Genomic DNA, 57,671 nt, shown 5'->3' on the forward strand with positions numbered 1-57,671 from the left:
GTCAGAATGTGACGGTTACGTTGGCTGATGCAGCCGGTAACGTCTCTGATGAAACCGCGGTCTCTCTGCCAGACACGCTTGGTCCTGATGCTCCTGAAGTAACATTTGGAGAGGATGGACGCACGCTCACGATCACTGGCGAGGCTGGATCTACGGCTATGATCCGTGGCCCTGGCGGCGCTGTTCTTGGCACAGTTGTACTTGGCGACGATGGTTCAGCCACATTTGAAGTTCCTGCAAGCGACGGTCAGAATGTGACGGTTACGTTGGCTGATGCAGCCGGTAACGTCTCTGATGAAACCGCGGTCTCTCTGCCAGACACGCTTGGTCCTGATGCTCCTATCGACTTGAGTGTGAGTCTTGATGGAGCAATTTTGACAGGGAAAGGCGAGGTTGGCGCTAAGGTTTTAATACGAGATTCCAATAACAATATCATTGGGGAAGGGATTGTAAGCGATGATGGTAATTTTGAAATTACACTAAATCCCGCGCAGACCGAAGGCGGCCAGCTTTCTGTTATTCTTGAAGACGCCGTTGGAAACGCATCAGGGGCAACTTTCATAACTGCTCCAATTATTGATGATGGTGATGCCGACGCTGATGCCGACGCGGATGCTGACGCCGATGCCGATGCCGACGCTGACGCTGATGCCGACGCTGACGCTGATGCCGACGCGGATGCTGATGCCGACGCTGACGCGGATGCTGACGCTGACGCCGATGCTGACGCTGACGCTGACGCGGATGCTGACGCTGACGCTGATGCCGACGCGGATGCTGATGCCGACGCGGATGCTGACGCCGATGCTGACGCGGATGCTGATGCCGACGCTGACGCTGACGCCGATGCCGATGCCGATGCCGACGCTGACGCCGATGCTGACGCTGATGCCGACGCTGACGCTGATGCTGACGCCGATGCCGATGCCGATGCCGACGCTGACGCGGATGCCGACGCTGATGCTGACGCTGACGCCGATGCCGATGCTGATGCCGACGCTGACGCCGATGCCGATGCCGATGCCGACGCTGACGCGGATGCCGACGCTGATGCTGACGCTGACGCGGATGCCGATGCTGACGCTGACGCTGATGCCGACGCGGATGCCGACGCAGATGCCGATGCTGATACGGATGCACCAGACGCTCCTGAAGTAACAATAGGTGAAGATGGACGTACGCTCACGATCACTGGTGAGCCGAATACAACTGCTACTATCTACAATTCTGCGGGCGTAGTGATTGGAACGGTTGGACTTGATGGTACAGGTGAAGCGACCTATCAGCTTGAACAGACCAATGGTCAGGAAGTTACCGTAACTCTTACCGACGCTTCCAATAATGAGTCACTTGAGACCGAAGTGTCAGTTCCTGACACGCTGGCACCTGACGCGCCATTGGTTGAGGTTGCAGTTGGCGAAGACGGTGTCACGCTGACAATTACCGGTGAGCCTGGTGCAACGGCAACGATCACCGCAGCGGATGGCTCGCCACTTGGCACGGTTGTTCTTGATGGTGCAGGAGCAGGTTCGATCCTTCTTGATCCGCTCAATGCACAGGATGTGAACGTCACGCAGACAGATGTTGCAGGCAATGTCTCAGATGCGGCTGTCGTTCCGGTTCCAGATACCTTGGCACCTGATGTGCCATTGGTGAGGTTGCAGTTGGCGAAGACGGTGTCACGCTGACAATTACCGGTGAGCCTGGTGCGACTGCAACGATCACCGCAGCGGATGGCTCGCCACTTGGCACGGTTGTTCTTGATGGTGAGGGCGCAGGCTCGATCCTTCTTGATCCGCTCAATGCACAGGATGTGAACGTCAAGCAGACAGATGTTGCAGGCAATGTCTCGGATGCGGCTGTTGTTCCGGTTCCAGATACTCTGGCACCAGAAGCTCCGATAGTCACTGTGGGCGAAGACGGCGTCACACTGACTATCACGGGTGAACCGGGTGCGACGGCTACCATTTACGACGCAGATGGCGAAGTTATCGATACTGTCGAACTTGGTGAGACAGGTGAAGCAACCTATGTGCTCGAACAGACCAACGGTCAGGATGTTACCGTTACGCAAACAGATGAAGCTGGTAATATTTCCGAGGAAACGCCGGTTACGCTACCAGACTCACTAGCACCACCCGCTCCGACCGTCACTGTGGGCGAAGACGGTATTACGCTGACAATTACCGGTGAGCCAAATGCGACGGCCACGATCTACAATGCTCAGGGCGGCATCATCGCTACGGTTCCGCTAGGGGCAGGTGGTTCTGCAACATATGAACTTGCGCAGAGCAATGGTCAGAATGTGCTGGTTACCCAGACCGATGAAGCGGGCAATCAGTCGGAAGAAAGCTCTGCGACAGTGCCGGATACTCTGCCGCCAGCTGCACCGACAGAATTGAGTGTCAGCCCTGACGGCAATACCATCAGCGGTAAGGGTGAGCCTGAAACCAAGGTTGTTATTCGCGATGGGGATAACAATATTGTTGGCGAGGGTAATGTCGGCAGCAACGGCAGCTTCCAGATCACCCTTAACCCGCCGCAACGCGATGGTGGACAGCTCTCGGCGACACTTGAGGATGCGGCTGAAAACGTCTCTGAATCTGCCTCTGCAACTGCGCCATTGATTGATCCGGCCAGCACGGCTCCAATCGTGGACAATGTGTCGGCAGAAGTGAATATTGTGCCGACTTCAACCAACGTCACCCATCCGAATGCAGCTTATGTTCTGCTGGTCGGGCTGCTTGGTACAGATATTACGGTGTTGAGTGTTCCTTCCAGCAACTTCGTGGTTGCACAAGGTCATCAACAGAATCTGCAGTTCAGCTATTCCCAGCTGTTGGGTGTGGACGTGGCTTCCAGTACAACAATTGTTGTCCAGAAGCTTATGCCAGACGGAACGTGGTCATCCGTGGATGGTAGTGGTGACGCAACACTGCTTAACCTGACACTTCTCGGTAACAGTGCTCAAGCCAGTGCGCTTCTGGGCGAAGGTACTTATCGCGCCTTTGCTGCTTCGCAAAGTCTGCTGAGCGTCGGATTGATCGGCAATCTGCAGGTTTCGGGAACTGATCTCAACTATGTTGAGCCTTCAGGTGTTCAGGTTGAAGATGTCGAGGGTAACGTCCTTGCTAATGACGGAACGGCTATCAGTTCAGGTCATCTCGTCACCAGCGTTACTGTTGAGGGAATACCTCACGCTGTCGCGCCGGGTACTCAAGGAACAACAATCGAAGGTCAATACGGCAATCTGGTAATCCATCAGGATGGTTCATACACCTACACACCGAATGGAAGTCTGGAGAGCATTGGTAAGGTTGATCAGTTCACTTACACCAAATTTGATCCACTGACAGGTATCAACACACAGGCTGAGCTGAACATCAGAATTGATAGTGATGGTCAGGGTCTTGTCTGGGATAACAATAACTTTGCAGAGGATGCGACATACGACTTCGCTGCAACTAACGACACTGATACGGCCGGAATAATCTGGGCCAATGTGGTGAACAATACATTTGTTGATCAGACTCAGGGTTTAGGTGCTGCTCTTGGAGGTAATGCGCAGACTAATAGTAATACATTCACTATCGGTAATAATATGATCGCTAGTGGTACCATTACACTGAGTTCAACTCTCACGGTTGGCGGCGCGGGTACAGTTGCCCTTCAAGTAAAAGTTGGCAATGACTGGGTTGATGTCAGCACGAACAAAACCTTCAATATTCCACTTGGCTTACTGGGGGTTGTTAAAACTATCGACCTTGGAAGCCTAAATCTTCCTGCTGGTGAGTATCGCGTTCATACGACATTGACTGGTGTTCTGGGCGCTGTCAGCATCCATACTGATGTTAACGTTACTTATACGGATCAGTTCATCAAACAGAGTAATTCGGGTACGACGGGCAACCTGTTCGACAATGATGGCTCTCTGCCAGTCACTGCGAAATTGCAGGTTCAGGGTTCTGCGGGCTTCGTAAATGTTCTTGCAACAGGAACGGTTGTCGCCGGAACCTACGGTGATCTGACGATCTACAGTAACGGTTCTTATAAGTATCAGCCGCATGCAAACCTGAGCTATGCTGATCGCGAAGCATCGGAAAGCTTTACTTATAAGATCGTTCTGCCAAATGGTCATGAATCGACTGCACAACTGACTGTCGATCTTCAGGAGATGGGTCAAATATCACTTGCTCGTTTCGCAGAAGATACCGTGCATGATGATAGTGTCGTTGCGGCTGATCACGAAAATGCGGCTGCGACGGCTGAACACAACGACGACACCAATACTCATACCGATAGTCAAACGGACGACAATCTGGTGGCTGCTCATACTGTGACCGATGATGGAAACAGTGATGCAGACGGGGCAGATCACAGCGACAGTGATGTCGTTCCGATTGGTGATCTTGGTGAAGTCGCAGATGCAGGTTCCGCTGGTGAACATGCTGCTGAAAACAGTCTGACAGAAGGCGTGTTCCTTGATGATGGTAGCGGTGATGTACCCCTGCCATTCGGGGAAGACCAAACCTCGGATCAAGATAGTTTTGTTTCGGCTAACGCGATGAATGGCAGCAGTGCTGACGTGGGTGAGAATGCGGATGCATTTGATGATCCACTCAGTCATCTGGTCCCTGATCCGCTCACGCAGGAGGATGATCTTCACACGACACACGCGGTCTGATCGGCCGAGATTTCCTTTCGCCGCCGAGGCCACGGCGGCGAAAGTCAGATCATGAAATACCGGCCTGTGCCGGTCATAACGGATACTCGATGCGAAAATTCCAGGTTTTAAGACGTTTCGCGACAATATCGATGATTTCATGCCTTTTGGCTGCGTGCCAAATGTCTGCAAACAATCTCGCTTTGACAAATGACAACCTGTCTCAGTCAAAGAAGACTGAAGCCCCGCGGCCCCTATCAACTGCTGGTTCCGCCCCCGTACCAGCGGTTGATAGGAGTGCTGTGACGAGTGCCACGTCTCCCAAGTCGGCGGCCGGGCTCCCGGATGGTGGGTCCCTTACGATGGAAACTGCCGTCCGGCGGGCGCTGGGCTGGCACCCTGCTGTTGATGAAGCGTCTGGTAGAATTTTGGCCTCTGATGAACGCATACGTGCAGCACAGGCGGGCTATTATCCCAAGCTGCAAGCGGGTGTGAATTCTGGCTATCAAAGCAACAACACAAATGGATGGCGACCGCAGTTTAATGTCGGCGCATCGCAAATGCTTTATGATTTTGGCAAAGTATCGAGTGCGGTCGATACGGAACGTGCGGGCAAGGCCATCAACCACGCGCGTTTGCTTCTCACAGTCGATAATCTGGCGCGCGATACTGCCAATGCAATTGTTGAGGTGCAGCGCTATCGTACGCTGTCGTCCTATGCAAAAGCGCAAGTTGACGGCGTTAAGAAAATTGCTGGTCTTGTGAATGAACGGACCGATAAAGGCGCCAGCACAATGTCTGACAAGGTACAGGCAGATGCGCGTGTTGAATCGGCGCTCGCAAACCAACTCCAATATCAATCGGAGCTGAGCCGCTGGCAGGTTGCACTTTCCGCGCTCATTGGTGGCGGGTCGCCTAATCCTGCATCATCGGTCCCGTCGTGGCTTGGAAATGCTTGCAGCATATCTGCACCCGATTGGGAGCAGGTGCCTGCGATGCTTGAGGCGCAAGCTGCACGCGAGGAAGCCAAAGCGCAGCTTGCAGCGAGCCGCGCAGATGGCTTGCCGACAGTCTCACTTGAAGCGACAACCGGCTATGATCTCAATGCCTCGCGCGATGATACGCGCAGCAATGATCGGCAACCCGAATATTCAGTCGGCGTGAATGTCTCTTCCAGCCTTTATAATGGTGGCCAGACAGCCGCACGCAAACGCGCTGCCTCTTATGCCTTGCAGTCAGCTGAAGCAGCGATCAGCACGGCGCGTTTTGATGTTCAGCGCAATCTCATGGAGTCGCGTAGCCAGATTGGTACTTTGAACCGGCTTATGGGCTCGCTTCAGTCACGTGCCGAAATGATGGTCAAAACCCGTGATCTCTATCGCGAGCAATATGTCGAGCTTGGCACCCGAACGCTGCTTGATCTGCTGAATGCCGAGCAGGAACTGCATGAGGCACGGTTCCAGACCGCTAACACGGTTCATGACATCCGTCGGCTGGATATCAATTGTCTCTACAGTTCCGGCAAGACGCGCCAAAGTTTTGGTCTTAATGCATCAATGTTGCGGGAAGGCGGAGGTACACTATGAGGCATGACGAAAACCCTCCCGGCTTTGATGGTGTTGATCTGAATGAACCCGCTGAACGGTTGAAGAATCCTGCGGGAAATTTGAGTTTTGATGCGGATGAGTGGCTTGAAGCGCTTGGACGCGTCGCGCAGCATTATCGCATTCCGATATCTCTGCAGGGCGCAAAGATTGCAGCGGCCGCAAGCATTAGCGCGGACGAAAATACAAAGATAAGCTCTATTGCGCGGCATGTCGGCCTCGGAATAAGGTTTGTTGATCCCGCGACGATCACACTTTCGACATGGCATTTGCCTTTCGTGCTGAAGCTTAATGACGGGCAGCTCGCTGTCGTAAATACCCTGTCGAAAGATCGGGAAGTCAGCGCCTGGATGATTGGCGAGCAAGGTCTGGAGCAGCCTTTCAAGCTTGAAGTGCTTCTGGCCGAAACCGAAAAAATCATCCTCGCCCGCCCGTCGAAAACCGTTCCTGATGCGCGTGTCGATGCCTACATAAAACCTTTTGAAGAGAACTGGCTGCGACGCATTCTGTTTCGCGATATGGGTTCATACGGCCATGTCCTCGTCGCGTCACTGATCGCCAACACGCTTGGCCTTGCAGGTATTCTTTTTTCCATGCAGGTCTATGATCGCGTCGTACCTGCGCAATCTTTCAATACGCTTTACGTTCTGTTTAGCGGTGTTCTGCTGGCAATTCTGTTCGATTTTCTTATGCGACGTGCACGCATGGGCATCATCGATGTGTTGGGCAAACAGTCTGATTTGCAAATGTCGGATGTGGTTTTTGGTCATGCGCTTCGGGTTAAAAACCGCGCGAGACCAACATCGACTGGCTCGTTCATCGCTCAGCTTCGCGATACGGAGCAAGTGCGTGAACTGCTGACATCCACGACTGTTGCAGCCCTTGCCGATCTGCCGTTTTTCTTTATGTTTCTGGTTATCTATTGGTTCCTGGCTGGATGGATGGTTGCCATTCCGCTCGGTGCCTTGGTTGCGCTGATTATACCGGGGCTTTTGTTGCAACGTAGGTTGAGGATTTATGCCAATCAGGCCATGCGCGAAGCCTCGCTGCGCAATGCCATGCTGGTGGAAACCGTGCAGGGGATCGAAGACATAAAAGGTCTTCAGGCCGAGGACCACTTTCAGCAGCAGTGGAACCATTTTAATGCCGTAACAGGCGAAGCGCAGATCAGATTGCGTGCGCTCACAAATAGCCTCAGTGTCTGGACACAGAATGTGCAGGCCGGCGTTTATGCTCTTACGGTCTTTGCGGGTGCGCCGCTGATTATTGCCGGCGACATGACGACGGGTGCTTTGGTTGGCGCATCAATTCTCGGATCGCGCATGCTGGCACCGATGGGGCAACTTTCGCAAATTCTGGGTCGCCTGCAGCACGCACGTATCGCCAAAAAAGGTCTTGATCAGCTGATGCAGATGCCGGTTGATCATCCTGACACTGAAACGCGAATTCATTGCCCAAAAATCAACGGTTCTTACCAGCTGAAAAGCGCACTGTTTCGGTATGGTGATGAGAGCTCTCCGCCAGTGTTGCTCGTTAAAGACCTGAAAGTAGAGCAGGGCGAATGTATCGCTGTTCTTGGTCGAAATGGTGCGGGTAAATCTACGCTTTTGATGGCCATGTCTGGATTGCTTGACGCATCTGACGGCGAGGTTTTGCTTGATGATTTATCCCTGCCACAGATCGATCCCGCAGATGTTCGGCGCGATGTCGGTTTGCTGACGCAAAACTCGCGGCTGTTTTTCGGATCGCTGCGCGAAAACATCACCATGGGCGCCCCGGACGCATCGGATGCTGAAATCCAGCGCGTACTGGTTATGGTTGGTGCCGATAGTTTTGTGCGTAAGCTGCCAAAAGGTCTTGAACATCTGGTGCAGGAAGGTGGCGGTGGTCTTTCCGGCGGTCAGAAACAGGCAATTCTTCTGGCGCGTCTTCTTATCCGTGATCCCTCTGTGATTCTGCTCGATGAACCTACATCGACAATGGATGAGGCGACAGAACGCCATTTCATCCAGCAGTTTGCCAAGTGGAGTGCGGGACGCACGGTGATTATCGCAACCCACCGCATGCGTGTCCTTGAATTGGTGCAGCGTCTCATTGTTATTGAGAACGGTCAGGTTGCCTTGGACGACAGCAAGGAGCGCGGGCTGCAAACCCTGCGTGGCATGAGCAAAGTGGAACCAACAAATACGATATAACCCGGAGAGAATATATGACGGCCGTGGGCGGAGACTTTGGAGCCTGGGTTAATGGAAGCGAGCAGGGGCAGCGGCTTAAGCGGTCAAAGCGCTTTGTGCGGCTGGTTTTTGTCTTTTTCGCAGTTCTCATCGGCTGGTCTTATCTGGCTTTGCTGGACGAGGTTTCAACAGGAACCGGCAAGGTCGTGCCAACCTCTCAGGAGCAGGTCATTCAGTCACTTGAGGGTGGCGTTGTCGCCAGGCTGCTGGTGCGTCAGGACGATGTTGTCGAACCGGGACAGATACTTGCCCAGCTTGATCCCACAGTGACAGAGTCGAGTGTTCAGGAAAGTTCAGCAAAATATCGTGCTGCACTTGCAAGCTCCGCACGCCTTAACGCTGAAGTCAGCCAGACTGAACTGCAATTTTCACCGGAACTGGATGCATTTCCTGCGCTTCTTGCCTCGGAGACAAGGCTGTTTGAAGCGCGCAAGCAAAGCTTGAAAGAAGCGCTGCAATGGATCGCTGAATCAAAACAGCTGGTGCAGGATGAGCTGAACATCAGTCAGTCATTGAGCAAGATGGGTGCGGCCAGCAATGTTGAAGTGATCCGCCTGAAACGACAGTTGGTTGAGCTTCAACTGAAAGAAACCGAGATTAAATCTGATTATATTGTGCAAGCGCGTGAGGAACTGGCAAAGGCCAATGCCGAAGTGGATTCGCTATCATCTGTTATCCGTGGGCGTTCCGATTCCCTTGCACGTATGACGCTGCGCTCGCCGGTGCGCGGTATCGTCAAGAATATTGAGGTGGCAACGATTGGCGGCGTCGTTCCTCCCAACGGTAAGCTGATGGTAATCGTGCCACTTGATGAGCAGTTGCTTATCGAAACACGGGTTTTGCCGCGTGATATTGCCTATATTCACCCCGATCAGCGCGCGACTGTGAAAATCACGGCCTATGATTATGCGATTTATGGAGCGCTTGAAGGTAAGGTTGTGAGCATTTCTGCGGATACTATTCAGGACGAAATCAAGCCTGAGGAGTATTATTATCGTGTGTTCATCAAGACGGAAACAGATGCGCTTATGAACAAGAATGATCAGCGCTTCCCAATCGTTCCGGGCATGATTGCCACGGTAGATATTCACACTGGCGCCAAAACAGTATTCGAGTATCTGATCAAGCCGTTTAACAGAGCCAGCGAAGCGTTGCGGGAGCGATAAGGCTTAGATGTTGGGAAACTCATATCGTTAGATAGGGGTAGTGATAGATCAAATAGAGATGTAATAAAAACTCATTTATCGGAAATGGTATGTCGGAAAAAATCAAAGCATTATTTGATAAAATCGAAGAGCGGGTCAGAGATGGAGTAAAGGCTTCGATAAGACGAGAGAGTTTTGATTGTGTTGTACTTTTTATCTCTTTTACGGATGCTAAACAACGCGCTGAGACACATACGTTTCGCGCGACCAATTTTCGTGATGGCTGGAAAGCGGCGATCGAGAAGACAGTTCAATTGGTTGGTAAAAGCGATGCAGTAAGATGGCTCCGAGTTGATTGGCTGGAAAACGTGGAGACGCTTAGTTGGAAAGCGCTCCAAAAGGACTTGAAGAACACAAAGCGCAATTACTATCGCTACGGCTTATCGCTGGATAAGCAATTTCGCCATGCATTTTTAGAAACGGAACTGAATGCGAATGCCATGCTTTACGGGGGCGGGCAAATTGAACATGCAGTGATCAACACCAATAATTTTCTTCGATACGCAAAGATCCGCCACAGCTTGTCCAATGTCAGTATGAATCCCGATGACATCGTCTACAAGTTTTCGACACAAGCGGTATTCATCGACTGCGAGGAAAACACTGTTCACCTGATCTCAGGCGCAGGAGGAACGACTGGGCGTCGAACGATCGAGCGAATGTCAAAAGAGGATATTTATGGACTTATTGATAGGGGAAGTAAGTTTCTTTCAACACAGGTCGAGCAATCAGGCCGTTTCATTTACGGGTGGCACCCATGTTTTGATCGCCCCATAAAGGCCTACAATAGCCTTAGGCATGCCAGCACTTTATATGCGATGATTGAAGCATGGTCTGTTACGCGAGATCCATTGCTTGGAGATGCGATCGAAAGAGCTGTCGCTTATCTCACAGAAGAATTGATTAAGGTGGTGATTCATCAAAAGCGTGATCTTGCATTTTTGGTTGATGAGAACGCTGAAATAAAGCTTGGAGGAAATGCGGTCTGTTTATTGGCGCTTGTTAAGTACAGTGAAGTGTTAATGACTGATCGATACCACGAGATCCTCAATAAGCTCGCATGCGGAATATTATATATGCAGGATAAGGATGCTGGAAAATTTACTCATGTTCTGAATTATCCGGAACTAACTGTAAAATCAGATTTTCGCATAATATACTATGATGGAGAGGCGGCGTTTGGTTTAATGAAGCTTTATTCTCTCACAGGAGATGAACGCTGGATAAATGCCGTTGAAAAAAGCTTTGAGTATTTTATCGCAGCTGAGCATTGGAAGGCCCACGATCATTGGCTCTCTTATGCGGTTAACGAAATTACGCGTTACAGGCCAAAGAGCGAATACTTTGTTTTCGGGCTAAACAATTTTAAAGATTATTTAGATTTTGTTGAAAACAGGATCACAACATTTCCAACTCTGCTAGAATTGATGATGGCCGCACAGGAAATGGTATTGAGATTACAAACGTCCACGAAACACTCACATTTATTGGAAAGTTTGGACTTAGACAGGTTTTATCGCGCGTTGGAAGCCCGCGCCCATCATCTTCTAAATGGTCACTTCTGGCCGGAACTCGCTATGTTTTACGCAAATCCATGGAAGATTAATGGAAGCTTTTTTATTCGCCATCATGCGTTTCGCATCCGCATTGATGATGTTGAGCATTACTTATCTGGCTTGGTAGCATTCCTGCAATACAGAAACTCAGCAGCAGCGCCAATCAACCCACCAAAAGGTATTCAGAATGGGCGATATGCACATGATCTCGAAATCACCTGAAACGGTATGGATATCATGGGGTGGTGATGTAAACGTTGGACGGAGGTTCCATTATGCTTATCAGGAGAATACAGAAAATTTTTGTCTTGGTAACATTTCTGTACTCCAAAGATCTGATTTGAATATCGTTAATTTAGAGTGTGTAATCGCAACGCATGGACAAGAAGGGCTAAACAAGGGAGAAAGGGCTTCCTATTACTATCGCGCACGTCCCGAAATGCTCTCTGCCTTACGAAAGGCGAACATACAGCTGGTCGCGACGGCAAATAATCATAGTGGTGATTATGGCTCAGTCGCGTTAATGGAGCAAGCACAGTGGTTGAAAGCATCTGGGATTGATCATGCCGGGTCAGGTTCCACTCTCAAAGAGGCTTTCACACCTGTTATTCGCAGGGTGAAGGGCGTCACCATCGCATTTTTTGCGATTGATTCAACCCAAAGAAGTTTTGCTGCAACAGAGTTCGCGGCAGGGCATGCTTTTCTTGACATCAATAAGCCAGATGTTTGGTATTCTTGCCTTAAACCGCTGATTGCCGAGGCGCGGCAGGTTGCGGACGTTGTTTTGGTAGCAATCCACTGGGGCGCCAATAATGAGCATTCTCCATCCCATAGTGAGATCTCTGTCGGACACGCAGTAGTTGACGCTGGTGCGGATGCCATACTTGGATCTTCCGCGCATGTCTTACAGGGCATCGAGATATACAAAGATCGGCCAATCATACACGATGCTGGGGATTTGTTGTTTGATGCAATTAGGAGAAGTGACAAAGATACGGCGATCTTCACACTTGAGGTTAGTCGATTAGGCGTAGAAAAAATATACTTCACTCCCCTGGAGATAGGATTTTGCACGACTACGAATTTGGATGAAATACCATCGCGTAATGCCACCCGGCGCTATGCGAAAAAATGCGAAGAGTTTGGCACCAGCTTGCACGTTATGGATAATGGCGCCGGTGTGCTTGATTTGCATCCACCCATTCGACCCATCTTACAACAGGGGGGAAGTAGGGATTTCGTTTCAGAGAAACCTTACCAGCAGCCGCTTCATTCACCACAATCCGCTTATGTTGTCGACGCAGTTCCAGAAGACATAAAGCTTTCCACACCAATAAAAATCGGCCCTTTGGAATTGGTAGGGGTTCGGATTAGTCCGGAAGTATTAGTGAGCCGTGGTTTAATCTGGGTTGAATCCTACTGGGTTTTGTCTGAGGCTACCACACACGACTGGCGATTGGATTTCATAGCCGAAAATAGTGATGGCCTGGGTGTCGGGCGATGGGGCGTGTCTTGCGATCATGACCCATGTGACTGGATGTGGCCGACAAGTCGCTGGTCCAAAGGCACGATCTATCGTGACCTCTACGCCTTACGCCCACCTGTCGTCAAAAAATGGCAGGACGATGTCTTAAGTCTTTTTGTGGGTCTTAGATCTAAAGACGGGGTCATTGATCGAATAAAGCTTCCAATTGAAGTGCCGTTTGCTCTGTCACCAACTGAAGCTTTTGCCGTACTCAGGGCAAACGTTCCCACTTATAAACTGGCAACCGACAAAAAGTTATCGCAATTGCCAAAAGTATTATGGGATGCGAAACAAATTGAACAAATCACGGGTGGCAAATGGATTACGGCTCCGCCGCCTCATTGGTACGTCGGTTCAATCTCACATAAGTCGAATATGATTTTCAATGAGGATATGCCTGAACCCCGAATGTTTGTGGCTACAGATACTAAAATTGTTGCCCGTCACGAATTGTATTCGCAATTTTCCGGTAAGTTTTGGGATTCGCATCAACGGCTGGTGAAAATTCAGCATCGTCTCGCAGGTACGATCATAGCGCGCCCATTGCCGACCCTTCGCCCGTCATTGCCTGCGCTTCAAGTCGATGATCCCCTTCATGCATTGATGCAGTTGGGTGTAGCAGGTCGTCAGCGACTGCGGGGAAAAGTCGTTGCCGTTACGGGGAGTGCAGGGAAGTCATCTTTTAGTGCCATGCTGGCGCACGCTATGTCGTTTGATCGAAGTGTGAGTTCCAACGCGCGAACAAATTACAATTCCCGGGTCGGACTGCTTCATCTTTTAGCGAATACTTATGAGCATACCGATCTCGTGATAATGGAAACCGCAGTAAGCGCCATTAATGCCCCTAATTTTCAGAATATCAAACTGGCTAGGCCAGATATCGCGGTAATCACAAATATCGCGCCATCCCATTTGCCACCCGGAAAAGACCTGAATTATATCGCTCGAAGAAAAGCTAATATTTTTATGGGTGTCCAGCCTGAGGGATGGGCCGTAATCTATCGGGAAACGCATTGTTTTGAATTGTTAAAAAGTAAAGCAGTCGAGCGTGGTCTTAATATAGTGACCTATGGTCAATCACTTGATGCTGACTTTCAGATCTTAAAATTTGACCCCGAATTGAATGCCATAACTGCGCGAACAATTGAAGGTCGTATTGTTGAATATGCAATGGCAGCTCGAGGCCTGCATATGGCAATCAACAGCTTAGCCTGTTTAGCTGTTCGGAGTATTCTAGGACTGGAAATTGACGATTTTATTAATAATCTAAGTACGTTTAATTCCCTTTCGGGACGAGGCGAAAATATTAGCATCGATTTAAACGGCAAATTGATAAATATTATCGATGAATCTTACAACTCCAATCCCCTTTCAATGGAATACGCTCTTTCGATATTTAATACACTTCCAAAACATTCACGAAAGATCCTCATACTTGGCGATATGCTGGAACTTGGCGATCATTCAATAAAATATCATGAAGATTTAGCTTTGCGTGTGGCTGCTTTAAAACCAGACTGCGTTCTTGCATGTGGAGCCTTAATGAAGTTTTTTTGGAATGCACTGGAGGGTATTTGGGAAACAGATCCCTTCGGCAAATGGTATCCAAACGTTGAAATACTCTAGGCTGAATTGGCGCAGTGGCTTTCAGATGGCGATAATGTGCTTATTAAGGGATCAAACTCAGTAGGACTGGGTAAACTGGTAAAATCGCTGCAAAATAATGATATTAGTTTTTCTACGCCGACATAATCCATAATAATTTTGTCATGCTTGCCATAAAAGATAACTGCTGCCGTTAGATATTGGACCTAAATGATTAATGGCAGCCGCAAGAATGAAGATAGGCCTAACCATTTCAATACGGCTAAGCATATGCGGTTTACAGCTTGTGGGTTAATTTTCCCGTTTTTAACGGGCCTCTTTAGAAGAATTCACGCAGCCATTTTTAGTTTCGGTGCGGGTGTGATGCCGCCGATGCACAATCGGGCCGTTCGTTGTTATACGTCCAGAGCCATTGAGTAGCGAATTTCGGAGCCTCTTCAATGCTCTCAATGATGTGTTGGTCTGGCCATTCGTGCCGAATAGTGCGGTTATAGCGTTCGACATAAGCGTTTCGTTGCGGCTTTCCTGGTTGGATGTGACTGATGGTAACGCCTTGTTTTTCAGCCCATTCCATGAGCTTGCCACTGACATATTCAGGCCCATTATCCACACGAGTTGCGCGGAGTTTCGCGCTATTCGATGATCTGGTTGAGGCAACGAATGACACGCTCAGCTGGTAGTGAGAAGTTGACTTCAATGCCGAGCCCCTCTCGATCAAAGTCGTCCAGGACATTCAACAGCCGGAATTCCCTGCCGTCTTCCAACCGATCCGCCATGAAATCCATGGACCAAATCAAATTTGGCGCTTCGGGCACGGCCAGCGCATCGGGTTTGTCGCGCTTCAACCGCTTGCGTGGCTTGATCCTCAGGTTCCGTTCCAGCTCACGGTAGATGCGGTATATGCGCTTGTGGTTCCACCGATGCCCCCGGACATTGCGCAGGTAAAGAAAACAAAGACCAAAGCCCAAAGACCAAAACCCCAGTTCTTCTTCGCCCTCGTTAGCCCGATCAGCAGATCGGCGATCTGCTCGTTCTCTTCGTTGAGCTTGGCGCTGTAACGGTAGCAGGTCTCGCTGACACCAAAGGTACGGCAGGCCAGTGCAATGCTGACCCCGCGTAGAGCCACGGCTTACCTGGCCATCTCTCGGCGTTAAGATGACCGCGTCATTTTTTTCCAGGAGCCTCTTTTAAAAGCTCTGTCTGCATGCTCATCTCGGCATACATCTTCTTGAGCCGACGGTTCTCATCCTCCAGAGCCTTCATCTGGCTGATCATCGATGCATCCATGCCGCCATACCTGGCGCGCCACTTGTAGAATGAAGCGTTGCTCATTCCATGTTCGCGACATAGCTCCGGTACTATAACACCACCTTCTGCCTGACGCAGGATTGCAAGAATCTGTGGTTCGCTAAATCTGCTTATCTTCATCAACAATCTCCTCGATCATAATGCCGAGAAAATTCTACTTTTAAAGCCTGTTAATTGTCGGGGGATTACCCCGGATCTTATTCAAGAAATGACCTGAGCCCCTAAGTTTCCTTCAAAATTTGGTTGAGACCCTCACAAACAGTGCGCTGAGCCCCAACATTGGACCGCCGGGAAAATAGCGCGGAAAACCCTGATTATAAACGGTCCAGTTTTGAGGAAGCAGAGCACGAGCTGTTGGAGATCAACCAGTTTCATCAATCAAGGTCCACAAATCCGCCAGGTCCACCTTAGTGCGAAGGTATGTACAAAAGTGAATTTTTTATCCGCTTTAGAATATGGGAAAGACGAAACTGCGATAAAGCCAATTGGTATATTGCCGCCATCCAAATCGTCTATTTTTTCAAATTCGACTGGCATGCAATTTCACTGCGCCCGGGAAGACGCGTTTGGTTTTGCCAATTCGTTGCTCCGTGGGCGGCTTAACGCGGAAAAGGAAGCAGACTGTAGCTATTCGCCTGATAACAGTTTTTCGATAGCCTATGGAACAACCAGGCGCGTTTGCAGTTTATAATTCTGAACAGATGAGGAGAGTGGCAATGCTTATTCGGTTGGGTTACGAAATTGCCGTGGAAGTCGAATTTCCAACAGCCGTCTACACGTATTTGAACATTCACCCTGATCATAAACCCGATATTGTGTGGTTAAAATCACAACATGACTTTGGTACTTGTCACGTTGACATCCACGGAAATGAATTGCACCGACATACCTTAGCGCCTGGAGAAACGATACTCCATTACGATGCGATTATTCAAAATGACGGCCTCCCTGATGTGTTTAATAATATGGCGGATCAAGTAGATCCTGCCAATTTGCCTACCGAATGCCTCCCTTATTTGCTCGGCAGCAGATATTGCGAAACTGATAGATTGTCCCAAATTGCATGGACCCGTTTTGGGCATTATAAATGTGGTGCAGACAAAGTTCGCGCCATTTGTGATTTCGTAAACTCTCATTTGAATTTTTCGTATGGATACGCCCGGTCAACGCGAACCGCGCTTGAGGCGTACAATGAGCGAGTGGGTGTGTGCAGGGATTTCGCGCACCTGGCTATTACATTCTGTCGTGCACTCAATATCCCCGCGCGCTATGCAAACGGTTTTATGGGCGATATTGGAGTTCCCGCTGATCCATCACCAATGGACTACAATGCATGGGTTGAAGTTTACCTCGATGGTAAGTGGTTTACTGTTGATGCCCGTCATAACCAGCCAAGGATAGGGCGGGTTCTCGTCGCGCGTGGCAGAGACGCCAGCGACATTCCGTTATTTTCAACCTTTGGGCCACATCAGCTTAACCGGTTTGAAGTCTGGACCGAAGAATACAAAGGCCTCCATTCAAATATCAGCAATCGCACTCGCCCATTGCGTTTAACAACTGCGCGCTATGGGCCAGCTGGGCGTTCCCCGCATGATTTGGGCGTGAGTCATTTTAGTAATTCTCTTATTTGAAAATGTAACATTTATCCTCAACCGTATCGTTGAATAGATTTCCCTGAGTTTTTGGTCCTAATCATCATTTTCTCCCTGCGTCTTCCTCTGGAAATTCATGGTCAGGAGTGATGCCACGGTGGGTTCAGTTCTATTAATAATGCCTTCCCGATCTCAACGCTGATTTCAGAGTGCTGGACTTCGAAATTGAAAACTCCCTTGGAACCAATTCTAGCGATTATCGTTGTTAAAATGGAGTTACAAAAACATACTTTAGGGAGATAGTTAAAATGAGCAGTACCTCAGATAAGGTATCCGGCAAAGCTAATGAACTCGCTGGTAAAGCTAAGCAATCAATCGGCAAAGCCATTGATAATAAAGAGATGCAAGCCAAAGGTCTGGCTCAGGAAGCCAAGGGCGATGCACAGCAGGCCAAGGGTAAGGCCAAAGATGCTGTAAAGAGCGTTATCGATAAAGCCTGACAGATGGCGCATTTTGTGAAAAGCTCATTGCTTTAAGCAGTGAGCTTTCTGCGTATCGTGTTGAACCCGGTATCTGGTTTGCCTTGTCGGTAGGGGCTATTGTATTAATTAAATCCTAACCAATATTTTCCGTAAATAGTCCTCTTTTCGTATGCTTTGCCAATGTAAATGCAAGCTCTACTTATCGATTTGCACAATAGGAACACGAACGAGCAAGAGGTATTATGCAACGCGGACTTGGACGTGGTAACCACTCTTTAGCTGCGGCGCAGGAACAATCCCGGTTGCCCGCACTTGCAGCTGTCGCCGCAGTCGTTGCTATTCTATATTTTGCTCAAGACGTTTTCCTGCCCCTAGCCATTGCTGTGCTTTTAACCTTCATGCTGGCGCCGATTGTCTCTGATCTCAGACGTATCGGTTTACCGCGTTTGCCTGCCATTATCACCAGCGTTACGGGCGGGTTTCTGATTATTGGATTGTTTGGTGCAATTCTGGCATTTCAAGTCAATGAAGTTGGTCAGAACATTGCGACCTATCAATACAATATCATTGAGAAAATTCGTACGCTTAAGGAAACTGGTACTGATAATGGTCTGCTTAATCGCCTGAACAGCTTTGCGGAACGTATTGGCGCGGAGATCAGTCAGGATGAGAGAAAAACTGTCGATGAGGCCGTCTCAGGACAGTCTGAGCGAAAGCCCATTCTCGTAGAAATATTTTCACAGCGAAATCCGATTCAAACGCTTGAGACAATCGTGGGGCCGCTTATCGGGCCGCTTGCGACTTTGGGGCTCGTTATTGTGGTGGTGGTCTTCATGCTTCTCGAGAGAGAAGAATTACGAGATCGCTTTATCCGTCTGGTGGGTCATGGGGATCTTCATCGAACCACCTCAGCTTTGCAGGAGGCTGGTACGCGTGTGGGGCGCTATCTGCTCACACAGCTGGTCGTAAATATCAGTTATGGCGTGCCGTTGGGCATTGGGCTTTGGATTTTAGCTGTACCGAACGCTCTTTTATGGGGCATGCTGGCAATAGTTTTACGATTTGCGCCATATATTGGTCCGGTTATCGCAGCGATAATGCCACTTTTTCTGGCATTTGCGATAGCACCCGGATGGGATCTTATTTTATGGACCATCGCGCTTTTCGTTTTGCTTGAACTCATCAGTAACAATGTAATTGAGCCGTGGCTCTATGGATCGCGGACTGGCCTTTCACCTTTAGCAATTATCGTTTCTGCAATCTTCTGGACATGGTTATGGGGTCCGATTGGATTGATACTCTCAACCCCACTGACCGTATGTTTGGTCGTTTTGGGGCGCTATGTTCCGCAGTTTCGCTTTCTTGAAATTCTTTTTGGCTCGGAGCCGGTACTCAATCCCGAAGAGAGGCTTTATCAACGACTTCTGGCTGGTGATCCTAATGAGGCCACCGACAATGCGCTTGAATTATTATCAGACCAATTTTTAGTAGAATATTACGGCAACGTAGCCATTCCAGCGCTGCTTATTGCACAACAGGATCGCATTCGCGGCGTTCTCAGTGACACACAGCTACAACAGATTTCACAGAGTTCCAGAATGCTGGTCGCAAATCTCAAACAAATAGCCGATGAAGAAGAGGATAATGAAGAAACTGTCTCTGTTGATGCGTTATCAGACACCGAAGATGGCGAAATGTTGCAAATCCCCTCAGGTGAAAACAAATCTATAATTTGTGTAGGCGGTCGTGGTCCTTTGGATGATATTACGGCTGCGATGCTGGCGCAGGTTTTAGCGGTTCAGGCAGCGCAAACCAAGGTGATTGATCAGGAGCAAACTCAACCCAGTCAATTGCGCAAAGAAGACATTGCAGGTGCCACTGCGATTGTTCTTTGCGTGCTGGACATAGCCTCCGCACATCGCGCCAAGTTTACTCTACGGCGTTTGAGACGCCTCAATCCAGCGGCCCGTATCGGACTGGCATTTTGGCAGACAACCACGAACGAGACGACATTTGATCGCAAGAAATTGCAAGAAGAAAGCCAGGCTGATTTTCTGGCACTCAACCTCCTGGAAGCTGCAATCGAGTGTCTCTCCGATACCAAGCCAGAAGTATTTGAAAATCTACGACCCATAATCTTCAGAAAGCTACCCGGTAAACGAAACGGGTAAACTCTATTCATCAAGTTTAAAACTATCAAAATTAAAAATAGCGATTATTGAGAGCACATCCCCATCGATCAGATCTGTGCATTAATGATTGAATTCAACTTTATACTGAGCGATGAAATATCGATAGGTTTGCGGATAAATTCGATATGCCGGAAGCGTTTAGGAATGGATAACTGATCACTATATCCAGTCATGAAAGTAAATGGAATTCCGCGTTCAGCAAGATGCACTGCGACAGTCTCTGACGTAATGGAGCCAAGATTGAAATCCAGGATCGCTATGTGCGGATTGAAAGTCGAAAGGGCAGCCATAGCCCCTGCGGCATCACTGACAAGTGTTATGTCATGCGCACCCATTTCCTGCAGTATGTCATCCACGTCAATAGCGATAAGACTCTGGTCTTGAACTGCGAGAATGGAAGTGCCATTCAGTTTAGGTTTCTCTGATATGTATAATTGAGCCTCCCTGGTCATCATGAGCTCTTCTGAACCAATATATGCTGCGGGAATTTGAAATGGTGCGTAGAGCCCATTGGACTTGCGTTCGATATGAACTGTTCCCCGTAAGTCATAGTCGAAAGAGCTTCTGATCAGCTTGTTTCCAAAGCCGGTGTTTGTCGGCTGTACAACTATAAAGCCTTTGCTCTCCTGCCAGATAATCCTGCATTCCCCATTCGCTTCAAGATGCCAGCTAATATCCAGCCGGCCATTGCTCGTGGAGGGTTCGCCGTATTTTGCTGCATTGGTCATCATCTCATGTACAACAAGTGACAGAACCCTAAAGGCGCGCTGATCCCGACTGAGTGCTTCACCATTAGCCAGCGAACGGCGAAATGGCTGCTGTCTGCATCTGCCAGAACAAATTCAGATCATTTTGAACTCACCCATGACCAGTTATCCGAAATGCTTGGTTTAGGATGAACGTTTATAACAGGGACGATAAGGCAACTTCGCGCAGAAGGGGTTATTTCAACAAAGCGTGGTGTCGTAACCATTGAGGATGCGGCCCCTTTGCGTAAAAAGTCATGTAACTGCACTACAGCCATTGAAAATAATTATGATGCAGTGATGCACGGAATTTATCAGGGCCATTCAAACAGGTTTAAAACACTTCTCGGAAAAATGTTCGTTAAGATAGGAGTTTGAAACGTAATCGGGGCGAGCTCCTGACAATCAGAGAGGGTGGCACAGTTATTCTTCATACAAACGCTCAGCTTACGGAACCGATAACGTATTCATACGTTTATTCAGCATCCAGAATATAAGTTTGAATATCGGAGAAACATCATGAAAATCAGCACCATGGCGCTCGTCAGCGCATGTTTTCTTACGCCTTCTGTTGCCTTTGCTCAAACTTCTGCTCCCGATACGGGTTCGACGGCGAAAGAGACGCCGGCGGTTAGTACACCAGGCGATAAGAACCCCGACGCACCAGTGAAAGGCGAGAATAGCTTCACTGAGGATCAGGCAAAATCCCGAATTGAAGAAGCCGGATATAGTAGCGTCACGGATCTTAAGCTGGGGGAAGATGGGATTTGGAATGCCTCTGCAATGAAAGGGGCAGACAAGGTCCAGGTCCAGCTTGATTATCAGGGAAATGTAACCACGAAGGCAATGTAAAGCTGGTTTCAGAGATACCTTCATCTTTCAATAGAATTTTTATCGGAGCGTAGAATGAAAACTGTTACCGGACTATTTGATAATTATGATGCCGCGAAAGATGCAGTTAACCGGCTGGAAACTGCTGGCTTTCCGTCAGATGATATTTCTATCGTTTCTCATCACCGGGAAGGTGAAACCAATGCTGGAGCAGGTGCGGGTGTAGGTGCCGGTATTGGCGCTGCAATCGGCGGAGCGGGCGGGTTGTTAACCGGCCTCGGAATTATGGCGATCCCGGGTGTTGGTCCGGTTGTCGCTGCCGGTTGGCTCGCAGCGACCCTGGCCGGTGCAGTTGGTGGTGCGGTGGTCGGTGGCGTAGCAGGTGGCCTTATTGGAGCACTGACAGAGTCGGGTGTTTCCGAAGAGGATGCTAATGTTTACGCGGAAAGCGTACGTCGTGGTGGTTCACTGGTGACTGCCCGCGTCCCTGAAGACAGAGCAGCTGAAGCAGATGCGATTCTGGCAGGTGCATCACGTGTCGATGTGGTCGCACGTCGCGAGGTATATACCCGCGAAGGCTGGCAGAATTTTGATCCCAACGCGGAACCCTATACGTCAGAAGAGATTGAACGAGAAAGAAACCGATACCTTTAATGAATGAAAAGCGAGCCTTACGGCTCGCTTTTTTTTAAACTGGCTTTTTTGTATGTTTACTTTGTCTATGATATCTCAGAACCAATTATAGGTCTTATTTAGATGTATAGATTACGATGATGCAAATATCATAGGCATAAATATTCCTAATATTTTTATCTTCTGCACTAGTAATCGAAATTAGACAAATATAGTCTGCAATATTTTCTTATAAGTTTCTCACTAATTCTGGATGATTGACTAAGATTATCAAAAAACGGTGAAATTACGTCCCGTCATAGAAATTTGAATTTCTGCTGTTATCGATGTGGTGGAATTATAAGATTCATTACATTCGTCGAGCCGGGCAATAGTGCAAAACTGATTCAAATATCAGAAATCCTCGAATTCCATGCAACCATTTTGGGGTTGCAATGGTTTGTATTAGCAATTTCGCATAGTGCCGAGATCAACACTCTTAACTTCTTGCCGTCTTTAATTCAGATATGGCTGGAAGTCTCCAAACCTATTGGCTGAAGTGGCTCGCTTTGGCTTTTGTCAGGAACTTATGGATACACCTATGTTAGAAGATCTTTACCGTCTCCTCAGAAGCGGGCATGTGCAAGCACAGGGCGTTGTGGATACGATGACCCAGCCGATCGTGGTTCTTAATCAGAATTTGCACGTCATTACTGCAAACAATGCTTTCATCAAAACGTTTAAAGTGGAGCGGGATGACATCCTCGATAAGAGCTTCTTTAGTCTTGGCGATGGACAGTGGGATGTTCCAGAGCTTCGAACTTTGATTTCAGCCGTCATTCCCAGAGCGGCCGCCGTCATTGGCTTTGAGGTGAAGCACGATTTTCCGTCGATTGGTCCGCGCACCTTTCTGGTCGACGCACGTCGCTTAATTCAATCTGATGACAACGGTTCAAATATTCTTGTTCTCTTCGATGATGTAACGGAGCGCCAGCACCGTACGGCAGAAATGGAGTTTATCATTTCTGAAACACGCCATCGGATGAAGAATTTGTTCTCCGTTGTCCGCGCAATTGCAATGCAAACAGAGGTGAAGGACGTAACGGCGGCCGAATTTCGCCAGGTGCTGCTAGGGCGATTGGAAACGACGTTCCGCGCACAGGAAATAGCGGCGACGAACGAGACCGCTGATTTTGACTTGTTGGTGAAACAATCCGTTGGCGAACCCGGATTAAATCGCGTTCGCTGTGCTGGTCCATCCGTGGAAATAGCAGCTTCAAAAGTTCTGCCTGTTAGCATGATTTTTCACGAACTTACAACAAACGCCGTGAAGTACGGGGCTCTTTCCGTATCGGGCGGCGAAGTCGATATCTCTTGGCGCGTGGAGTCTGGTCCGAAAGACCGTAAATATGTCGTGTGTCAGTGGCGCGAAGAGAAAGGCCCGACAGTCCAGGAGCCCGTCCGTACGGGATACGGCACGAGTTTAATCAAGGCGACGGCGGCTCAAGCTGGCGGAACCGTGGAACTAAACTACGAGAAGCGTGGTTTAAATGCTACGATCAGAATTGCAGTGTGAGGATATGAGTAAAGTCACGGTGGACGACATCAAAAACAAAGACCTCATTCTTGTTGTTGAAGATGAGATGTTTATCGCGATGGAGATTGAGCAGGCACTTGAGGACGGAGGGTTTCTGGTACAAGGTCCGGTCGGATCTGTCAGCTCCGCCTTAGATTTACTGGATCATGAAAGCCCTTACGCCGCCGTTCTTGATTTTAACCTCGGTCGGGAGAAAGTAACGCCTGTTGCGCTTAAATTGCAATCTCGGGGTATTCCTTTCGTGCTTACGAGCGCCACGTCTGACACAGAACTTGCTCGTTATGGTATCCTGGCTGCCGCCACTAACATGGGAAAACCAACAGATATGAAGCGTCTTGTCGAGGCAGTTCGTGCGTTCAAAAAGTGAAAATCCACTGCTGCTCCCAGGAGAAAACTGTTGGCGCATTGAGAGTACGGATCGGTTTGCCTTCATTGTTGACGGTGCTGACTATTTCATTTTTCTGCGCAATGCGCTCCTGAACGCCAAACGTTCGATTATGCTCGTCGGCTGGGATTTTGACACTCGTATCGCGTTTGGTGATAACGCTGATGGTGGACCAGAGCGACTTGGTGATTTCATCTTATGGCTTGCGGATCGCACACCTTCACTTGAAATCCGTCTGCTGCGCTGGGACACAGGTGCGTTCAAAGCTATGCTGCGCGGTAACACGCTCTGGACCATATTACGTTGGAAGGCACATCCTCGTATTACCTTGAGGCTGGATGCAACGCATCCCATTGCCGGATCACATCACCAGAAGATCGTTGCCATTGATGACAGTCTTGCTTTTTGCGGCGGGATTGATCTAACGATGCAACGCTGGGATACGCGCGAACATATAGATGACGACCCCAGACGAACCAGCCCCGGCGGCCACATCGAAACGCCCTGGCACGATGCTACCAGCGTGTTTGATGGAAACGCTGCCAAAGCTATTGGGGATTTGGCGCGTGCCCGTTGGGAGGCTGCTACAAAGGAAGCTTTACTCCCTTGCGAGCAAACTCACGATTGCTGGCCTCATAAGCTAAGTCCGACGTTTCAAAATTTAAAGCTCGGTATTGCTCGGACGCTTCCTAAGATGAGCAATCAGGAAGCCATTCATGAGATAGAAGCGGCCTGGCTTGATATGATCCGTTATGCAAATCGTATGATCTATGCGGAAAGCCAATATTTTGCATCGCGCAAGATAGCCCATGCAATTGCCCAGCGCCTTTTGGAGGAGAACCCTCCTGAAATCGTAATTGTGACGCCGCACTCTGCCGAGGGATGGCTCGAACCAATCGCAATGAATACTGCACGAGCAAAATTAATGGAGGCTCTGCAGCGCCTGGACCGAAACGGCCGCTTGCGTATGTTCCATCCTCAGACCAAGGGTGGTGAATCAATTTATGTTCATGCGAAAGTGATGGTGGTGGACGATGAAGTTCTGCGTGTTGGATCATCCAATTTCAACAATCGCTCAATGCGGTTGGATACAGAATGTGATGTCATTTTTTCTACCGATTTGAATGACGAAAATCCACTGAGCGCCCAGATAGCCAACCTTAGAAATGATCTGCTCGCTGAACATCTCGGTGTTGATGTCACAGTCGTATCCCAGACACTTAAGGAAACTGGTTCTCTGATTGCTACTATCGATGAACTTCGTGGTAACGGACGGAGTTTGGTTCCTTATGAACTACCCGAGCTATCGGGGTTAGAAGAGTGGTTGGCCGAAAATGAGATACTCGACCCAAATGGACCAGACGAGATTTTTGAAAATACAAGCAAACGAGGATTACTCAACGGATGGGAAAAGCTTAAAACGCGCATGCCATCCAATATAAAATCAGGAGATCGTAGTTCTCTGGGTAGTTGAGGATCAGCCTCAACTCCCCAGAGTGTGAACATCACATTATTCCAAGAGTGCGCGCTCCATCAGAGGCATTTAAAGACAAAATGAGCAGCCCTGGCTGCTTAATAAATATTGGTATCTGTCTGACCGAAAATCCACACCCAGGCGAAGCCGAATAACCAGATAGGTCTTAACTGACAACGTCATGATAACTAGCTGGAAACAAGATTTCAAATGTGGTGTATCGGAATTGAGACAGGTTTGGCAGGTACTTGTCGGAACGGTTCAGGATACAGGCCCTATGGGTATTCGCATGGGGCTGCCATTGCCAGCCGGGATGCTAACGCTTGGACCGACACTTGCGACCCAATCTGGCCCTGTGTTCTTTGCAGGAACGCAAGACTTCTTCCTCCGCGCATATGATGGGCGGACAGGTAAGGAAGTCTGGAAAGCAAGGTTGCCGTGGGCAGCCAGGGTGGGCCAATGACTTACTGCTCGCCAGATACCGCCAAGCAATATGTTGGTATTTCTGCAGGTGATGCGCGTCAGTCACCTTGCCGTGGTGACTATGTTATTGCCTATAGTCTTGTGGACTAAGTATTGAAAAGCACTGCCGGGGAGTTGCCCCGGCAGTGCTACAAATTTTGACCCTATCTCTCATCAATGTTGATGAGGGATACGTAGGAATGCATCGTGAACTGATAAACGCACAGCTATAGGTCTAATTTTGAACGCATAAGTTGAAGTTACTTCTTCAATGCTTCAACATCAATGTCGAGCTTGAAGTTAGGTCCAAGGCCAGAATCAGCTAGTTTTGGAATGCCGAATTCTGTTGCATCGAACTCTCCGGTTGCGGAAAATCCGGTTTTGATTTTACTGGCATCCCAAGGCAAACCGGATTCTTCATTCCAGATCACTTCAAGTGTAACAGGCTTACTACTTCCAGCAATCGACAAGTCGCCGGTCACTTTCGCAGTTTTGTCGCCGGTCTTTTCGATTTTCGTGCTCTTGTAGGTAATTTCTGGAAATTCTTCAGCGTTCAAAAAATCAGGGCTCTTGAGGTGCGTATCACGCTGCTCATGATTGGTATCGATGCTGGCAGCCTGAATTTTCAGGTCAATCGAACTGTTCTCAACGTTGTCTTTATCAAATGAAATCGTACCAGATACATCTTTGAATGTGCCATGTGCATTAGCCCAGCCATTGTGGTTGGTCTTGAAGCTAACCCATGCATGGGTAGGATCAATATCGTAAGCGTCTGCGGCAAAGGCGTTTCCGGCCATGACGAGCCCAAGAACAGTTGCGGTTGTCGCAAGAAATTTCATTTGGATTTCCTTTTCGATTGAAAGTATTAGCCAGCAAACTGCATGCCAGCCACGAGAATACCTGCAAGTGCAGGGACGGCTACTATTACTCCTAACAGGAGTGGTCGAAGCAGATAGGGCACGCGACCCGCTACAGGTGCGTAAACATGAGAGAATGGCACCGCTGTGAGAGTGCAGGTAGTCAGGATAAGCGCTAAGCTCGATGCTTTGGGTGTAAGAATACCCGTGACGAGCACGCCAATAAAAGCGACCCAACTCATAGCAAGCGCGCCCTGGCCTTTAAGCACAAAAGCCTGTGCATCACCTCTGAGATATCGCACATATGAGACGAATAAATAGCCCCCAAACATGACGGACAGAGCGGCGTTGAACATCAACATACCCATATATCCGCCCAGTATTGCGATCAAAGCACCAGCGATTGACGTGGCAAATACGGCTTGTGGAAGAACGTCGGGCAAAGGCTTTGCCTTAGCTACTGCAAAATATCTATACAGGAAGGCGCCGCCCACGGTTAGAAGAACGAGAATTGTAACGACAGTCGCTTTTTGACTGTTATTCATCAGAATAGTTTTTCCCATCCACCAGGTCGGCAGGGCTACCATCAATGCAAAAGCCAGGCCCCAATAAATGATACTGCGACGAAAAAACAGCCATGCGGAAATTGCAAAAAATAAACCTCCAGCAAAGAGTATGTAAGGAAATTTATGTGCAGCTCTCACGGGTGGAAAACCTGGAAAACCGTCTAAGACGATTATGATGACACATGCAAACAACGGAGCGAGAAACGCGAGAACCAGATTTTGCTGCTGCTCAAATCGGTATGTTGCAAGCGCCAGAATTGCGCCAAGAAGCAGCGGAAACGCAATGACTTTAATGATAATGGATTGTAGCATTAGGGCCCGTTGAATTTTTCAGTTCATTTGAAATATTCATAGAGCTTAATTTTGATATTCGATCATAACGTTTATTTTATTCCGATAAACACACTGTCTATAAAAATTGAACAGTTCGATTGGACACGTTTCAAGAAGTGCATCGTGCTTTTGATGACGTCGTCACGATGGCTACTTTTGCAGTGATGTCTTTCAAATGTGTATTGAGGCTTCGTTTTACAGGCTTGAATGAGAGCGAGAATTCCTGACTATTTTCAAAGCGCTCCAGACGCTTTTGGAACTATTAACGGCGTCAAAAGGGTCCGCTTAAGATTGGAGGCGTTTCGGGGAGTTAATACTTCGCTGGCAAAAAGATCGCGGCGGCTCTGGAAAAGGAGAGACTGCTCATCGTCGATTAAGCTCGCTTTAGCGCTCTCCAGCCCACCACTATAGCCCTTGCCGACGTCGGCTTGTCCAGGCGTTGCGCCAGATCGGCATACGTGATGGTCGTGCCATAGCGCGCTTTCATCAGATGCGACCATGCATTCTGCAGGAACGGATTACCTGTTGGAGCGATAGGCAAATTGAAAACCTGGAGCGCTCCGCGAAAGTAACCCGCGATCTGTAAGGCGACATGCGCCACGCAATTGTCTTCGCGGCTAAGTTGGTCAGAGGACTGCCAGTTAACATCTACCCGGGTGTCGCCCACGAAATCGAGGCGAACCAGAGCACCGCCGTCATTCTCACGTGTGTGTACCCCGGGTAATGCGAGGATTATTTTTGGACCGCCCGAACGTGAGATCGATTACGGTCATTTGGAGAGCATACACCGCATCGCCTCCGTGAGTATTGTGAAGATGTCGCCAAAGGCAGTTCCGTGTTTCAGTGATTTTCATTATTACTTTCAATAACAAATTCCATTCTGTCTGCGGAAAACCGCGTCAAAGAAAACTGTATAGGCTTTCCCTCGGTATCGATATTGATTGCGCGCGCTGTCAGCACGATTGCACCGGGAGACAATTTGAGGTGTTTGAGATCATCAGGATCGGCATGGCGGGCTGATACCACAGTCGATTTTCTGAAATAATCGCTGACGCCTGCTGCTTTGAATGCAGAAGTGATTGACCCGCTGGCCGTGTAATCTTCGGTGAAAGTCGGAAAAGCCTTTGAATCTACCCAGTGGGTGGCGATTGAGATCGGGTGCCCGTCGGCGCTATGCATGGTCTCTAACCGTAGCACTTCTGAGCCAATATCCATTCCAAGCGCCTGCGCGATGTCAGTCGTCGCAATTTCCAGAGAGGAGCTAAGCAGTATGCCCCTGGTTTCACTCACTTGTGGGGCGAGTGCTTGCGAAATACGCGTGCGGCGCCCGATCTGGTAGGTGAGGCGTTTTGCATTGGCGATAAAGGTGCCGCGTCCTTGTTCCGCGCGCAGAACGCCTTCCTGCGTAAGAGCCGCAATTGCGCTGCGCACCGTATGGCGATTGACGCCAAATCGTTCTGCCAGGTCCATTTCAGCTGGCATACGCGCGCCCGTAGCAAGTTTCCCGGCCATGATGTCGCCACGTATCTCGTCGGCAATCTGCCGCCAGATGGCTACCCCGCTGTTTCTCTCAATCCGTCCACTCTTTTTCATCTGCGCCTTTGTCGTCAATTGTCATCGTCCTGTCATTGGCAGGGCGTATTCATTCTGGTATTGTATAGTTGTCTATATGAATAGACAATTAAGGCGATCAAGTCAACCGGATTAGATAGGGCGGATAAGCTCATGAACACGACGGGGCATACTACCCGGCACAGCACAGTTGAAAGTGGAGGTGGCTCCGCCGCTGAAAGCAATTTGGCGCCGGATGCAACGCAGGCAGCACGTCAGGCCAGTTTGGCGCTTCTCGCTCGCGCAAGCGGCGAAGAATTGAAGACGTTCTGGCAGAACTGGGCAGACAAGCCCGAATTTGAAGTTTTGCGTGGCCCGGAAACCGGGCTGGTTATGATGCGCGGTCGTATTGGCGGCGGCGGTGCCCCGTTCAATGTTGGCGAGGCAACCGTCACCCGCGCAACTGTTCGTCTGGCGAATGGCTCGGTCGGGCATTCCTATGCGCTGGGACGTGATCAGGAAAAGGCGAAGCTCGCTGCGTTGTTTGATGCGCTTTGGCTCGATGAGGCCACCCGCGATGCGATCGAAAGCAGTGTGCTCAATGCATTGCGTGGTCGTGTCGATACTGCGGATGCAAAACGGCGCAATGAGGCTGCTGCCACGAAGGTCGATTTCTTCACAATGGTTCGGGGAGACAACTGATGCTCCATTCTTCTTCTGCATTTGAAGGCGGACTGGCTGATCCAGTCAATGAAGCGCAGTCGGCGTTTCATGCGCTCATGCACGCAATGGCCAATCCTGGTCGTATCCATTTGCTGCCTAGTGCGGCTGCGCCATCAAAGCCGCTTACGCCTGAGCTTGGCCTGATCGCAGCAACGCTTCTTGATCACGACGCAAGCGTCTGGGTCGATGCTGAAATAGCAGCCAATCAGGATGCGACGGCATGGCTGACATTCCATACCGGTGCACCAATCGTCGGCGATCAGTCGAAAGCGCAGTTCGCACTTGTAACGGATGCGCAATCGTTGCCGGCACTTACTTCCTTCGCGCGGGGAGACCCTGAATTTCCGGATCGTTCGACCACTGTTGTTCTAGCAGTTTCGTCGTTGACGAGCGGGCAGGGTTTCAGCCTCAAAGGCCCGGGCATCAAGGATGAAACTGTGCTGACCGTTAATGGTTTGCCGCAGGATTTTGCTGCGCAATGGCGTGAAAATGCCGCGTTGTTTCCGCTGGGTATCGATCTGGTTCTCGTCGCTGACGGCAAAGTTGCAGCGCTTCCCCGTACCACGCGTATAGCAAGTTTGGCGCATGATCCCGAAGAGTGGGAACCGGTCTTCGGAAAAGATCATGCTGTCGAAAAGATTGAGGGCTAATCCATGTATGTTGCTGTAAAGGGCGGTGAAACCGCCATCCGCAATGCCCACCGTCTGCTTGATGATCGCCGTCGTGGTGACCGCTCGGTTCCAGCGTTGCGTCTTGACCAGATTGCCGAACAGCTGGGTCTCGCCGTTGATCGCGTCATGGCCGAAGGTTCGCTTTATGACCGAGAACTCGCAGCACTTGCCGTGCGCCAGTCGCGTGGCGATCTGATCGAGGCAATCTTTCTGGTTCGTGCCTACCGCACAACCCTGCCACGTTTCGGCTATTCGCGGCCACTTGAGACCGCGAATATGCAGATCGAACGTCGCATTTCGGCTACCTATAAAGACCTGCCCGGCGGGCAGCTGTTGGGGCCGACATTTGACTACACGCATCGTCTGCTTGACCCGGAACTGGCGGGTGATGTCAGTGTTCCGGAGCCGGAAGTACGTGCGACTGAGCCTGAAGAAACGCCACGCGTGACGGATATTCTCGGTGCCAACGGCATGATCGAAGAAGATGGTGCAATGCCGGAAGGGCATGAGCCGGGCGATCTTACCCGGGAACCGTGGACGTTCCCGATGCCGCGCGATCTGCGCTTGCAGGCTTTGGCGCGCGGTGATGAAGGATTCTTGCTGGCGCTGGGTTATTCCACGCAACGCGGTTATGGCAACACGCATCCATTTGTCGGTGAAATCCGCATTGGCGAGGTGGAGGTTGAGTTTGATGTGCCTGAGCTCGGCTTTGCCGTTTCGCTTGGCCGTGTTCAGCTGACCGAATGCCAGATGGTGAGCCAGTTCAAAGGCTCGTCCAAGCAGGCACCACAGTTTACTCGTGGCTATGGTCTGGTGTTCGGACAAAGCGAGCGCAAAGCCATGTCGATGTCGCTTTGCGACCGGGCGCTGCGTGTCCGCGAATTCGATGCGGATGTGACAGCACCCGCGCAGGACGAAGAATTCGTCATTTCCCATTCCGACAATGTGCAGTCGACGGGCTTCGTTGAGCATCTGAAATTGCCCCATTACGTGGACTTTCAGGCCGAGCTTGATCTCATCCGCCGTATGCGTGCGGAATATGAACAAGCGAACAACGAGACTGAAGTTTTGGCAACCGAAGCAGCAGCCAATATCGGCACAGGCAAGGAAGCAGCAGAATGAGCGATCTAGCCAATTACAATTTCGCCTATCTGGACGAGCAGACAAAGCGGATGATCCGTCGTGCTATCCTGAAAGCCATTGCTATTCCGGGCTATCAGGTTCCGTTCGCAAGCCGTGAAATGCCGATGCCTTATGGCTGGGGCACGGGCGGCGTCCAGGTGACGGCGGCGATTCTCGGTCAGGATGATGTGCTCAAAGTTATCGATCAGGGCGCTGATGATACGACCAATGCCGTTTCCATCCGGGCATTCTTCCAGAAAACTGCAGATGTTGCCGTGACCACCCATACGGGTGAGGCGACTATTATCCAGACACGTCACCGCATTCCGGAATATCCGCTGAGCGAAGGGCAGGTGATTGTCTATCAGGTGCCAATTCCTGAGCCGCTGCGTTTTCTGGAGCCGCGTGAAACCGAAACGCGAAAGATGCACGCGCTTGCTGAATATGGCCTCATGCATGTGAAGCTTTACGAAGATATCGCGCGCCACGGCCATATCGCCAAGACCTATGATTATCCGGTGATGATCGAAGGGCGCTATGTCATGGCACCGTCGCCGACGCCCAAGTTCGACAATCCAAAGATGCATATGTCGCCAGCTTTGCAGCTTTTTGGTGCCGGTCGTGAAAAGCGCATCTATGCCGTACCGCCTTATACGGATGTCGTGAGCCTCGATTTCGAGGATCATCCATTTGAGGTGCAGAAATTCAAACAGCCTTGCGCATTGTGTGGCGCTCGCGGCGTCTATCTCGACGAAGTCGTGCTCGATGACCGTGGCGGCTCGATGTTTGTCTGCTCCGATACCGATTATTGTGAAGATCGTCAGGCGAATGGCCACTTTGGTCATCTGGCAGCGAACAATGAGGCCGCAGCCAAGGGAGCCCTGAAATGAGTATTGAAATGAGCGTCGAACCTTTGCTGAAAGTCAGCAATCTCTCGAAGTTTTATGGCAGCCGCCGCGGTTGTGCAGATATCGACTTCTCGCTTTGGCCGGGCGAAGTGCTGGCCATCGTCGGCGAATCCGGTTCGGGCAAGACGACTTTGCTCAACTGTCTGGCAACACGTCTGGAACCGACATCGGGCAGTGTCGAATATCGGATGCGTGATGGCGAGTTCCGCGATCTTTACAAGATCGGAGAGGCTGAACGCCGCTTTCTGATGCGTACCGACTGGGGCTTTGTGCATCAGAATCCTTCGGATGGTCTGCGCATGACCGTTTCGGCGGGTGCTAATGTCGGTGAACGGCTGATGGCTGTTGGCGAGCGCCATTATGGCAATATTCGCAACACGGCAACTGAATGGCTCGGACGTGTCGAAATCGCTGCCGACCGCATCGACGACCAGCCCCGCGCTTTCTCCGGCGGTATGCGTCAGCGTCTGCAGATTGCGCGCAATCTCGTCACAGCTCCGCGTCTTGTTTTCATGGATGAACCGACCGGCGGTCTAGACGTGTCCGTGCAGGCACGCCTTCTCGACCTGCTGCGCGGTCTGGTGAGCGATCTCGGCCTTTCGGTTGTCATCGTGACCCACGATCTCGCAGTGGCGCGTCTTCTGTCCCATCGCATCATGGTCATGAAAGACGGCCATATTGTCGAACAGGGCCTGACCGACCGCGTTCTGGATGACCCGCAAGCGCCTTACACGCAGCTGCTCGTGTCGTCTATTCTGCAGGTTTAGTAAATTAAAACAGATGTTTGCAGCGTGTTGTTCGTAAATTAGCGAAACTTCATGCGTGAGGTGAGAAATGACACAAGTTAGAACATTCTCTCCGCTGGTCGTATCGGGTCTGGCGAAGACGTTCACGATGCATTTGCAGGGTGGCATTCAGTTGCCAGTCGTAAGTGGCGTGGACTTCAATCTGGAAGCAGGCGAATGCGCCGTGCTTGGCGGACCTTCCGGTGCTGGTAAAAGCTCCATTCTCAAGATGGTCTATGGCAATTACGCCGTGAATGCAGGTTCTATCCTCATTCGTCACGAAGACCGTATGGTGGATCTGGCAACAGCCGATCCGCGCGAAGTGCTGGCCGTTCGGCGTGACACGATTGGTTATGTCAGCCAGTTCCTGCGCACATTGCCGCGCGTGGCGGCAATCGACGTCGTTGCGGAGCCATTGGTGGCTCGTGGTGTTGATCGCGATGCTGCTCGCAATCGTGCAAGCGAGTTGCTCGCGCAGCTCAACCTGCCGGAACGGCTCTGGGTATTGCCACCTGCAACCTTCTCCGGCGGTGAGCAGCAGCGCGTGAATATTGCGCGTGGTTTCATCACGGATCATCCGGTGTTGCTGCTTGATGAGCCGACCGCTTCGCTCGATGCCAAAAACAGGGCAGTCGTTGTTGATCTCATCAAGGCCAAGAAGGCGCAAGGCGTCGCAATGCTTGGCATTTTCCACGATGAAGATGTGCGTGAACAGGTTGCTGATCGCATTATCGACGTAACCGCTTTCTCGCCGAGGGCAGCAGTATGACCAAGCTCTCGGTAGAACCACTGGTTCACGAAACGGCTGAAGTAAACGGTAGCAAGCTTGGTCGATATACCGAGATCGGCGCGCGCAGTCGTGTGTCTGAGACTGTGCTGGACGACTATTCCTATCTCGGTATCGATTGCGAAATCTGGTGTGCTGAGATCGGCAAGTTTTCCAATATCGCCAGCCATGTGCGCATCAACGCCACCAATCATCCGACATGGCGTCCGACGTTGCATCATTTCACCTATCGCGCCGGTGATTACTGGCCGGAAGAAAAGGATGAGACGGAGTTCTTTGATTGGCGTCGCGGCAATGCCGTGAAAATTGGCCATGACACATGGCTCGGCCATGGCTCCACCATCTTGCCGGGTGTGACGGTTGGCAATGGTGCGGTTGTCGGTGCCGGAGCTGTCGTAAGCAGGGACGTGGCGCCCTATACAATTGTTGGTGGGGTTCCGGCGCGTCTCATTCGTGAACGCTTCGACGCTGCGACCGGAAATCGTCTGGATCGACTGGCCTGGTGGGACTGGAGCCATGATCGTCTGCGCCAAGCGCTCGATGATTTCCGCGCGCTCGATATTGAAGCTTTCCTCTCGAAATATGAAACGGCCGCTAATACGAATGCGGTCATGAAAGAGCTATCCAATGGCTAATGAAACTGTTCTGAAAAATGCGCAGATCGTGCTTGCTGATGAGATTGTTACCGGTTCTATCCTGATCCGTGATGGCAAAATTGCCGCCATTGATCAGGGCAATACCAATGGCGGCGATGACATGGATGGCGATTATGTCATTCCGGGACTCATCGAGCTGCATACCGATCAGCTGGAAAGCCATTACGCGCCGCGTCCAAAGGTGCGCTGGAATGTCGATGCAGCGGTTCAGGCGCATGATGCGCAGGTTGCAGCATCGGGCATCACGACAGTTTTCGATGCGATGCGCGTTGGTTCTGATTATGACCGTGACTTCGTGGGCAAGGATATGCGGATGCTTGCGGACGCCATCGAAAGCGGTGTTCGCGAAAACCGCCTGCGTGCAGACCACTTTTTGCACCTGCGCTGCGAAGTTTCCTCAGCAGATTGCCTTGAAACATTCGAGCTTTTCGCAGGCGATGACCGCGTTAAACTCGCTTCGCTGATGGATCATGCACCGGGACAGCGTCAATTCGTTGATCTTAATACGTATCGCACTTATTACATGCGCAAGATGAAGCTCACGGATGAGGAGTTCCGGGTGCATTGTGAGAAGCGTATGGCGGATTCGGACGCCTATTCGGCCAAGCATCGTCGCGCCATTGCCGAACTGGCGGCAGCGCGCAGCATCGTACTGGCCAGCCATGATGATGCGACCAGCGCGCACGTCGATGAATCACTCGACCATGGTGTGCGGATCGCCGAGTTTCCGACCACGATGGAAGCAGCCAGTGCCTCTAAAGGCGCAGGTCTTTCCATTCTGATGGGCGCGCCCAATATTGTGCGCGGTGGCTCGCATTCCGGTAACATCGCTGCACGCGATCTCGTCGATAATGGTAGTCTCGACATTCTGTCCTCGGATTACATTCCGTTCAGCCTCATTCAGTCGGCTTTCGGCCTTGCTTCGGGTGAGCGTCCGATTGCGCTGCCACAGGCTGTCTGCCTCGTAACCAAGAACCCGGCTGATGCCATGGCGATGGATGATCGCGGCGAAATCGCTATCGGAAAGCGTGCCGATCTGGTTCGCGTGCGCCCGAAAGGTGCAATTCCGGTTGTGCGCACTGTCTGGCGCGAAGGCGAACGGGTGCTTTGATGCAGATGCAATCCGATACGCCGAAAGGCTTTTTCGTTGCCGTTGTCGGTCCCAGCGGGGCCGGCAAAGACACGATTATGGATGCAGCGCGTGTGGCTCTTGCGGGCGACACGCGGTTTCATTTTGTGCGCCGGATCATCACGCGTCCACAAATGCCTGGCACGGAAGATCACGACAGTCTGGATGAAACAGCGTTTACGAAAGCCGCAGGCGAGGGTGCTTTCGCGCTGCACTGGCAGGCGCATGGCCTGAGCTATGGATTGCCGAAATCGCTTGATGATGAAATAGCCGACGGTATCGTGGTGATTGCCAATGTCTCGCGGCGTGTACTTGGCGATATCCGCAGGCTTTATTCGGAACGGTCCGTTGTTGTCATCTCGGCAAGGCCGGAAGTACTTGCAGAGCGGCTTGCATCGCGCGGACGTGAAAGTCGAGAAGAAATCGCTTTGCGACTTAAGCGCGAAGTGAGCTTCGATGACGGTGCAGACGACGTCGTCATAATAGACAATTCAGGTGAAGTAACTATTTCCACAGAGTCCTTTATCAATCATTTGAAAGAAATAAGCTTAAAAACAAATGCTTAGATGAAATATTCTGGGTAGTTTTTAAGTTTACACAAACGTCATTGTCCGTTCATTGCGATGTCATTGAACTGATCAATAGTAAGCATGAATGGAGACGAATTCATGCTTCAACTGCAAGGCGTAACGCGCCGCTATAATGATAAGGTGGCGGTTTCGGGCGTTGACCTAGAGATTGAACCGGGCACGTTTGTTGGAATTATTGGTCGGTCCGGTGCTGGTAAGTCGACGCTGCTGCGTATGATCAATCGCCTTGTTGAGCCTTCAGAGGGAACAATTCACTGGGATGGTCGCGACGTTACCGGGCTCAAGGGTTCGGGATTGCGCGATTGGCGCGCACAATGCGCGATGATTTTCCAGCATTTCAATCTGGTCGATCGTCTTGATGTTCTGACCAATGTGCTGATGGGGCGTCTCAACTATGTTTCGACGCCTAAGTCGCTTCTGCGTATCTGGAGCGATGAAGAGCGTCTGATTGCTCTTTCGGCGTTGCAGCAGTTCGATATTGCGCATCTCGCAGCCCATCGCGCCGATGAGCTTTCGGGTGGTCAGCAGCAGCGCGTGGCCATTGCCCGTGCGCTTGTTCAGCAGCCGCGCATAATACTCGCAGACGAGCCGATTGCATCGCTCGATCCGCGCAATACCCGCAGCGTCATGGACGCTCTGCGTCGCATCAATCGCGAATATGGCATCACGGTTCTCTGCAATCTGCACTCGCTCGATATTGCGCGCAGCTATTGCGACCGCCTCGTCGGCATGTCTGCCGGCAAGATCGTATTCCGCGGCACACCGTCGATGCTGACCGATATGGCATCACGCGACCTTTACGGCATGGAAGCCGATGACGTCATCGATACCTATGAACAGGCTGAAACAATGCCAATGCCAGTTCCGCATTCGGCTGAAGCCATGCTGCGCCAGCTTTCCGCCTGAGCGCACGAAGCTCCGGAAAAACACCTTCCTAAAATCGGGGATTAACAGGAGATACTTATGCTTAACCGTAGAAACTTTCTCGCGGCTGCTGCACTCACAGCTACGCTGACCATGCCAATGATGGCTTCCACTGCACAGGCTGCAGACTGGAGCAAGGATTATCCAGAAATCGTTCTGGGCGTGATCCCAGCTGAAAACGCTTCGACCACTTCCGACCGTTATGCGCCTCTGGCAGCTTATCTCGGCAAGGAACTCGGCACGAAGGTTACGCTGCGCGTTGCTAACGACTATGCGGCTGTTATCGAAGGTCAGCGCGCTGGCAACATTCAGATCGCATTCTATGGCCCGGCTTCTTACGCCCGCGCTGTGATGACTGGCGTTGAAACCACTCCTATGGTCAATCAGCGCCACAACACTGGCGTGAACGGCTATTATTCGGTTGTGTATGTTCTTAATGATAGCCCATACAAGACCATGGAAGACCTGAAGGGCAAAGCCATTGCTCTGGTTGATCCAAACTCGACTTCAGGCAACAACGCGCCGCGCTTCTTCCTGAATCGCGATGGCTATAGCGTTGATACATTCTTTGGTAAGAACTTCTTTGCTGGCAGCCACGAAAATGCAGTTCTCGCCCTCGCACAGGGTACCGCAGACGCTGCTGCAAACTCCTGGAACTCGGAAGACGATTCCAATCTGACCCGCATGGTTAGCCGCGGCGTTCTTAAGGATGCAAACGGCAAGGTTATGACCAAGGATGATTTCCGCATTATCTTCAAGTCGGACTTCCTTCCAGAAGGCCCATTTGCGGTCCTCAAAAGCTTGCCAGAACAGCTACAGGCCGACATCAAGCAGGCTTTCCTCGATATGCCTAAGAAAGACAAGGCAGGCTTCGATGCACTTTCCGACGGCAAGGATCTCGAGTTCGTAGGAACTGAAGCCAAGGAATATGAGCCAATCATCGAAATGCTCAAGTTCAACGACAAGGCTCGCAAGTCTTAATCCCTAGAACAATTGAAGTGCCCGGAACGCAACCCGTTCCGGGCATTTTTATAGGAAAGATCGCATGACGGTATCCTCACTCGACGGCAACGGCGCAAAAAGCCTGCTTGCCGATTATCGGAGAGAAGTCGGCAAACGGCGTCTCTACGGTATCGCGCTCCTCCTTGCGCTCGTCGTTGTCGCCATTGCTGCCTCCGTCGTTGCCGATGTTCGGCTTGGCACATTGGCCGAAAACCTTTTCCGCTTTACAAATTATCTTGGGCGTATCCTGCCAGAACTCACCATTGCCAATTTCGGGGCCGATATGGCCAATTGGTACTGGAACATCGGCGGCTGGCTCAAAATGTTGTTTGAGACACTACTCATTGCTTATCTTGCTACGCTTATTGGCGGCGTAATTGCATTTGGCGCATGTTTTGCAGCTTCATCGAATATGGCTCCTAACTCGACGGTGCGTTTCGTTGTTCGTCGCGGGCTGGAACTGCTGCGGACGGTTCCTGAAATTGTTTTCGCTTTGCTGTTCGTTATTGCCTTTGGTCTTGGGCCAATGGCGGGTGTGCTGGCGCTGATGCTTCACACAACGGGTGCGTTGGGCAAGCTGTTCTCCGAAGTTGTTGAGAACATTGATATGCGTCCGGTGGAGGGAATTCGCGCTTCGGGTGGTTCCGGTTTTCAGGTCATCCGCTTCGCCGTGCTTCCACAAGTAGCCGCAAATTTTGCGTCCTATGGCCTGCTGCGCTTTGAAATCAACGTGCGCGGTGCCTCGGTTATGGGCTTTGTGGGTGCGGGCGGTATCGGGCAGGAACTGCTGACTTCTATCCGCCAGTTCTATTACAGCGACGTCAGCGCCATTCTGCTTTTGATTATCGTGACAATTGTTGCCATCGATCTCATTACACAGCGTATTCGCCATGCGCTTCTGGGTCGTATTGGTTGAGGAGCGTGATCCCGAAAAGTGAGAACCGGTTTTCGGAAAAGATCATGCTCAAACAAAAGAGAGAATTATGACCGATATTGCACAAAGTCTCTCACGTGAGGCGCACGCGCATGAAAAGGAACTTCGGGCAGAACATGCCGAATTGTTCGGAAACGCGCGTGCCTGGCGAATTCTGGCGATTTTAACCGTAGCTTTGATTGCTTCCGTCTGGTTCGCTTTCTACTGGCTCGATTTTTCGCTGCTGCGCATTCTCAACGGTCTGGGTCGCCTCGGCGATTTTGCACTCATGATGATGCCGCCATCGTCCGGCGGGCGTTTCAGCCTTTATCTGTGGTCAATGCTCGAAACCTTGGCGATTGCATATCTCGGCACATTGCTGGCGGCGATCCTTGCTTTCCCATTTGGCTTTCTTGCTGCCAAGAATATCATCCCGAATGTATTCCTGCATTTCGGCATTCGTCGCTTCCTCGATGCTATTCGCGGCGTCGATACGCTGATTTGGGCATTGATCTGGGTGTCGGTTGTGGGTCTTGGACCTTTTGCCGGTATTCTCGCAATTGCCTGCTCGGATTTCGGGGCATTTGGCAAGCTGTTCTCGGAAGCCATTGAAGGCGCTGACAAGAAGCCGGTCGAGGGTGTTGTCTCATCGGGCGGTAGTAAACTTCATGGCTATCGCTTCGGCGTTTTGCCGCAGGTTTTGCCGCTGATCGGCAGTCAGGTGCTTTACTTCTTTGAGTCAAATACCCGTTCGGCAACCATCATCGGTATCGTTGGGGCAGGTGGTATAGGCGCGCATCTGGCTGAGCAGATCAAGGTTCTCAATCTTCAGGACGTTTCCTTCCTGATCATCATGATCCTGATCGCTGTCGCTGTTATCGACTGGTTTTCGTCAAAGCTTCGCCATGCGATGATTGGCAAGAAGGCGATGAAATCGGCTTAGCAGGCCAATAGGCTGGAGCAGTCCGACTTTTCGGGATGTGCTTCAGCCTTCATTTTGAGCTAAGCGGCGGGCTGCATTAGTTTTTGAATTTATCGAGAAAAGATTACTCAATTATCACTTTGGCTATTCGAGAGCTGAATTCCGATGGAACTGGCCTTAAGATAAAGGTCGGATTAATAGAGCACCTTGACGCCCCCTTTTTCCAAAGCAGCATAAACAGAGCTTGGTGGTGGTTGGTCTGTGATCACCAGATCAATGCTTGATGTCGGCAGGATCGAAAACTTATCAGATGTTTGTAACGCGGTGTGGCTTGCCAGCACGACGAATTGCCTTGTTTGCCGGCGTACCACTTGCGCCAATTGCAAATGTCGATCAGACGGACCGAGCAATCCACGCTGCACGTCAAAACCACTGGCCCCTATGAAAGCGATATCGAAAACACGACGCGAAATTATCTCCATCGATTCAAAACCGAAGGAAGAGCGTGAATGTTTGTCAAACTGTCCTCCGCAAAGCGTGAGGTCGGTTTGGCCTCCCATCGATAGGACGATCATAATATCGACCATCAATGATGTGGCGATGATCGGTGGCTCATGACGCGCCTCCCAAGCGGTGGCCAAGGCGGTTGAACCGCCGCTGAAAAACACCGACATGCCCGGTTTAAGCAGTTCATGGGCGAGCCGGGCAATTCGCTCCTTGGCTTCGCGATCCGTTCCTATGCGTAAGTCGATATGCGGCAAACCAATCGCTGTAACGGCGCGCGCGCCGCCATGAACGCGCATCGCTTGCCCCCTCTCTTCCAAAGAAGCCAAATCTCGTCTGATCGTTTCTTCCGAAACCGCGAATATGCTCGCCAGTTCCGCGCAGGTGGTGTCGCCCTGTCTGATGAGACGATCGCGGATTCGATCCTGCCGATCCGAGGGCCGAAGAGGTCTTTGTGCCATTTTAAGGTCATGCCATTGTTACGTCGCGGCAGACCTAACGAACTTACCTCACAGAAATACGACAAAATCTCACCAAACCGGTCATTAAACGGGCAAATAGCGCAAGGGCCGGTCGAAACTCACAATTCGCATGTCATTCGCGCCCGATAGTTTGTACCCAAATCGGACACAGGAGTGACGGACATGGTTGAACTTTCAAGGCGCAGTTTTCTGACAGCCTCCGCTGCATTGGCAGCCACAAGCACCTTTGGTATTTCTTCGGCTTTTTCCGCTGATGCCAAAATTGAAATCTCCAGCATCTGGGGACCGGACAAGCCATTTCAGAAAGTCGTAGACGCTTTCAACGCACTGAAGACTGGCGTCACCGTCACCAACCGCTTTGATGGCGATTATGAAACAGCGACTGCCAAGGCACTCGCCGGTATCGCTGCAGGCAAGCCGCCAGCAATCATGGTAACAGGTTGGAAGTTCGGATATTTCGCACGCCGCACCCTTGGTGCCCGTGATCTCAACGAAATCGATTCAACCAAGGCAAAGGCCATTATTGCGAATTTCGTTCCTTCGCTGATGCCGCTGGTCACCATCGACGATGCTGTGATTGGCCTGCCATGGGCAATGTCCACGCCGATCACCTTCATCAACCGCGCTCTTTGGGCGGAAGCCGGTCTTGATCCAAACCTTCCGGAATATCCGGATACGGATTGGCTCTATAAGGCTACGCGCACGCTTGATGAAAAACTCAAGGGCAAACATGCCACCTACCGGTCGGCACTGGCTCTTTCCAACAATGAATGGACCAGCCAGTCCTTCATTCAGAATGCCGGTGGCTACATCATCGACCCCGAAGGCAAGCTTGCGCTTAACAGCGATGAGGCTGCAAAGGGCATGGAACTTTTCTGCCAGCCAGCCCATCAGGGGCTCTGGACTCCCGTCAGCGGCAAAGAGCAGGATGCCGCTTTTGAAGCTGGCGCGCTTGCGATCTGCACCACAAGTTCGACACGCGCTGCCAGCTTCCCGTTTGGTAATGCCAAGGCGATCACCGCGCGCTTCCCCGGCATTCCGGGCCATGCCCGTAACATGAACAGCGGCGGAAACTTCCTCGCTGTCTATGCAAAGAATGACGAACAGGCCAAGGCTTCGCTTGCGTTCCTTGAATTCTGCGCCTCGCCGGAAGGTCAGAAGATCTGGTCGGAAGTCGGCTATCTCAACACATCCGTTCACGACATTCCGCTGATTAACGACTTCATGAAACCTGCTGCGGGTCAGCTTACCGATGGTTTGACTGCCGAAACCATCTGGCCGGGCAAGCGCGGTCTTGAAGGCCAGAACATCTGGCGCAAATGGGTATCACGCATGTTGCTGAAGGAAACCGATATCAAATCCGGCCTCAAATCAGCTCATGACGAACTTGCAACCGTGCTGGTGGATGCCTGACGCGAAATGCCGAAACCTCTGTTTGTAAAGTTGGCGCCGTGGATTTTCGCGGGGCCAGCCGTCCTTTCCGTTATTGTTTTCCTTTATGGCCCGATCATCGCTTCGGCGGTTCTGTCGGTTGTTGACTGGAACCTGCTTTCAACCGATGTCAGCTTTGTTGGGCTCGACAATTACAAAAGTTTGTTTGCTGACGCCGATTTCCGGCTCGCAGCCTGGAACACGGTGCTTTACTGCATCATTCTCGTTCCGGCGCAGATTATTCTACCGCTGATTATCGCTGTGATGATCCACGCGGTGCAGGGCTCCAAGCTCGAACGCATCTATCGCGGCGCTTTCTTCCTGCCGACCATCCTCGCCTATTCTGTTGCTGGCGTTGCATGGTCATGGCTGCTTAATCCGGTCAACGGGCTTTTCAACGAAGTTCTCGTCTGGTTCGGATTGCCAACGTCCATGTGGCACCTCGATCCGGATCTCGCACTCTTATCTGTGTCAGTTGTCACGTTCTGGAAAAGCTTCGGCCTCAACATGCTGTTGTGGATCGCAGCGCTTGCCAATGTTCCGCAGTCTTTGCGCGAAGCGTCTCGACTGGATGGTGCTGGCGCATGGCGGCGCTTTTTCACCATCGAACTGCCGCTGATTACACCGACCGCCTTTTTCATTTCGGTCACAACCGTATTTTCGGTACTCGACGATATTGTTGGCGTTGTTGACGTTCTGACGGGTGGCGGACCAGCGGGCAGAAGCTCCAATCTGCTTTATTTCCTCTGGCAGCAGGGCCTACAGTTCTTCCAGTTTGGCAGAGCAAGTGCAGTGGCCATGATCATCATCGTGGCAGTGCTTCTCATCACCTGGGCGCAGTTCCGCTTCGGCGAAAAGCGGGTGCATTATCAATGACTGCAAATTCTCTCAGCGCCACGCTTCAGCGTGGTACACTCCATATTCTTCTCATTGTGCTGTCGCTCATCACGCTGTTTCCACTGTTGTGGATGGTGACATCTGCTTTCACACCGAACGAACTGATTGCGCAAAAAGCGCTGCGGTTCTGGCCCGAGCAGATCACCTTGTCGAACTTCCAGCTCGCAGCGGATCGTTATCCGATCTGGTGGTGGCTGTTTAACTCCGTGGTGACATCGGCTGCTATCACATTGGGCAAACTCATCATCAGCCTGCCTGCGGGCTATGCTTTTGCCCGAATGGAATTTCGCGGCAAACATTTCCTGTTCTGGGTGGTGATTGCCACCATGTCCTTTCCGACGGTTCTCGCGATCATTCCCACCTATATCGCAGTGGTGAAGATACAGGCCTTCGATACCTATTGGGCCATGATCATCCCTTCGATCCCCTATATCGGCTTTTATGTCTTCTATTTCAGACAGTCGTTCCGCTCGCTTCCCGACGAGATGTTTGAAGCAGCACGCATCGATGGTTGCGGTATCTGGAAACAGTTCAAGGATGTGGCCATACCCAACGTGCTGCCAGCCATTGCAGCCCTTTCCGTGATTTCTTTCATGGGCGCGTGGAACATCTATCTTTGGGGGCAACTCGTCCTCGAAGACACGGGCCGAAAGACACTCACCACGGGCATTGCCATGTTTGCTGATGTGGACGGCGCTGAAACCCCATGGGGACCACTGATGGCGACCAGCCTTCTCTCCGTATTGCCCGTACTCGGCATGTTTCTTCTGGCGCAACGTTACATCGTTGAAGCATTCTCGGCCGGCACAGGAGAGAAATAATGGCGCGTGTTCTGGTAATCGCACATCTCAACCATGATCGGATCTGGGAGCTGGACGGGCCACTCAAATCCGGCTCCCGCGTTTCGTGGGGAAAGCGTGAGACAAGGCTCGGTGGCGGTGGGTATTTCACCGGCTCACCATTTCTGGCACTGGGACATGAGGTGGCGCTGGTCGGCTCGCTTGGCAATGATGCGCTTGGTGATACAGCCCGCTCTGAGCTCTCAGAACTCGGCTTCGACATGCAGCATGTTTGCAAGCGAGATAGCGGCACTCTTATCACCGATATTCTGCTTGAGCCTTCAGGCGAGCGCACGATTTTAACGCCGAGCCAGGGACCGATGCGATTGTTCCGGCTTGATGGCGATGTCAAAGCCGATGCTGCCTATATCAATTGCTTCAACCCAGATGCGACGATCCTTAAAACGCTCGATTCAATAGGTTTGGTGGCGTCTCAGTTTCCCTTGTCTGAGACCTCCGTGCCGCGACCAGCGGATCTCATGATCGGCTCAAAAGGCGATTTTCCGGAGTTGGATGACAATGCGCTCTGGCACAAAGCACAGCGTTTCTGCGGTTCCCGCCTGAAGCATCTCGTGATGACCGACGGTGCGCGCGCCATCACCATTCATGATGGCGAGCAAATAAGGAATGTCACCCCCATCAAACGCGCTGTCGTCAAAAACACGATCGGCGCGGGCGACCATTTCAGCGCCAATCTCGTATCCGCGCTGCTTGCGGGAGCCGCGATTGAAGATGCCGCGCGCAATGCCAGCAAAGCAACCGCCGATTGGCTGGAACAGCGGGATCAGGAAAAGTATTAAGCGCTTTGGTCCTGTGTTGAAATCTCAAATTTGAAGATGCAAAGCGTATAACATTTTGCTTTGCGGAAATGGAGAAAAATGGCCGGTATCATCATGAAGGACCTCAAGAAGGTCTATGCTGGTGGAGTGGAAGCCGTGAAAGGCGTATCCATCGATATCCGTGCAGGTGAATTTATTGTTCTGGTAGGCCCGTCAGGCTGCGGAAAATCAACGCTGCTGCGTATGGTTGCTGGTCTTGAAGATATTTCGGGCGGTGAAGTCAGCATTGGCGGACGCATCGTCAACGAGGTTGAACCTGCTGATCGTGACATCGCAATGGTGTTCCAGAACTATGCGCTCTATCCACATATGAGCGTCTATAACAATATGGCCTATGGCTTGCGCAACCGCAAAACACCAAAGGCCGAAATCGAAACACGCGTGGCAGAGGCCGCCCGTATGCTGGAGATCGAACCGTTTCTTGATCGCAAACCGAAGGCATTGTCGGGCGGTCAGCGCCAGCGCGTTTCCATGGGGCGCGCAATCGTGCGCAAGCCTTCCGTCTTCCTTTTTGACGAACCACTATCCAATCTCGATGCCAAATTGCGCGTTACCATGCGCGGCGAAATCAAGCGATTGCAAAGGCGGCTGGGCACGACCTCGCTCTATGTAACGCATGACCAGCTCGAAGCCATGACCCTCGCGCATCGTCTTGTCGTGTTGAATAAGGGCAGTATCGAGCAAATCGGAACCCCGCTTGAGGTTTATCACAATCCGGCCTCGACTTTTGTCGCGAGCTTTATCGGCTCACCAGCTATGAACCTCCTCAATGCCCGGCTCGACGGCAACTGTTTGATGATCGATGACGCTACATTGCAGCTTTCAGGCAGTCTTCTCTCCTCCGGTCCACTCACGGTGGGGATCAGACCGGAGGATCTCGTTATGGCGCAGAACGGTGTGAATGCACTTAGTTTCACACTCGATCATGTCGAAGAACTCGGCGCCCAGCGCCTCGTTCATGGTATGGTTGGAGAGCAGCGGATAACTGCAGCCTTCTCGCCTCACGTCCCAATCAGCGACCATATGCAATTGACGGTATCGATTGATAAAATTCACTTTTTCGCTGCGAATACCGGCAGAAGACTGCCTAAGAATTTAGATAAAATCGATCTTTCCGGTGGGGCGATAGAGTCGCCGGGGATGGGGCTCTTTCAACCGCACGATGTTAGCACCGAGACGTGTGCGATTGCTGGGGGGTGATTTACACCCTACATCTTAATCAATGCGCTACGTCACCGCTTCAGATTCACCAGTACATCCATAAGTTCTGAGCCCGTCTGGAAGACTTTGGAATTGGCTGTATAACTTCGTTGCGCTTCAATCATATCGGTGAGTTCCTGCGCAATGTCCGCATTCGAATTTTCTAATGCGCCGGTTCTGATCGTGCCGTTGCCGTTGGCGGCAGCTGTACCAAGGATGACGTCGCCTGATTCAGCGGATGCTGAGAAAACATTACCGCTGATAACCGTCATTCTGTCGGGGCTCGCGACAGTGGCAATTGCCAGCTGATAGCGTGCCAGCATGTCACCGCGTGCCGATCGATCATAGACGACCCCATCCTCACCGATGACCGTTTCCACTGTCGCACTTGGTGGGTTTCCATTGAGTTCCGCTTTCGCAATCTGATAATCGCCAGCGCGCTGTGTGGAGGCTGTCAGGTCAAGCAACATGGTTTGGCCACCGGGGATGGCTATCTCAACTTCACCGCCCTCAAGCAACGTGCCATTCTGGGGATCAAAACGCATGAGCGATGTGGCAAGCGGCGCACTACCTGAAGTGGCATAGGGAAACCCGCCATTGGCTGATGCGTCTGCACGATTGAAGACCGCCACTTCCCAGTTAAAGTCTGCGCCCTTGGTAAAGTACACATCAAGTGTCACAGGCGTTCCCTGATCATCATAAGAAATCAGCGATGTTTTATGAGAATAGGAACTACCCGCCACATTATCCGCTGCAGTATTACCAAGCACGGACGGCTTAATAACAGGGGCCGTCGCGGGCAAATTGAGGGCTGCGTACACGCCTTCATTTACCATCAGACTTGGATCAGCAAGAGACATGCTGCCGCTAAAATCAATCGGCCAGACATCTCCATTTGGTAGCGTAACATTCAGATCGCCACCGCTCATCAGAATGCCCGTTGCCGGATCAAATTGAAGACTTGTTTGGCCAAGCGCAGTAGTGCCGTAGGGAAATGGCTGGCTGGCTCCACTTGTTGCCGCATCCGAGCTATTATAGACAGCAACATCCCATGTATCAGGACCGGTGCGGGTATAATAAACATCGAGACCAACATTGCTGGGAAAACCAGCATAGCCACGCACTGTCATGCGCTCAGTGTAAACGCTGTTTTCATTGTTATCAGAGGCTGGCAGTTCACCCCCAGCAGTATCAATAATATTCGTCAGCCTTGATAAATTGGTGTTGATTTTTACCGCTGGGGTTGCGCCGCCAGTTGCAGTTTGCGTGAATGCTGACAAATCGACCGCGAATGAATCAATATTGGAAACAGGGGTAGTATCAATCAAACTTCCGGTGGCGGGATCAAAATTGAGCTGAATGGCATGCACAGTGACATTGCCGCTGTTTAAATCATAGGGAAAGCCAGTTGATGCAGGGCCATCGGTTTCAAAGATTGTAACTTCCCACTTGTCTTCAGCAACTTTGGTGAAGTAGGTGTCGGTGGTCACAAACTCGCCAGCACTGTTTTGGCTTGATGTCGTGAGCTTGCGGCTCCATGCACTGTAAGGACTGTTTTCCGATGGCGGCACGTTAATGATTGCCTGCCCCACATCATGTCCATTTGCAGGGAGGTTTACAGTGAATGTACCATTCGTTGTTGGTTCAGCAGGAAAGCTGCTCTGACCAAGGGTGATAGGTTGCAAACCTTCAAAACCGTTGCCTGCCCCTGAAAAAGGGTAAGGGTGGCCCATCAGCGTAAAGCCTGCCACATTCACCAGTGCGCCGTTTTTGTCGGGCACAAATGAACCGGCGCGGGTGAGATAAGGCATTCCGCTGGCATCCTGCACCACGAAAAAGCCTTTTCCATCAAGGGCTATATCTGTGGTTGAACTGGTTGATGTCAGGCCACCCTGTGCGCCAATCGCATGACGTACATTGGTTAGAACGCTGCCAGAATTATAACTGCCAGCCGTTGATGGCAAAACCAACGAAGAAAACTCTGTAGAAGCGCGTTTATATCCATTAGTGCTTGCGTTTGCAATATTATCTGCGACAGCGCTAAGCCTGTTTGCCTGAGCGTTCATACCTGAAACGCCCGTTCGCATCATTCCATAAAGTCCCATAGTCGTCCCCAATTTGCCCAGGGACATTGTGCACGACGTAACTTGTGCGAAGCTTACATTCTTTTGATCAGGCGTTTCATTAACCGTTTGACTGGAGTTGGTTTTACCCGTCAAATTATTTGTTTGAATGTTTGCCATGTATCGATTTATTTTTTGCTGTCCGAATGACATTAAAAATTATATCGATTTATAATAATATAGTTAGTACAGTATAAGAGATTTAAAAAAGAAAACTCAATTATACGTAAAACATATAATAATTATCGTCGAAGAAACCAATAGATGAAATTTTAATATTATAGAAGTATTTTCGGCTTATAGAGAAGATTTGTGGTGTATGTTGTTAATATTAGGAGCTTTACGCAGAATAGGAGGCTGCCTATCAGCAGCCTCCTACGCGGTTTAATGACCTCACCTTGTAATGCTATTGTTTCCTATGGCACCGTAAGCTAAACTTTGGCGTAATCTAACGGAGCGACTTTGCGCTATGAAAAAGCCCGCTTAACGATTTATCACCGCCATCGCTTGCCAGCCAGGGTCATCGCGGAAGCAGCGTGGCAGTATTTCCTCTTTCCGTTAAGGTTTCGCCTGGTTGAAGACCTTCTGACTTATCGAGGGTTCGTCGTAACTCATAAGACAGTCTGCGAATGGGCGGAGAAATTCGGGTGGGCCTATGCCAACACAATCCGTCGCCGGACACCGCGCCCTGGTGACAAGTGGCATCTGGATGAATGCGTCATATCGATCAAAGGTGAACATCACATCCTGTGGCGCGCTGTTGATCAGGATGGATTTGTGCTGGAGGATTGGGTTAAGAAACGACGCGATACCAAAGCTGCCAGGCGTTTCATGCGTAAATTGATATCCGCTCAGGGTTGCTCGCCACGGGTGATAGTCACAGATAAACTTGGGCCTTACGGAGCTGTCAGGCGGGAATTAGGCAGGAGCATTTGTGATCAGCGCCAGCATAAAGGCCTGAAAAATCGTCGCTGGAATGCGCATCAGCCAATGCGACCACGAGAACGCACAATGAAGCGTTTCAAGTCAGCGCGCCATATAAAAAATCACGTCGATACATGACCCTAATTACAACCTTTAACTTTCCACGTAACCAATGCAGTTCTGCCAATCACCGTGAATTACGTCAACCCGCAACAGACATGTGGCGCGAAATAGCGTGCCTGAAAGCCGCATAAAAAGAACCAACAATATCCAAATTCCTCTGCATTCAAGTTAACGTTACGCTGCCTTAACCAGTGCGCTGATGAGCCAATATTCTGGCTAAAAGCATTTCAATGGGACGTGACCTTTTGAGCCATTGGGTTTATTGACAACGCAATATCGTTGAGCGCGTCTTCAGAAAATTAAAACAGTTCAGACGCATACCACTCGTTGCGATAAAGATCCGATAAATTTTCTCGCCGCCGTTAAATTTGTGGCAGTTGGAATTTGTATCAGATCGCTAGGCGCCCACGGATCAATTTTAACTCATCGCGAAGCAGAAGAGCAGGCAAAAACTGCTCCTCTGCCTTTTCCGGCCAACAAATTTAGTCCGATGCCAGTATAATTTTCCTGGTATCCGATACGAAAGTGGCGTCGAGAAAGATCGTACGGCTTATAGGTAGCATTTCTTTAACATTGAACTGCACGCACTCATTGTTTCAAAGCCCGTGCGTGCCGTCATATCCGTTGATTTTCGGTGCGACCCAGCTGTCTGGCTTACGAGCGGGTTTATAGACTTCAACGACAAGTGGATAGCAAGCGGCTGTGTCGGAGGAGTGCTCCGACGAACAGTCACCGCCCGGGCAGGCCGACATGCAGCCCAGCAGGTCGATTTCGGCGAAAAACTCAAGATAGTCGCCGGGGCGAACCGGGCTTGCCTTCATGAAATACTGGCCGGTATCCCGCGTGAAGCCTGTGCACATGAAGACGTTGAGGACGTCATGAACAAAATTGCCTGCTTCCTCCAGCGATTTGCCGGTCTGTTTTGCAAAAGCACGGGTCAGATTGGAGTGGCAGCAATGATGGTACTGGCCGCCATTGCTGAGAAGATTGTGGGTGTACGGGTCGCAGCGGGTTCCGATCACGTCATGTACCGAGCCGCCGAATTCATCAAAGCCGTACCAGTCCAGTGTGTCATGCGTGATCGTTGCGATCGGGCGCAGGTAAGGCATATTCGAGAAGAGTTGATCGCCAAGGCCTACATGCGATCCGTTAAGGGCGCGTGTTTTGCCGGTATAAAGCCGCTCATTGAGGTTCTTTGCATTAAACAGGTTGAGATCGCCGACCTGTGAACCTTCGCTACAAAGAATACGACAGAAATGTCCCGCCGGAACCTGCCAACACGCCGCATCACGCGCCGGAACGACGATGCGTTCGACGAATTCCAACTCATCGCGTAGCGCGCGATAGGCCGCGAGATCAGGGCGCGGCAATGTGTCGACGGGATAGCAAATCACAGGTTTGATCGCCTTACGGGCAGACGCATCTTCCGGCGCAAGGGTAATGGGTTCAGGTTTCATCCCTGTATTCTCCTTAGTATCGGTATGTCACGCTATTCTGCGTGTGAAGGTATCTTTTTGCTGGGACGGGGCAGGCTTTGTGCGCGGGCTGCTTCGAGAACCACACGTTCAGATTCCTGCAAATAGAGTTCAAGAGCACGACTTGCGGCAGCGCGATCACCGTCGCAGAGCAGGCCACAGATTTCGACATCGCGTGCCACCCAAGGCTCCTGAAACCGGCGCGCATCCGGCGCCATGGAGAAGGCCAGGCGCGCTTGTGCTGCAACCGTTGCGAAAACCTCATTCAAGCGCGGACTGCCAATAAAATCGACGATCTGCTGGTGAAACTCGAGCGAAGCGGTGCCGCATTGCTGCCAGTCCCTTTTAAGTGCTGCGCGCTGCACAGCTTCGACACGCTCAACAAGTTCTGACATCGCTTCCTGCGAGGCATAAGCACTGCACGTGACGCCGCGCAGTTCCAGCGTCATGCGGATTGCGTAGATCTCACTGATTTCAGCAGCGTTCAACGCACGCACAGTAGCGCCGTGATGCGCACGGTGCTCAATCAGGCCTTCGGCGACAAGGTCGCGCAATGCTTCGCGCAATGTATTGCGCGATACGTTTAGCGCCTCGGCCCAGACAACCTCGCGCAGCGGCGTGCCGGGCGCCAGTTCACCACGCAGAATTTTGTCGCGCAACAAGCCAGCCGCAGTCTGCGTCAGCACAAGAGGGCGATCTGTAGGGCGGTCCTGATTGGTCACTATGGTCTCCTTGGCATTATAATTTGTTGAACAATATTTCGATGTCAAGGGAAAATGCGCCACCCGCTTACTCCCATAAGCAAAATCTGTAGCAGATTCTCGAAGGTTGCGGCGTTTTGTTTGCCAAGCATCAAGTGCTGGCGAAGATGGCTTCTGGCCTTAGATACCTGGTTTTCGGCCAAAGACCAGCTGCCATGGGGTAAAAGTCCGGATTTGCGATGCCGGCTGCAAGTTGAGAATTTTTCCCTCTAATGTTGAACAAAAAAGAAATGCCCGAAAAATTAATAATTACAGTCATTTAATCGGGTTTACTGCGTTTAGTTTCGTTATTTTTACCGACCTTGAACAGTTTATGATGAAAATTTGTGCAGGTACAGGGATTGCTTTCTTATAATTGTTCAACAAAGATAAGAAAACGAATGAGAGGAACACCCTATGAAAAAACTTCTGGCCACGACCTTCATCCTGATGGCTTCACTCACAGGTGCTCATGCAGAGGCACTTAAGATCGGTGTCGATCTGACTTATCCGCCTTACAATTACTTCGACGAAGCCAATCAACCAGCGGGCTTTGACGTAGAACTGGTGAAACTGATCGGCAATAAGACGGGCAGTGAAGTTTCCTTTCAGGATACCCGTTTTGAAAACCTGATCCTCGGTGTTTCCAGTGATCAGTTCAATGTCATTGCCTCTACGCTTTACGTAACGCCTGCGCGTGCTAAGCAAATTGACTACATCCCTTACATGAAAACTGGTGTTTCCATCGCGGTTGCTACGAGCAGCGGTGAAAACTTCACCAAGCCGGAAGAGCTGTGCGGTAAGCGCGTTGGCTCGATCAAGGGTGCTGCATGGATTCCTGAGCTTGAAAAGCTCAACAAGTCGGTTTGCTCCGCAAATCCGATTGACTCTCGTGAGTTCCCGACTTCACCAGAAGCGACACAAGCTCTCCTTTCCGGCGGCGTTGACGCGCAGCTTGAAAACTCTGCCGTGCTGGCGGATGCAGCCGAAAAGCTCCGTGGCCGTATGAAGGTCACTTCGACTGATCAGCTTTATCCTGTGATCGTCGGCTTCGGTGTCAAAAAGGGCAATGAAGAGCAGGCTAAGTTCCTGCGTGATGCACTGACCAAGCTTGACGGCGATACCGATTACGAAGCCCTGTTCAGCAAGTATGGCGTTGCGAAATCGACGGAAGCCGAATTCAAGGCAGCCATTGCCGAATAAGCGTGTCTGGCAGATGGACACCACACATCTGCCAGACCAATCACGACTGGAATTTGCAGCGCTTCAAAACGCATCCCGAAAACTGTGAAACGGTTTTTGGATAAAGGTGCGCATTAAAACACTGATTTAAAGCGCCATGCGCCCAACTTGGCGCGCTACATTTGGGAAATCCGGCCCATGAGTTTTGACTGGAACTATCTCTTCAGCCTGGTGCTGTATCCAGATTTCTGGCGTGCCACAGCACTAGTCGCATGGCTGGGTGTGCTGACATGGGTTGTCGGTACTGTGCTTGGCTTTTTGCTTGCGCTTGCAAGACAATCCAACCTGCGCGTCGTGCGCTGGTCTGCAAAGACCTATATCTGGCTGTTTCGCAGCCTGCCTTTGCTGGTGTTGCTGATCTTCGTTTACAACATGCCGCAGTTCATACCGGCGCTCGGTCCTGTCCTGTCCGTACCCTTCTGGGCTGGTCTGATCGCGCTGGTTATTTCGGAAACGGCCTATCTCGCAGAAATTCATCGCGCCGGTCTCATTTCGGTTGATCAGGGCCAGCACGAAGCAGCACACGCACTTGGCGTCCGCCCGTTGGGCAAATATCGCCATATCATTTTGCCGCAAGCCGTTCGCGTTGCACTACCATCGCTGGGCAATGAATTCATTACAATCGTCAAGCTGACGTCGCTTGTATCGGTGATTTCGCTTGCGGAGATATTGCTGGTTGGCCAGCGGCTTTACACACGCAATTTCATGGTCATTGAAACCCTGGTTGCGGTCTCATTCTACTATGTGCTGGTGGTGTCTGTTTTCAGCTTTTTCCTGTCACGGCTTGAAGGTCGTCTCGATATCACACGTATGACCGGGGCCGAAATTGCAGTGCCTGCAGCAATGCATGCACCAGCTCAAACCACCAATCAGCGTCGCATTGGCGACGAAGTCGTGGTGGCTCTTGAGCATGTCTGCAAGGATTTTGGTGACAAGCATGCGCTTGCCGACGTGTCACTGAAGGTAAACAAGGGCGAAGTGGTCAGCATCATCGGACCGTCCGGCTCTGGCAAGACGACCCTGATCCGCACGATCAATGCGCTTCAGGACATCGATAAAGGTCGTATTCTGCTGGATGGTGGCGAGTGGATTACAGCTGATGACAAAGGCTATCGGGTTGTTTCCGATTTCCATGATCGCGTTACGCGGCTTGGAATGGTGTTCCAGTCGTTCAACCTGTTTCCGCATATGACTGTTTTGCAGAACGTGACTTTTGGCCCACGTTATCACGGCAATCGCAACAAGGAAGCGTTACGTCAAGCTGCCATGAACCATCTGGCACGTGTCGGCATGGCTGCACACGCCAACAAATATCCGCATCAGCTTTCGGGTGGGCAGAAGCAGCGTGTGGCCATTGCCCGTGCGCTGGCTATGGACCCGGAAATCATGCTGTTTGATGAGCCGACCTCAGCGCTTGATCCGGAACTCGTGGGTGAAGTGTTGCAGGTTATTGAAAGCCTCGCACGTGATGGCATGACGATGATTATCGTGACCCATGAAATGCGCTTTGTCAGCCGTGTTAGTGACCGCGTTGTGATGATGGAAAATGGCCATGTCGCAGTCAACATGACGGCAGACGAACTCAAAGATGCCCCGGCCAATAGCCGCATCCAGAAGTTCATGCTGCAAACCTAAGCACATCCCGAAAAGTGCGTAGCGGTTTTCGGCCCATGATGTGCGGTCACAAGAGATGCATCCCGAAAAGTGCGTAGTGTTTTCGGGATAGAGCATTACAAACAAAGACCGGCGGATTGAGAAATCCGCCGGTCTTTTTTGGTTTGAGAAAGGGGCATTGCTGCCCCTAGTATTATTCTATGGTTGCGAGTTCCGCGCCAAGCCCAACGCTTTGACCGGGCTGTGCACTCAGACTGATTTTCCCAGCTCTAGGCGCGGCTATGCGGGTCTCCATCTTCATGGCTTCCATGATGGCAACGACTTCGCCTTCTGCAACCGTTGCGCCATCTTCAACCAGCCATTGCTGGAATGTGCCGGGAATGGGTGCCGTGACAGCGCCTTCTGTAACCTGCTGCGTGGCAGAGGCTGTTTGCTGTGGTGCGCTGAGACCGGAGAAGAGAGCAGCGGGCAAGCCAAGCTCATGGCGCTTGCCGTCAATCTCGATAAAGCTGCGGATGACGCCAGTATCGACCGGATCAATCCTTTCCGATGGTTCAACACCGCAGAACTCGGTTTCAATCCAGTTGGTGAAAACCTTAAACCCGTCTTCGCCGGTAAAGGCCTCGTCTTCAACCACCGCTCGATGGAATGGCAGCACGGAGGCAACACCTTCGATTTTAAACTCGGCCAGTGCGCGTCGCGCACGGATAAGCGCTTCCTCGCGTGTAGCACCCGTCACAATAAGCTTTGCCATCAAAGAGTCGTAGAGGCCGGGAATTTCCGATCCGCTTTCAACACCGGTGTCCAGACGCACACCCGGACCCGACGGAGCGCGGAAACGCGTGATCAGGCCCGGTGTCGGCAGAAAGCCACGGCCCGGATCTTCGGCATTGATGCGGAATTCAAAGGCATGACCGCGTGGCGCTGGGGTTTCGGTGACTGATAATTCCTTGCCGTCCGCAATGCGCAGCTGCTCGATGACGATATCGATGCCGGTGGTTTCTTCGGTGATCGGATGTTCGACCTGAAGACGCGTGTTAACTTCGAGAAACGAAATCGTGCCGTTCTGGGACAGCAGAAACTCGACCGTGCCTGCTCCCGTATAGCCCGCTGCAGCACAGATTGCGCGCGCGGAGTCATGAATACGGGTGCGCTGCTCTTCCGTGATAAAGGGCGCAGGCGCTTCTTCGACAAGCTTCTGATTGCGACGTTGCAGTGAGCAATCACGCGTGCCAAGAACAACAGTGTTGCCGTGTGTATCGGCGATAACCTGTGCCTCAATATGGCGCGGCTTTTCAAGGAATTGCTCGGCGTAGCATTCGCCACGTCCGAATGCCTCGACGGCCTCACGAACGGCGGAATCGAACAATTCGCCGACTTCTTCCAGACGATGCGCCACCTTCATGCCGCGACCACCGCCGCCAAAGGCAGCTTTGATCGCCAAAGGCAGCCCAGCTTCACGTGCAAAGGCCACAGCTTCCGCAGCTGATGCCAGAGGGCCGTCGGAACCCTTAACGAGTGGCGCGCCGACTTTTTCGGCAATGCGCCGTGCTTCAACCTTGTCTCCCAGCGACGTGATGACTTCTGGCGATGGGCCGACCCAGATCAGACCGGCATCAATCACGGCTTTGGCAAATTCCGCACGTTCCGACAAAAAGCCATAGCCGGGATGAACGGCATCCGCGCCCGAACGCTTAGCGATGTCGAGTATCTTTGCAATATTGAGATAAGTATCAGCCGGACGACCTGCGCCGAGACCATAGGCCTCGTCGGCAAATTCGGCGTGCAGTGAATTCGCATCTGCGTCGGAATAGATCGCGACGGACGCAACGCCATAATCGCGTGCTGCGCGGATGATGCGGATGGCGATCTCGCCGCGATTGGCAATAAGCAGCTTCTTCATCGGGCTATAACTTCTTGCGGTTCGAAAGTGGAGATTGGGTTAAAGCGAATGCGGGCACCGATAGGTATCTGGCCTGCAAGATCGAGATGATGGTTTGCCACCACGCCTATAACTGGATAACCGCCGGTCAGCGGGTGGTCGGCCAGAAACAGAACGGGTTGACCGCTCGCAGGCACCTGAATGGCACCAAGGGCGGTGCCTTCGGATGGCAGCTCATCGTGAATGGCGCGTTCGATGGTGGTAGCACCTTTAAGGCGCATACCGACACGGCTTGATTGAGGTGTCACATCCCAGTCCTGCGATGTGAGGGTGGTAAGTCCTTGCTGGGTGAACCAGTCGGTACGCGGGCCCAGCACAATATCGAGTGTCACGACTTCGCCAGCACGCGGTAACGCGCGCGATGCGCGTACCTCGGATGAAACCGCCAATGCTGGCCGGTCGGCAGGTACAAGAATATCGCCAGCCGCAATTGGAGCAGGGCCAACTTTGGCTAGTGTGTCACGTGCGACTGATCCGAGCACGGGTTCAACTTCAAATCCACCGCGAAGCGCGAGATAGCTCAGCATTCCTTCCGGAGGGATGCCGAGCGACAATTCATCACCTGCATTGAGTGCAAATGGCTTTGCGAAGCCTGCGGTAACAGTTTTGCCTTCCGGCGTCCGAATGGTCAGCGGGCAAGGCGCGCCGGTCACGGCAACAGTCACAGGACGGTCGGCCTTGAACGCAAAGCCACCAAAGGAAATTTCGATAGCCGCCGCATTACCAGGATTGCCAACGCAGTGATTGGCTTCTCGCATAGCAGTACGATCAAGCGCGCCGGATT

Annotated in this window: 46 protein-coding genes and 3 pseudogenes (1 of these 49 running past the window's edge); 37 read left to right on the plus strand and 12 right to left on the minus strand. The window is 51.2% G+C overall.

Annotation, left to right across the window (positions count from 1 at the left end; genetic code table 11):
• The 7 genes from J2782_RS14815 to J2782_RS14845 all read left to right on the plus strand — a co-directional run.
• Positions 1 to 1,688, plus strand: a 1,688-nt coding sequence (locus J2782_RS14815; RefSeq protein ID WP_310013922.1) for an Ig-like domain-containing protein, incomplete at its 5' end; no start/stop codon positions are given.
• Positions 1,689 to 1,690: 2 nt separating this feature from the next.
• Positions 1,691 to 4,684 carry a BapA/Bap/LapF family large adhesin gene (locus J2782_RS14820; protein WP_310014396.1) on the plus strand — a complete coding sequence of 998 codons (2,994 nt, stop codon included), beginning with the start codon at positions 1,691 to 1,693 and terminating at the stop codon, positions 4,682 to 4,684.
• Positions 4,685 to 5,025: 341 nt separating this feature from the next.
• Positions 5,026 to 6,249: a TolC family outer membrane protein gene (locus J2782_RS14825; protein WP_310013924.1), complete on the plus strand. Its 1,224-nt coding sequence runs from the start codon at positions 5,026 to 5,028 to the stop codon at positions 6,247 to 6,249.
• The gene (locus J2782_RS14830; protein WP_310013926.1) at positions 6,246 to 8,462 is read left to right on the plus strand and encodes a type I secretion system permease/ATPase; all 2,217 of its coding nucleotides are present in this window, start codon (positions 6,246 to 6,248) and stop codon (positions 8,460 to 8,462) included. The genes J2782_RS14825 and J2782_RS14830 overlap by 4 nt, the downstream gene beginning before the upstream one ends.
• A 14-nt stretch (positions 8,463 to 8,476) precedes the next feature.
• Positions 8,477 to 9,667, plus strand: a complete 1,191-nt coding sequence (locus J2782_RS14835) for a beta-barrel domain-containing protein (protein ID WP_310013928.1) — start codon at positions 8,477 to 8,479, stop codon at positions 9,665 to 9,667.
• 89 nt (positions 9,668 to 9,756) lie between these two features.
• Positions 9,757 to 11,484: a hypothetical protein gene (locus J2782_RS14840; RefSeq protein ID WP_310013930.1), complete on the plus strand. Its 1,728-nt coding sequence runs from the start codon at positions 9,757 to 9,759 to the stop codon at positions 11,482 to 11,484.
• The gene (locus J2782_RS14845) at positions 11,450 to 14,413 is read left to right on the plus strand and encodes a CapA family protein (protein ID WP_310013932.1); all 2,964 of its coding nucleotides are present in this window, start codon (positions 11,450 to 11,452) and stop codon (positions 14,411 to 14,413) included. Before J2782_RS14840 ends, J2782_RS14845 begins: the two co-directional genes overlap by 35 nt.
• Positions 14,414 to 14,721: 308 nt before the next feature.
• Here the strand turns inward: J2782_RS14845 and J2782_RS14850 are convergent.
• Positions 14,722 to 15,820 (minus strand): annotated as a pseudogene (locus J2782_RS14850) (IS3 family transposase).
• A gap of 596 nt (positions 15,821 to 16,416) precedes the next feature.
• Here J2782_RS14850 and J2782_RS14855 point away from each other — a divergent pair.
• From J2782_RS14855 to J2782_RS14865, 3 genes are all read left to right on the plus strand, one after another.
• Complete coding sequence (locus J2782_RS14855; RefSeq protein ID WP_310013934.1) at positions 16,417 to 17,331, plus strand: transglutaminase-like domain-containing protein; 915 nt, start codon at positions 16,417 to 16,419, stop codon at positions 17,329 to 17,331.
• A 269-nt stretch (positions 17,332 to 17,600) separates the two neighbouring features.
• The gene (locus tag J2782_RS14860) at positions 17,601 to 17,792 is read left to right on the plus strand and encodes a CsbD family protein (RefSeq protein WP_310013936.1); all 192 of its coding nucleotides are present in this window, start codon (positions 17,601 to 17,603) and stop codon (positions 17,790 to 17,792) included.
• Between the two features lie 224 nt (positions 17,793 to 18,016).
• On the plus strand, positions 18,017 to 19,945 hold the full coding sequence (locus J2782_RS14865; protein ID WP_310013938.1) for an AI-2E family transporter: 1,929 nt from the start codon (positions 18,017 to 18,019) through the stop codon (positions 19,943 to 19,945).
• Between the two features lie 68 nt (positions 19,946 to 20,013).
• On the opposite strand, the gene J2782_RS14870 is transcribed toward J2782_RS14865, so the two are convergent.
• Positions 20,014 to 20,697, minus strand: a complete 684-nt coding sequence (locus tag J2782_RS14870) for a hypothetical protein (protein ID WP_310013940.1) — start codon at positions 20,695 to 20,697, stop codon at positions 20,014 to 20,016.
• 534 nt (positions 20,698 to 21,231) lie between these two features.
• On the opposite strand from J2782_RS14870, the gene J2782_RS14875 reads away from it, so the two are divergent.
• From J2782_RS14875 to J2782_RS14900, 6 genes and pseudogenes are all read left to right on the plus strand, one after another.
• Entirely contained in the window at positions 21,232 to 21,564 is a 333-nt protein-coding gene (locus tag J2782_RS14875; protein ID WP_310013943.1) for a PepSY domain-containing protein, read from the plus strand.
• A gap of 54 nt (positions 21,565 to 21,618) precedes the next feature.
• Positions 21,619 to 22,197, plus strand: a complete 579-nt coding sequence (locus J2782_RS14880) for a general stress protein (RefSeq protein ID WP_310013945.1) — start codon at positions 21,619 to 21,621, stop codon at positions 22,195 to 22,197.
• A gap of 559 nt (positions 22,198 to 22,756) precedes the next feature.
• Positions 22,757 to 23,731 carry a PAS domain-containing protein gene (locus J2782_RS14885; RefSeq protein WP_310013948.1) on the plus strand — a complete coding sequence of 325 codons (975 nt, stop codon included), beginning with the start codon at positions 22,757 to 22,759 and terminating at the stop codon, positions 23,729 to 23,731.
• A 4-nt stretch (positions 23,732 to 23,735) separates the two neighbouring features.
• Entirely contained in the window at positions 23,736 to 24,119 is a 384-nt protein-coding gene (locus J2782_RS14890; RefSeq protein WP_310013951.1) for a response regulator, read from the plus strand.
• Positions 24,103 to 25,611: a phospholipase D-like domain-containing protein gene (locus J2782_RS14895; protein WP_310013953.1), complete on the plus strand. Its 1,509-nt coding sequence runs from the start codon at positions 24,103 to 24,105 to the stop codon at positions 25,609 to 25,611. The genes J2782_RS14890 and J2782_RS14895 overlap by 17 nt, the downstream gene beginning before the upstream one ends.
• Before the next feature lie 238 nt (positions 25,612 to 25,849).
• A pseudogene (locus tag J2782_RS14900) lies at positions 25,850 to 26,184 on the plus strand (membrane-bound PQQ-dependent dehydrogenase, glucose/quinate/shikimate family); the annotation flags it as partial.
• Positions 26,185 to 26,333: 149 nt separating this feature from the next.
• Here the strand turns inward: J2782_RS14900 and J2782_RS14905 are convergent.
• The 4 genes from J2782_RS14905 to phnF form a co-directional block, all read right to left on the minus strand.
• Positions 26,334 to 26,912 (minus strand): YceI family protein, encoded by a 579-nt coding sequence (locus J2782_RS14905; RefSeq protein WP_310013955.1) that lies wholly within the window; start codon positions 26,910 to 26,912, stop codon positions 26,334 to 26,336.
• Positions 26,913 to 26,938: 26 nt separating this feature from the next.
• Complete coding sequence (locus tag J2782_RS14910) at positions 26,939 to 27,475, minus strand: hypothetical protein (RefSeq protein WP_310013958.1); 537 nt, start codon at positions 27,473 to 27,475, stop codon at positions 26,939 to 26,941.
• Between the two features lie 727 nt (positions 27,476 to 28,202).
• Positions 28,203 to 28,496, minus strand: coding sequence for a methylated-DNA--[protein]-cysteine S-methyltransferase (locus tag J2782_RS22865; RefSeq protein ID WP_404989652.1), 294 nt, complete (start codon positions 28,494 to 28,496; stop codon positions 28,203 to 28,205).
• Positions 28,497 to 28,669: 173 nt separating this feature from the next.
• Positions 28,670 to 29,422: a phosphonate metabolism transcriptional regulator PhnF gene (phnF, locus tag J2782_RS14915; RefSeq protein ID WP_310013960.1), complete on the minus strand. Its 753-nt coding sequence runs from the start codon at positions 29,420 to 29,422 to the stop codon at positions 28,670 to 28,672.
• Between the two features lie 132 nt (positions 29,423 to 29,554).
• Between phnF and phnG the strand changes: the two genes are divergently transcribed.
• The 13 genes from phnG to phnE (J2782_RS14980) all read left to right on the plus strand — a co-directional run bounded on the left by phnG (position 29,555) and on the right by phnE (J2782_RS14980) (position 40,533).
• Positions 29,555 to 30,082: a phosphonate C-P lyase system protein PhnG gene (phnG, locus tag J2782_RS14920; RefSeq protein ID WP_310013961.1), complete on the plus strand. Its 528-nt coding sequence runs from the start codon at positions 29,555 to 29,557 to the stop codon at positions 30,080 to 30,082.
• Positions 30,082 to 30,753 carry a phosphonate C-P lyase system protein PhnH gene (gene phnH, locus J2782_RS14925; RefSeq protein ID WP_310013963.1) on the plus strand — a complete coding sequence of 224 codons (672 nt, stop codon included), beginning with the start codon at positions 30,082 to 30,084 and terminating at the stop codon, positions 30,751 to 30,753. The genes phnG and phnH overlap by 1 nt, the downstream gene beginning before the upstream one ends.
• 3 nt (positions 30,754 to 30,756) lie before the next feature.
• Positions 30,757 to 31,896, plus strand: coding sequence for a carbon-phosphorus lyase complex subunit (locus tag J2782_RS14930; RefSeq protein ID WP_310013966.1), 1,140 nt, complete (start codon positions 30,757 to 30,759; stop codon positions 31,894 to 31,896).
• Positions 31,893 to 32,786: an alpha-D-ribose 1-methylphosphonate 5-phosphate C-P-lyase PhnJ gene (locus J2782_RS14935; protein ID WP_310013968.1), complete on the plus strand. Its 894-nt coding sequence runs from the start codon at positions 31,893 to 31,895 to the stop codon at positions 32,784 to 32,786. The genes J2782_RS14930 and J2782_RS14935 overlap by 4 nt, the downstream gene beginning before the upstream one ends.
• An 8-nt stretch (positions 32,787 to 32,794) precedes the next feature.
• A complete protein-coding gene (gene phnK, locus J2782_RS14940) occupies positions 32,795 to 33,571 on the plus strand; it encodes a phosphonate C-P lyase system protein PhnK (RefSeq protein ID WP_007875095.1) in 777 nt (258 codons plus the stop codon).
• Between the two features lie 67 nt (positions 33,572 to 33,638).
• Positions 33,639 to 34,358: a phosphonate C-P lyase system protein PhnL gene (phnL, locus tag J2782_RS14945; RefSeq protein ID WP_310013970.1), complete on the plus strand. Its 720-nt coding sequence runs from the start codon at positions 33,639 to 33,641 to the stop codon at positions 34,356 to 34,358.
• Complete coding sequence (locus J2782_RS14950; RefSeq protein WP_310013973.1) at positions 34,355 to 35,011, plus strand: DapH/DapD/GlmU-related protein; 657 nt, start codon at positions 34,355 to 34,357, stop codon at positions 35,009 to 35,011. Before phnL ends, J2782_RS14950 begins: the two co-directional genes overlap by 4 nt.
• Positions 35,004 to 36,143, plus strand: a complete 1,140-nt coding sequence (locus J2782_RS14955) for an alpha-D-ribose 1-methylphosphonate 5-triphosphate diphosphatase (protein ID WP_310013976.1) — start codon at positions 35,004 to 35,006, stop codon at positions 36,141 to 36,143. The genes J2782_RS14950 and J2782_RS14955 overlap by 8 nt, the downstream gene beginning before the upstream one ends.
• A gap of 5 nt (positions 36,144 to 36,148) precedes the next feature.
• Positions 36,149 to 36,727, plus strand: coding sequence for a phosphonate metabolism protein/1,5-bisphosphokinase (PRPP-forming) PhnN (gene phnN / locus J2782_RS14960; RefSeq protein WP_310014400.1), 579 nt, complete (start codon positions 36,149 to 36,151; stop codon positions 36,725 to 36,727).
• A gap of 102 nt (positions 36,728 to 36,829) precedes the next feature.
• A complete protein-coding gene (gene phnC, locus J2782_RS14965) occupies positions 36,830 to 37,657 on the plus strand; it encodes a phosphonate ABC transporter ATP-binding protein (RefSeq protein ID WP_310013978.1) in 828 nt (275 codons plus the stop codon).
• Between the two features lie 57 nt (positions 37,658 to 37,714).
• Positions 37,715 to 38,656, plus strand: coding sequence for a phosphonate ABC transporter substrate-binding protein (gene phnD, locus J2782_RS14970; RefSeq protein ID WP_310013981.1), 942 nt, complete (start codon positions 37,715 to 37,717; stop codon positions 38,654 to 38,656).
• A gap of 64 nt (positions 38,657 to 38,720) precedes the next feature.
• Positions 38,721 to 39,593 (plus strand): phosphonate ABC transporter, permease protein PhnE, encoded by an 873-nt coding sequence (phnE, locus tag J2782_RS14975; RefSeq protein WP_310013984.1) that lies wholly within the window; start codon positions 38,721 to 38,723, stop codon positions 39,591 to 39,593.
• 67 nt (positions 39,594 to 39,660) lie between these two features.
• Positions 39,661 to 40,533: a phosphonate ABC transporter, permease protein PhnE gene (gene phnE, locus J2782_RS14980; RefSeq protein WP_310013985.1), complete on the plus strand. Its 873-nt coding sequence runs from the start codon at positions 39,661 to 39,663 to the stop codon at positions 40,531 to 40,533.
• 173 nt (positions 40,534 to 40,706) lie between these two features.
• Here phnE (J2782_RS14980) and J2782_RS14985 read toward each other — a convergent pair whose 3' ends face one another.
• Entirely contained in the window at positions 40,707 to 41,477 is a 771-nt protein-coding gene (locus tag J2782_RS14985) for a DeoR/GlpR family DNA-binding transcription regulator (RefSeq protein WP_310013987.1), read from the minus strand.
• A gap of 183 nt (positions 41,478 to 41,660) precedes the next feature.
• Between J2782_RS14985 and J2782_RS14990 the strand changes: the two genes are divergently transcribed.
• The 5 genes from J2782_RS14990 to J2782_RS15010 all read left to right on the plus strand — a co-directional run bounded on the left by J2782_RS14990 (position 41,661) and on the right by J2782_RS15010 (position 46,704).
• Positions 41,661 to 42,911, plus strand: a complete 1,251-nt coding sequence (locus J2782_RS14990; protein ID WP_310013991.1) for an extracellular solute-binding protein — start codon at positions 41,661 to 41,663, stop codon at positions 42,909 to 42,911.
• A 6-nt stretch (positions 42,912 to 42,917) separates the two neighbouring features.
• Positions 42,918 to 43,805, plus strand: a complete 888-nt coding sequence (locus tag J2782_RS14995) for a carbohydrate ABC transporter permease (protein WP_310013993.1) — start codon at positions 42,918 to 42,920, stop codon at positions 43,803 to 43,805.
• Positions 43,802 to 44,647 carry a carbohydrate ABC transporter permease gene (locus J2782_RS15000; protein WP_064321317.1) on the plus strand — a complete coding sequence of 282 codons (846 nt, stop codon included), beginning with the start codon at positions 43,802 to 43,804 and terminating at the stop codon, positions 44,645 to 44,647. The genes J2782_RS14995 and J2782_RS15000 overlap by 4 nt, the downstream gene beginning before the upstream one ends.
• A complete protein-coding gene (locus tag J2782_RS15005; protein WP_310013996.1) occupies positions 44,647 to 45,465 on the plus strand; it encodes a PfkB family carbohydrate kinase in 819 nt (272 codons plus the stop codon). The genes J2782_RS15000 and J2782_RS15005 overlap by 1 nt, the downstream gene beginning before the upstream one ends.
• Positions 45,466 to 45,543: 78 nt before the next feature.
• On the plus strand, positions 45,544 to 46,704 hold the full coding sequence (locus J2782_RS15010; RefSeq protein ID WP_310013997.1) for a sn-glycerol-3-phosphate import ATP-binding protein UgpC: 1,161 nt from the start codon (positions 45,544 to 45,546) through the stop codon (positions 46,702 to 46,704).
• 32 nt (positions 46,705 to 46,736) lie between these two features.
• Here the strand turns inward: J2782_RS15010 and J2782_RS22870 are convergent, their stop codons facing one another.
• On the minus strand, positions 46,737 to 48,809 hold the full coding sequence (locus J2782_RS22870; protein WP_404989653.1) for a flagellar hook-basal body complex protein: 2,073 nt from the start codon (positions 48,807 to 48,809) through the stop codon (positions 46,737 to 46,739).
• A 480-nt stretch (positions 48,810 to 49,289) separates the two neighbouring features.
• Here J2782_RS22870 and J2782_RS15025 point away from each other — a divergent pair.
• Positions 49,290 to 50,005: pseudogene (locus J2782_RS15025) on the plus strand (IS6 family transposase).
• A 465-nt stretch (positions 50,006 to 50,470) separates the two neighbouring features.
• Here J2782_RS15025 and J2782_RS15035 read toward each other — a convergent pair.
• Together J2782_RS15035 and J2782_RS15040 are read right to left on the minus strand one after the other, a co-directional pair.
• Positions 50,471 to 51,331, minus strand: a complete 861-nt coding sequence (locus J2782_RS15035) for an urea carboxylase-associated family protein (protein WP_310014001.1) — start codon at positions 51,329 to 51,331, stop codon at positions 50,471 to 50,473.
• A gap of 32 nt (positions 51,332 to 51,363) precedes the next feature.
• Entirely contained in the window at positions 51,364 to 52,071 is a 708-nt protein-coding gene (locus tag J2782_RS15040) for a GntR family transcriptional regulator (protein WP_310014003.1), read from the minus strand.
• A 435-nt stretch (positions 52,072 to 52,506) separates the two neighbouring features.
• On the opposite strand from J2782_RS15040, the gene J2782_RS15045 reads away from it, so the two are divergent.
• Positions 52,507 to 53,292, plus strand: a complete 786-nt coding sequence (locus J2782_RS15045; protein ID WP_310014005.1) for a transporter substrate-binding domain-containing protein — start codon at positions 52,507 to 52,509, stop codon at positions 53,290 to 53,292.
• Positions 53,293 to 53,469: 177 nt separating this feature from the next.
• Complete coding sequence (locus J2782_RS15050; protein ID WP_310014006.1) at positions 53,470 to 54,966, plus strand: amino acid ABC transporter permease/ATP-binding protein; 1,497 nt, start codon at positions 53,470 to 53,472, stop codon at positions 54,964 to 54,966.
• Between the two features lie 172 nt (positions 54,967 to 55,138).
• On the opposite strand, the gene J2782_RS15055 is transcribed toward J2782_RS15050, so the two are convergent.
• Both J2782_RS15055 and J2782_RS15060 read right to left on the minus strand, forming a co-directional pair.
• Positions 55,139 to 56,848 (minus strand): acetyl/propionyl/methylcrotonyl-CoA carboxylase subunit alpha, encoded by a 1,710-nt coding sequence (locus tag J2782_RS15055; RefSeq protein ID WP_310014008.1) that lies wholly within the window; start codon positions 56,846 to 56,848, stop codon positions 55,139 to 55,141.
• On the minus strand, positions 56,845 to 57,671 hold the 3' portion of the coding sequence (locus tag J2782_RS15060) for a 5-oxoprolinase subunit B/C family protein (RefSeq protein WP_310014010.1). The gene runs 766 nt beyond the window's last position; only the last 827 of its 1,593 coding nucleotides appear in the window; its start codon lies beyond the right edge, outside the window; its stop codon occupies positions 56,845 to 56,847. Before J2782_RS15060 ends, J2782_RS15055 begins: the two co-directional genes overlap by 4 nt.

This window comes from Brucella pseudogrignonensis (genome assembly GCF_031454375.1).
GTDB lineage: Bacteria > Pseudomonadota > Alphaproteobacteria > Rhizobiales > Rhizobiaceae > Brucella > Brucella pseudogrignonensis_A.

Coding starts and splice junctions, on each gene's coding strand:
- J2782_RS14825 (WP_310013924.1), top strand. CDS start 5,026: ATGGAAACTGCCGTCCGGCGGGCGCTGGGCTGGCACCCTGCTGTTGAT.
- J2782_RS14830 (WP_310013926.1), top strand. CDS start 6,246: ATGAGGCATGACGAAAACCCTCCCGGCTTTGATGGTGTTGATCTGAAT.
- J2782_RS14835 (WP_310013928.1), top strand. CDS start 8,477: ATGACGGCCGTGGGCGGAGACTTTGGAGCCTGGGTTAATGGAAGCGAG.
- J2782_RS14840 (WP_310013930.1), top strand. CDS start 9,757: ATGTCGGAAAAAATCAAAGCATTATTTGATAAAATCGAAGAGCGGGTC.
- J2782_RS14845 (WP_310013932.1), top strand. CDS start 11,450: ATGGGCGATATGCACATGATCTCGAAATCACCTGAAACGGTATGGATA.
- J2782_RS14855 (WP_310013934.1), top strand. CDS start 16,417: ATGCTTATTCGGTTGGGTTACGAAATTGCCGTGGAAGTCGAATTTCCA.
- J2782_RS14860 (WP_310013936.1), top strand. CDS start 17,601: ATGAGCAGTACCTCAGATAAGGTATCCGGCAAAGCTAATGAACTCGCT.
- J2782_RS14865 (WP_310013938.1), top strand. CDS start 18,017: ATGCAACGCGGACTTGGACGTGGTAACCACTCTTTAGCTGCGGCGCAG.
- J2782_RS14870 (WP_310013940.1), bottom strand. CDS start 20,697: ATGATGACCAATGCAGCAAAATACGGCGAACCCTCCACGAGCAATGGC.
- J2782_RS14875 (WP_310013943.1), top strand. CDS start 21,232: ATGAAAATCAGCACCATGGCGCTCGTCAGCGCATGTTTTCTTACGCCT.
- J2782_RS14880 (WP_310013945.1), top strand. CDS start 21,619: ATGAAAACTGTTACCGGACTATTTGATAATTATGATGCCGCGAAAGAT.
- J2782_RS14885 (WP_310013948.1), top strand. CDS start 22,757: ATGTTAGAAGATCTTTACCGTCTCCTCAGAAGCGGGCATGTGCAAGCA.
- J2782_RS14890 (WP_310013951.1), top strand. CDS start 23,736: ATGAGTAAAGTCACGGTGGACGACATCAAAAACAAAGACCTCATTCTT.
- J2782_RS14905 (WP_310013955.1), bottom strand. CDS start 26,912: ATGAAATTTCTTGCGACAACCGCAACTGTTCTTGGGCTCGTCATGGCC.
- J2782_RS14910 (WP_310013958.1), bottom strand. CDS start 27,475: ATGAATAACAGTCAAAAAGCGACTGTCGTTACAATTCTCGTTCTTCTA.
- phnF (WP_310013960.1), bottom strand. CDS start 29,422: ATGAAAAAGAGTGGACGGATTGAGAGAAACAGCGGGGTAGCCATCTGG.
- phnG (WP_310013961.1), top strand. CDS start 29,555: ATGAACACGACGGGGCATACTACCCGGCACAGCACAGTTGAAAGTGGA.
- phnH (WP_310013963.1), top strand. CDS start 30,082: ATGCTCCATTCTTCTTCTGCATTTGAAGGCGGACTGGCTGATCCAGTC.
- J2782_RS14930 (WP_310013966.1), top strand. CDS start 30,757: ATGTATGTTGCTGTAAAGGGCGGTGAAACCGCCATCCGCAATGCCCAC.
- J2782_RS14935 (WP_310013968.1), top strand. CDS start 31,893: ATGAGCGATCTAGCCAATTACAATTTCGCCTATCTGGACGAGCAGACA.
- phnK (WP_007875095.1), top strand. CDS start 32,795: ATGAGCGTCGAACCTTTGCTGAAAGTCAGCAATCTCTCGAAGTTTTAT.
- phnL (WP_310013970.1), top strand. CDS start 33,639: ATGACACAAGTTAGAACATTCTCTCCGCTGGTCGTATCGGGTCTGGCG.
- J2782_RS14950 (WP_310013973.1), top strand. CDS start 34,355: ATGACCAAGCTCTCGGTAGAACCACTGGTTCACGAAACGGCTGAAGTA.
- J2782_RS14955 (WP_310013976.1), top strand. CDS start 35,004: ATGGCTAATGAAACTGTTCTGAAAAATGCGCAGATCGTGCTTGCTGAT.
- phnN (WP_310014400.1), top strand. CDS start 36,149: ATGCAATCCGATACGCCGAAAGGCTTTTTCGTTGCCGTTGTCGGTCCC.
- phnC (WP_310013978.1), top strand. CDS start 36,830: ATGCTTCAACTGCAAGGCGTAACGCGCCGCTATAATGATAAGGTGGCG.
- phnD (WP_310013981.1), top strand. CDS start 37,715: ATGCTTAACCGTAGAAACTTTCTCGCGGCTGCTGCACTCACAGCTACG.
- phnE (WP_310013984.1), top strand. CDS start 38,721: ATGACGGTATCCTCACTCGACGGCAACGGCGCAAAAAGCCTGCTTGCC.
- phnE (WP_310013985.1), top strand. CDS start 39,661: ATGACCGATATTGCACAAAGTCTCTCACGTGAGGCGCACGCGCATGAA.
- J2782_RS14985 (WP_310013987.1), bottom strand. CDS start 41,477: ATGGCACAAAGACCTCTTCGGCCCTCGGATCGGCAGGATCGAATCCGC.
- J2782_RS14990 (WP_310013991.1), top strand. CDS start 41,661: ATGGTTGAACTTTCAAGGCGCAGTTTTCTGACAGCCTCCGCTGCATTG.
- J2782_RS14995 (WP_310013993.1), top strand. CDS start 42,918: ATGCCGAAACCTCTGTTTGTAAAGTTGGCGCCGTGGATTTTCGCGGGG.
- J2782_RS15000 (WP_064321317.1), top strand. CDS start 43,802: ATGACTGCAAATTCTCTCAGCGCCACGCTTCAGCGTGGTACACTCCAT.
- J2782_RS15005 (WP_310013996.1), top strand. CDS start 44,647: ATGGCGCGTGTTCTGGTAATCGCACATCTCAACCATGATCGGATCTGG.
- J2782_RS15010 (WP_310013997.1), top strand. CDS start 45,544: ATGGCCGGTATCATCATGAAGGACCTCAAGAAGGTCTATGCTGGTGGA.
- J2782_RS22870 (WP_404989653.1), bottom strand. CDS start 48,809: ATGGGACTTTATGGAATGATGCGAACGGGCGTTTCAGGTATGAACGCT.
- J2782_RS15035 (WP_310014001.1), bottom strand. CDS start 51,331: ATGAAACCTGAACCCATTACCCTTGCGCCGGAAGATGCGTCTGCCCGT.
- J2782_RS15045 (WP_310014005.1), top strand. CDS start 52,507: ATGAAAAAACTTCTGGCCACGACCTTCATCCTGATGGCTTCACTCACA.
- J2782_RS15050 (WP_310014006.1), top strand. CDS start 53,470: ATGAGTTTTGACTGGAACTATCTCTTCAGCCTGGTGCTGTATCCAGAT.
- J2782_RS15055 (WP_310014008.1), bottom strand. CDS start 56,848: ATGAAGAAGCTGCTTATTGCCAATCGCGGCGAGATCGCCATCCGCATC.